This window comes from Paraburkholderia sp. Ac-20342 (assembly GCF_017104985.1).
In the GTDB taxonomy this organism is placed as follows: domain Bacteria; phylum Pseudomonadota; class Gammaproteobacteria; order Burkholderiales; family Burkholderiaceae; genus Paraburkholderia.
In genome coordinates, this window is the sequence record NZ_JAAGPQ010000029.1 from 1 (window position 1) to 56,390 (window position 56,390).

Annotated in this window: 53 protein-coding genes (1 of these 53 running past the window's edge); 36 read left to right on the forward strand and 17 right to left on the reverse strand. The window is 66.2% G+C overall.

Going from position 1 to position 56,390, the window contains the following annotated elements; translation table 11 throughout:
- The 7 genes from G3N58_RS14145 to G3N58_RS14175 form a co-directional block, all read right to left on the reverse strand.
- Positions 1-557: zinc-ribbon domain-containing protein (locus G3N58_RS14145; RefSeq protein WP_205999439.1), on the reverse strand; the 557-nt coding region annotated here is incomplete at its 3' end.
- A gap of 47 nt (positions 558-604) precedes the next feature.
- Complete coding sequence (prmA, locus tag G3N58_RS14150) at positions 605-1,507, reverse strand: 50S ribosomal protein L11 methyltransferase (RefSeq protein WP_205999440.1); 903 nt, start codon at positions 1,505-1,507, stop codon at positions 605-607.
- Between the two features lie 3 nt (positions 1,508-1,510).
- Positions 1,511-2,878 carry an acetyl-CoA carboxylase biotin carboxylase subunit gene (accC, locus tag G3N58_RS14155; protein ID WP_167048776.1) on the reverse strand — a complete coding sequence of 456 codons (1,368 nt, stop codon included), beginning with the start codon at positions 2,876-2,878 and terminating at the stop codon, positions 1,511-1,513.
- 116 nt (positions 2,879-2,994) lie between these two features.
- A complete protein-coding gene (gene accB, locus G3N58_RS14160) occupies positions 2,995-3,468 on the reverse strand; it encodes an acetyl-CoA carboxylase biotin carboxyl carrier protein (RefSeq protein ID WP_167048778.1) in 474 nt (157 codons plus the stop codon).
- A 76-nt stretch (positions 3,469-3,544) separates the two neighbouring features.
- Positions 3,545-4,000 carry a type II 3-dehydroquinate dehydratase gene (gene aroQ / locus G3N58_RS14165; protein ID WP_167048780.1) on the reverse strand — a complete coding sequence of 152 codons (456 nt, stop codon included), beginning with the start codon at positions 3,998-4,000 and terminating at the stop codon, positions 3,545-3,547.
- 208 nt (positions 4,001-4,208) lie between these two features.
- On the reverse strand, positions 4,209-4,769 hold the full coding sequence (locus G3N58_RS14170) for a TlpA disulfide reductase family protein (RefSeq protein ID WP_167048782.1): 561 nt from the start codon (positions 4,767-4,769) through the stop codon (positions 4,209-4,211).
- A 22-nt stretch (positions 4,770-4,791) separates the two neighbouring features.
- Positions 4,792-5,442: a UDP-N-acetylmuramate--alanine ligase gene (locus G3N58_RS14175; protein WP_205999441.1), complete on the reverse strand. Its 651-nt coding sequence runs from the start codon at positions 5,440-5,442 to the stop codon at positions 4,792-4,794.
- Between the two features lie 168 nt (positions 5,443-5,610).
- Between G3N58_RS14175 and mpl the strand changes: the two genes are divergently transcribed.
- The 16 genes from mpl (at position 5,611) to pyrF (ending at position 23,472) form a co-directional block, all read left to right on the forward strand.
- Complete coding sequence (gene mpl, locus G3N58_RS14180) at positions 5,611-7,005, forward strand: UDP-N-acetylmuramate:L-alanyl-gamma-D-glutamyl-meso-diaminopimelate ligase (RefSeq protein ID WP_167285676.1); 1,395 nt, start codon at positions 5,611-5,613, stop codon at positions 7,003-7,005.
- The gene (locus tag G3N58_RS14185; protein WP_205999442.1) at positions 7,002-7,628 is read left to right on the forward strand and encodes a YqiA/YcfP family alpha/beta fold hydrolase; all 627 of its coding nucleotides are present in this window, start codon (positions 7,002-7,004) and stop codon (positions 7,626-7,628) included. The genes mpl and G3N58_RS14185 overlap by 4 nt, the downstream gene beginning before the upstream one ends.
- 132 nt (positions 7,629-7,760) lie before the next feature.
- Entirely contained in the window at positions 7,761-9,905 is a 2,145-nt protein-coding gene (locus G3N58_RS14190) for an RNB domain-containing ribonuclease (protein WP_205999443.1), read from the forward strand.
- Positions 9,902-10,765 (forward strand): shikimate dehydrogenase, encoded by an 864-nt coding sequence (gene aroE / locus G3N58_RS14195; protein ID WP_205999444.1) that lies wholly within the window; start codon positions 9,902-9,904, stop codon positions 10,763-10,765. The genes G3N58_RS14190 and aroE overlap by 4 nt, the downstream gene beginning before the upstream one ends.
- Positions 10,766-10,770: 5 nt before the next feature.
- Positions 10,771-11,505, forward strand: a complete 735-nt coding sequence (gene mtgA, locus G3N58_RS14200) for a monofunctional biosynthetic peptidoglycan transglycosylase (RefSeq protein WP_167048793.1) — start codon at positions 10,771-10,773, stop codon at positions 11,503-11,505.
- Between the two features lie 387 nt (positions 11,506-11,892).
- Entirely contained in the window at positions 11,893-12,879 is a 987-nt protein-coding gene (locus G3N58_RS14205) for an IclR family transcriptional regulator (RefSeq protein ID WP_205999445.1), read from the forward strand.
- Positions 12,876-14,003, forward strand: a complete 1,128-nt coding sequence (locus G3N58_RS14210; protein WP_205999446.1) for a 2-dehydro-3-deoxygalactonokinase — start codon at positions 12,876-12,878, stop codon at positions 14,001-14,003. Before G3N58_RS14205 ends, G3N58_RS14210 begins: the two co-directional genes overlap by 4 nt.
- Before the next feature lie 48 nt (positions 14,004-14,051).
- On the forward strand, positions 14,052-14,732 hold the full coding sequence (locus G3N58_RS14215) for a 2-dehydro-3-deoxy-6-phosphogalactonate aldolase (protein WP_167285671.1): 681 nt from the start codon (positions 14,052-14,054) through the stop codon (positions 14,730-14,732).
- Complete coding sequence (locus tag G3N58_RS14220) at positions 14,729-15,517, forward strand: SDR family oxidoreductase (RefSeq protein ID WP_205999447.1); 789 nt, start codon at positions 14,729-14,731, stop codon at positions 15,515-15,517. The genes G3N58_RS14215 and G3N58_RS14220 overlap by 4 nt, the downstream gene beginning before the upstream one ends.
- Positions 15,518-15,639: 122 nt before the next feature.
- Entirely contained in the window at positions 15,640-16,635 is a 996-nt protein-coding gene (locus G3N58_RS14225; protein WP_205990499.1) for an arabinose ABC transporter substrate-binding protein, read from the forward strand.
- Between the two features lie 97 nt (positions 16,636-16,732).
- On the forward strand, positions 16,733-18,313 hold the full coding sequence (gene araG / locus G3N58_RS14230) for an L-arabinose ABC transporter ATP-binding protein AraG (protein ID WP_167048805.1): 1,581 nt from the start codon (positions 16,733-16,735) through the stop codon (positions 18,311-18,313).
- 53 nt (positions 18,314-18,366) lie between these two features.
- Positions 18,367-19,383: an L-arabinose ABC transporter permease AraH gene (gene araH / locus G3N58_RS14235; RefSeq protein WP_167048807.1), complete on the forward strand. Its 1,017-nt coding sequence runs from the start codon at positions 18,367-18,369 to the stop codon at positions 19,381-19,383.
- 41 nt (positions 19,384-19,424) lie between these two features.
- Complete coding sequence (locus G3N58_RS14240; protein WP_205999448.1) at positions 19,425-20,225, forward strand: SDR family oxidoreductase; 801 nt, start codon at positions 19,425-19,427, stop codon at positions 20,223-20,225.
- Positions 20,222-21,151 (forward strand): SMP-30/gluconolactonase/LRE family protein, encoded by a 930-nt coding sequence (locus tag G3N58_RS14245; protein WP_205999449.1) that lies wholly within the window; start codon positions 20,222-20,224, stop codon positions 21,149-21,151. The genes G3N58_RS14240 and G3N58_RS14245 overlap by 4 nt, the downstream gene beginning before the upstream one ends.
- A 335-nt stretch (positions 21,152-21,486) precedes the next feature.
- Positions 21,487-22,548: an aldose 1-epimerase gene (locus G3N58_RS14250; protein ID WP_167048813.1), complete on the forward strand. Its 1,062-nt coding sequence runs from the start codon at positions 21,487-21,489 to the stop codon at positions 22,546-22,548.
- Between the two features lie 108 nt (positions 22,549-22,656).
- Positions 22,657-23,472: an orotidine-5'-phosphate decarboxylase gene (gene pyrF, locus G3N58_RS14255; RefSeq protein ID WP_167048815.1), complete on the forward strand. Its 816-nt coding sequence runs from the start codon at positions 22,657-22,659 to the stop codon at positions 23,470-23,472.
- Between the two features lie 106 nt (positions 23,473-23,578).
- On the opposite strand, the gene G3N58_RS14260 is transcribed toward pyrF, so the two are convergent.
- The 4 genes from G3N58_RS14260 to thiL all read right to left on the reverse strand — a co-directional run bounded on the left by G3N58_RS14260 (position 23,579) and on the right by thiL (position 26,273).
- Positions 23,579-24,100, reverse strand: a complete 522-nt coding sequence (locus G3N58_RS14260) for a cupin domain-containing protein (protein WP_205999450.1) — start codon at positions 24,098-24,100, stop codon at positions 23,579-23,581.
- A gap of 33 nt (positions 24,101-24,133) precedes the next feature.
- Entirely contained in the window at positions 24,134-24,634 is a 501-nt protein-coding gene (locus G3N58_RS14265) for a CinA family protein (protein WP_167048819.1), read from the reverse strand.
- A gap of 75 nt (positions 24,635-24,709) precedes the next feature.
- Positions 24,710-25,282: a phosphatidylglycerophosphatase A gene (locus G3N58_RS14270; RefSeq protein WP_205193291.1), complete on the reverse strand. Its 573-nt coding sequence runs from the start codon at positions 25,280-25,282 to the stop codon at positions 24,710-24,712.
- Positions 25,272-26,273 (reverse strand): thiamine-phosphate kinase, encoded by a 1,002-nt coding sequence (gene thiL, locus G3N58_RS14275; protein WP_167048821.1) that lies wholly within the window; start codon positions 26,271-26,273, stop codon positions 25,272-25,274. Before thiL ends, G3N58_RS14270 begins: the two co-directional genes overlap by 11 nt.
- A gap of 276 nt (positions 26,274-26,549) precedes the next feature.
- Here thiL and G3N58_RS14280 point away from each other — a divergent pair, with 276 nt between their 5' ends.
- From G3N58_RS14280 to G3N58_RS14290, 3 genes are all read left to right on the forward strand, one after another.
- A complete protein-coding gene (locus tag G3N58_RS14280) occupies positions 26,550-28,892 on the forward strand; it encodes an NADP-dependent malic enzyme (protein WP_167048823.1) in 2,343 nt (780 codons plus the stop codon).
- Between the two features lie 400 nt (positions 28,893-29,292).
- Positions 29,293-29,706 carry a ribonuclease gene (locus G3N58_RS14285; RefSeq protein WP_167048825.1) on the forward strand — a complete coding sequence of 138 codons (414 nt, stop codon included), beginning with the start codon at positions 29,293-29,295 and terminating at the stop codon, positions 29,704-29,706.
- 16 nt (positions 29,707-29,722) lie between these two features.
- Positions 29,723-30,280, forward strand: a complete 558-nt coding sequence (locus tag G3N58_RS14290; RefSeq protein ID WP_167048826.1) for a barstar family protein — start codon at positions 29,723-29,725, stop codon at positions 30,278-30,280.
- 170 nt (positions 30,281-30,450) lie between these two features.
- Here the strand turns inward: G3N58_RS14290 and G3N58_RS14295 are convergent, their stop codons facing one another.
- The 3 genes from G3N58_RS14295 to speE all read right to left on the reverse strand — a co-directional run bounded on the left by G3N58_RS14295 (position 30,451) and on the right by speE (position 32,654).
- Positions 30,451-31,191, reverse strand: a complete 741-nt coding sequence (locus G3N58_RS14295; RefSeq protein WP_167048828.1) for a 16S rRNA (uracil(1498)-N(3))-methyltransferase — start codon at positions 31,189-31,191, stop codon at positions 30,451-30,453.
- Positions 31,192-31,210: 19 nt separating this feature from the next.
- Positions 31,211-31,624, reverse strand: a complete 414-nt coding sequence (locus G3N58_RS14300) for a VOC family protein (protein ID WP_167048830.1) — start codon at positions 31,622-31,624, stop codon at positions 31,211-31,213.
- A 157-nt stretch (positions 31,625-31,781) separates the two neighbouring features.
- Positions 31,782-32,654 (reverse strand): polyamine aminopropyltransferase, encoded by an 873-nt coding sequence (speE, locus tag G3N58_RS14305; protein ID WP_205999451.1) that lies wholly within the window; start codon positions 32,652-32,654, stop codon positions 31,782-31,784.
- Positions 32,655-32,934: 280 nt separating this feature from the next.
- On the opposite strand from speE, the gene tkt reads away from it, so the two are divergent.
- Together tkt and gap are read left to right on the forward strand one after the other, a co-directional pair.
- Entirely contained in the window at positions 32,935-34,956 is a 2,022-nt protein-coding gene (tkt, locus tag G3N58_RS14310) for a transketolase (RefSeq protein ID WP_205999452.1), read from the forward strand.
- 122 nt (positions 34,957-35,078) lie between these two features.
- On the forward strand, positions 35,079-36,089 hold the full coding sequence (gene gap, locus G3N58_RS14315) for a type I glyceraldehyde-3-phosphate dehydrogenase (RefSeq protein ID WP_205999453.1): 1,011 nt from the start codon (positions 35,079-35,081) through the stop codon (positions 36,087-36,089).
- 85 nt (positions 36,090-36,174) lie between these two features.
- Here gap and G3N58_RS14320 read toward each other — a convergent pair whose 3' ends face one another.
- Positions 36,175-36,870, reverse strand: a complete 696-nt coding sequence (locus G3N58_RS14320; protein ID WP_167048838.1) for a FadR/GntR family transcriptional regulator — start codon at positions 36,868-36,870, stop codon at positions 36,175-36,177.
- Positions 36,871-37,104: 234 nt separating this feature from the next.
- Here G3N58_RS14320 and G3N58_RS14325 point away from each other — a divergent pair, with 234 nt between their 5' ends.
- The 3 genes from G3N58_RS14325 to G3N58_RS14335 all read left to right on the forward strand — a co-directional run bounded on the left by G3N58_RS14325 (position 37,105) and on the right by G3N58_RS14335 (position 40,161).
- The gene (locus G3N58_RS14325) at positions 37,105-38,433 is read left to right on the forward strand and encodes a C4-dicarboxylate transporter DctA (RefSeq protein WP_167048852.1); all 1,329 of its coding nucleotides are present in this window, start codon (positions 37,105-37,107) and stop codon (positions 38,431-38,433) included.
- Positions 38,434-38,606: 173 nt separating this feature from the next.
- A complete protein-coding gene (gene alc / locus G3N58_RS14330) occupies positions 38,607-39,617 on the forward strand; it encodes an allantoicase (protein ID WP_205999454.1) in 1,011 nt (336 codons plus the stop codon).
- Positions 39,618-39,645: 28 nt separating this feature from the next.
- Complete coding sequence (locus G3N58_RS14335) at positions 39,646-40,161, forward strand: ureidoglycolate lyase (RefSeq protein WP_205999455.1); 516 nt, start codon at positions 39,646-39,648, stop codon at positions 40,159-40,161.
- Positions 40,162-40,284: 123 nt separating this feature from the next.
- Here G3N58_RS14335 and fur read toward each other — a convergent pair whose 3' ends face one another.
- A complete protein-coding gene (fur, locus tag G3N58_RS14340) occupies positions 40,285-40,713 on the reverse strand; it encodes a ferric iron uptake transcriptional regulator (RefSeq protein ID WP_167048844.1) in 429 nt (142 codons plus the stop codon).
- Between the two features lie 154 nt (positions 40,714-40,867).
- Here fur and G3N58_RS14345 point away from each other — a divergent pair, with 154 nt between their 5' ends.
- From G3N58_RS14345 to G3N58_RS14385, 9 genes are all read left to right on the forward strand, one after another.
- Positions 40,868-41,719 (forward strand): outer membrane protein assembly factor BamE, encoded by an 852-nt coding sequence (locus G3N58_RS14345; protein WP_205999456.1) that lies wholly within the window; start codon positions 40,868-40,870, stop codon positions 41,717-41,719.
- 190 nt (positions 41,720-41,909) lie between these two features.
- The gene (gene dapB, locus G3N58_RS14350) at positions 41,910-42,707 is read left to right on the forward strand and encodes a 4-hydroxy-tetrahydrodipicolinate reductase (RefSeq protein WP_167040490.1); all 798 of its coding nucleotides are present in this window, start codon (positions 41,910-41,912) and stop codon (positions 42,705-42,707) included.
- 99 nt (positions 42,708-42,806) lie between these two features.
- Positions 42,807-43,526, forward strand: coding sequence for a MotA/TolQ/ExbB proton channel family protein (locus G3N58_RS14355; RefSeq protein ID WP_167285803.1), 720 nt, complete (start codon positions 42,807-42,809; stop codon positions 43,524-43,526).
- A 119-nt stretch (positions 43,527-43,645) separates the two neighbouring features.
- Positions 43,646-44,077 carry a biopolymer transporter ExbD gene (locus G3N58_RS14360; RefSeq protein WP_167040494.1) on the forward strand — a complete coding sequence of 144 codons (432 nt, stop codon included), beginning with the start codon at positions 43,646-43,648 and terminating at the stop codon, positions 44,075-44,077.
- Positions 44,078-44,446: 369 nt separating this feature from the next.
- Positions 44,447-47,038 (forward strand): leucine--tRNA ligase, encoded by a 2,592-nt coding sequence (gene leuS, locus G3N58_RS14365; RefSeq protein ID WP_205999457.1) that lies wholly within the window; start codon positions 44,447-44,449, stop codon positions 47,036-47,038.
- Positions 47,039-47,126: 88 nt separating this feature from the next.
- Positions 47,127-47,678, forward strand: coding sequence for an LPS assembly lipoprotein LptE (lptE, locus tag G3N58_RS14370; protein ID WP_205999458.1), 552 nt, complete (start codon positions 47,127-47,129; stop codon positions 47,676-47,678).
- A gap of 54 nt (positions 47,679-47,732) precedes the next feature.
- Positions 47,733-48,857 (forward strand): DNA polymerase III subunit delta, encoded by a 1,125-nt coding sequence (holA, locus tag G3N58_RS14375; protein WP_205999459.1) that lies wholly within the window; start codon positions 47,733-47,735, stop codon positions 48,855-48,857.
- Positions 48,858-49,170: 313 nt separating this feature from the next.
- Positions 49,171-50,442, forward strand: coding sequence for a glutamate-5-semialdehyde dehydrogenase (locus G3N58_RS14380; protein WP_167040505.1), 1,272 nt, complete (start codon positions 49,171-49,173; stop codon positions 50,440-50,442).
- A gap of 93 nt (positions 50,443-50,535) precedes the next feature.
- Positions 50,536-50,952, forward strand: coding sequence for a CopD family protein (locus G3N58_RS14385; protein ID WP_167040510.1), 417 nt, complete (start codon positions 50,536-50,538; stop codon positions 50,950-50,952).
- Positions 50,953-51,108: 156 nt separating this feature from the next.
- Here the strand turns inward: G3N58_RS14385 and G3N58_RS14390 are convergent, their stop codons facing one another.
- Positions 51,109-51,954, reverse strand: coding sequence for a MurR/RpiR family transcriptional regulator (locus tag G3N58_RS14390; RefSeq protein ID WP_205999460.1), 846 nt, complete (start codon positions 51,952-51,954; stop codon positions 51,109-51,111).
- Between the two features lie 301 nt (positions 51,955-52,255).
- On the opposite strand from G3N58_RS14390, the gene edd reads away from it, so the two are divergent.
- The 3 genes from edd to G3N58_RS14405 all read left to right on the forward strand — a co-directional run.
- Positions 52,256-54,166 carry a phosphogluconate dehydratase gene (edd, locus tag G3N58_RS14395; protein WP_167040516.1) on the forward strand — a complete coding sequence of 637 codons (1,911 nt, stop codon included), beginning with the start codon at positions 52,256-52,258 and terminating at the stop codon, positions 54,164-54,166.
- A gap of 35 nt (positions 54,167-54,201) precedes the next feature.
- Complete coding sequence (gene eda, locus G3N58_RS14400) at positions 54,202-54,843, forward strand: bifunctional 4-hydroxy-2-oxoglutarate aldolase/2-dehydro-3-deoxy-phosphogluconate aldolase (RefSeq protein WP_205990197.1); 642 nt, start codon at positions 54,202-54,204, stop codon at positions 54,841-54,843.
- A gap of 268 nt (positions 54,844-55,111) precedes the next feature.
- Positions 55,112-56,390, forward strand: the 5' portion of a protein-coding gene (locus tag G3N58_RS14405; protein WP_205999461.1) for a GntP family permease. The gene runs 107 nt beyond the window's last position; only the first 1,279 of its 1,386 coding nucleotides appear in the window; its start codon is at positions 55,112-55,114; the stop codon falls past the right edge of the window.

Sequence of the window (56,390 nt, forward strand, 5' to 3'; positions counted from 1 at the left end):
TGAGGCGGTTCGGCCGGTGGCGGCGGTTCGGCCGGCATGCGCCGCGCCGCGCCCGCAAGCCCGTCGTCTGACGGATAAGCAAATGGATCGGGCGGCGCATCGGCCAGCGTTGGTTCCTGATCTCGCGGCAGCGGCGCAGTGAAGCCGCCGGTGGGCAGTTCGGGTTCGCTGGCGCGACGGGTAGGAGAGGTCGGGGCGGTCGGGGCGGTGGACGGCGCGTTTTCGCCGCTGTCGAGCGGTAGCGGTGCGAGCTGCATGCTGTCCGCGTGATGACGCAGACGGCTATCGAGCGTGCTGCCGGACGCGGAGGCCCACGAGTCCCGCGCTTCGGCGCCGGGGTTTGTCTCAGGTGCGCCGGCCAGCGCCTCGATGGCCGACGCGGCGACCGGTCTGGCGGTGGAGAGGTCGCCGCCCCCGCTGACGTCGAACAGACTGCCCGAGGCGTCGAACACTTCCTGGCAATGTCCGCAGCGCACGAGGCCGCGGCGCTGCGCAAGCTGTGCCGGTTGCAGACGGAAGACGGTTTCGCAGAAGGGGCAACGCGTCGCCAGGAGCATATCGAGCCGTTGAGCCTGAGGCCGTTGGTTTGACAATACGCCTTATTCTAATGGCTTTCGCGGCGCGTTCCGGCGAGGCATACCCAGCCCTCGTGTTCGCGCCATACGCCGATATCGATCCAGCGCGCGTAGACCTGCGCGACTTCGTCCGCCTGGCGCGCGAGAATGCCCGACAGCGCGATGCGCCCGCCCGGCTTCACCTTCGACGCGAGCATCGACGCCATCAATTTCAGCGGATTGGACAGGATATTGGCGACCACGACGTCGAACTCGCCGGCGGGACACGCGTCGGGCAAGCCGTAGGTCACTTCGGCGTGGTTGCGCTCGCTGTTGTGGCGCGCCGACTCGACCGCCTGCGGATCGATGTCGATGCCGGTCACCGGATTCGCGCCGCACTTCTTCGCGAGAATCGCCAGAATGCCGGAGCCGCAGCCGTAGTCGAGCACCGACTGGCCGGCCTTGACCGACTGCTCGATCCACTCCATGCACAGGCGCGTGGTCGGATGGCTGCCGGTGCCGAACGCGAGGCCCGGGTCCAGTTCGAGCACGAGCGCGTCGGGGTCCGGTGCATCGTGCCAGGACGGCACGACCCAGATGCGCTCGCCGATCTGGATCGGATCGAACTGCGACTGCGTGAGCCGCACCCAATCCTGCTCCTCGACTTCGCGCACGCTGAACGACGGCGCCGCGTCGAGGCCGATTTCATTGGCCGCCGCGGTCAGCAGCACGGCCGGCTCGTGTTCCGGCGCGAGCAGCGCGATCACGCGCGAGCGCTGCCAGGCCGTGCGATCCGGCGTGAGACCGGGTTCGCCGAAGAGCGGCTGCTCGTCGGGCGTATCGGCGTCGGCGTCTTCGACCGAGACCGACAGCGCACCCAGGTCGAGCAGCGCGTCGGAGAGTTCCTCGGCGTGCTCGTGCGCCAGTTCGGCGACCAGTTCACGATAGCTCATGACTTACGCTTCTTCCGGCGCGACCTGCTGACGCGCGGCCAACCGGTTTTCGAGGTAGTGAATGCTCGTGCCGCCCTCGACGAACTTCGCGTCGAGCATCAGTTCACGGTGCAGCGGGATGTTGGTCTGAATGCCTTCGACCACCATTTCCGACAGCGCGATACGCATGCGCATGATCGCCTGCTCGCGCGTCGCGCCGTACGCGATCAGCTTGCCGATCATCGAATCGTAGTTCGGCGGCACGAAATACCCATTGTAGGCGTGCGAGTCGACGCGGATGCCGGGGCCGCCCGGCATGTGCCACGAGGTCAGGCGTCCCGGCGACGGCGTGAACTTGAACGGATCTTCGGCGTTGATGCGGCACTCGATCGCATGGCCGCGGAACTGGATGTCGCGCTGACGGAGCACGAGCTTCTCGCCGGCTGCGATGCGGATCTGCTCCTGTACGATGTCGACGCCGGTGATGAGTTCCGTGACCGGGTGCTCGACCTGCACGCGTGTGTTCATCTCGATGAAGTAGAACTCGCCGTTCTCGTAGAGGAACTCGAAGGTGCCCGCGCCGAGGTAGCCCATCTTCTTGCAGGCGTCGGCGCAACGATCGCCGATCCGCTCGATCAGGCGGCGCGCGATGCCGGGCGCCGGCGCTTCCTCGATCACTTTCTGGTGGCGGCGCTGCATCGAGCAGTCGCGCTCGCCGAGCCACAGCGCGTTCCTGAACGAGTCCGACAGCACCTGGATTTCGATGTGCCGCGGGTTCTCGAGGAATTTCTCCATGTAGACCTGCGGGTTGCCGAACGCGCGGCCGGCTTCCTCGCGGGTCATGTTGACCGCGTTGACGAGTGCCGCTTCCGTGTGGACCACGCGCATGCCGCGTCCGCCGCCGCCGCCCGCCGCCTTGATGATGACCGGATAGCCGATCTGGCGGGCGATTTTCACGATCTCCTTCGGATCGTCCGGCAGCGCGCCTTCCGAGCCCGGCACGCACGGCACGCCGGTCTTGATCATGGTCTGCTTGGCGGTGACCTTGTCGCCCATCATGCGGATCGTTTCCGGACGCGGGCCGATGAAGGTGAAGCCGGACTGCTCGACGCGCTCGGCGAAGTCGGCGTTCTCCGAGAGGAAGCCGTAGCCGGGGTGGATCGCTTCGGCGTCGGTGACTTCGGCCGCGCTGATGAGCGCGGGCATGTTCAGATAGCTCAGATTCGAAGGCGCCGGGCCGATGCAGACCGCCTCGTCGGCGAGCTTCACGTACTTGGCTTCCTTGTCGGCTTCCGAATAGACGACGACCGTCTTGACGCCGAGCTCGCGGCAGGCGCGCTGGATACGGAGCGCGATCTCGCCGCGATTGGCAATGAGGATTTTTTCAAACATAGCGGGTTTTCGACTCATCAATGGGCGCCGGGTCGGTCATGACGCCGGCTGCCGCAGAGGATCGGTCGCGCGCCTCGGAACGGGCGGCGCGCGGGCGGCGAATGGTGCGTGCCGCGTTAGCCGACCACGAACAGCGGTTGGCCGTATTCGACCGCCTGGCCGTTTTCGACGAGGATTTCCTTGACCACGCCGGACTTGTCCGATTCGATCTCGTTCAAGAGCTTCATCGCTTCGATGATGCAGATGGTCTGGCCTTCCTTGACCGTGTCGCCGACCTGCACGAACGGATCGGCGCCCGGCGACGGCGCGCGGTAGAACGTGCCGACCATCGGCGACGTCACGACGTGACCCTGCGGCGCGGCGGCTGCCGGTGCCGCCGCGGCGGCTGCCGTGGCGGCCGACGCTTCGCCCGCCGCGGCCGGTGCCGGCGGCGCGAATTGCGGAGCCGCGTACGAGGCGGACGGTTGCACGTAAACCGGCGGCGCATTCTTGACGATGCGGACCTTGCCTTCGCCCTCGGTTACTTCGAGTTCGGAGATGCCGGACTCCGAGACGAGGTCGATCAGAGTTTTGAGTTTACGTAGATCCATCAGGTTGCCCCTTTCAATGCGTAGTGTGCCGGCCCGTGCAAGCGCAGTAGCCGGCTCAAATTGGACGTGTTTGGATTCAGCCGCGCGGCGAGCCGGCCGCGAGCCGGTCGAGCGCGAATTCGAGTGCGTACAGATACCCCTTCCAGCCAAAGCCGTAAATCACGCTTTCAGCCAGGTCGGAGAAATACGAGTGATGCCTGAACGGTTCGCGGCGATGCACGTTCGACAGATGAATCTCGACGAACGGGATGCCGACCCCCGCCAGTGCGTCCCGAATCGCCACGCTCGTGTGCGTGTACGCGGCGGGATTGATCAGGATGAAATCGGTTTTTTCCGCACGGGCCGACTGGATGCGGTCGACCAGCGCGCCTTCGTGATTGCTCTGGAACGACGCCAGCTCGACGCCTGCGTCGGCTGCGCGGTCTGCCAGCGCCTGATCGATCTGCGGCAGGGTCACGTGACCGTAGACCTCGGATTCCCGGGTGCCGAGAAGGGTGAGGTTAGGTCCGTGCAGTACCAGCAGTCGCGTCATGGTCGCTTCTTTTTCCGTGGAATTGCGCGCACTTTAGCGCTGATTAGAGAAACTTGTCTAGTTTCGCGCGCGTACGGAGCGCTTGCCGGCGCGGCGCGTCACCGCGTGGCGGACTCATCTTCACTCAAATCCACGGGATTCTCGCGCATTTTTACTCGTTCCGCGCGAAATCGGGTACTAAAAGGCGGCAGCAAAAGAAACCGGGAATTTACAGCGTATCGAGCGTCTGACGGAGCGCCTTGGGGTCGATCTGTCCCAATTTTGTCGAGCGGATGTTGCCTTTTGCGTCGATCACGACGGTAAACGGCAAGCCGCCCGCGTTGTTGCCGAAGGCGCGCGCAAGGTCGGCGCCGCCGAAACCGGTCACGTAGATCGGATAGGCCACCTTGACCTTCTGCAGGAACGCCTCGATGTTCTTTTCCGAGTCGACGCCCAAGCCGACGAACTGGATGCCTTTCTTCTGGTACTCGCGCTGAATCTGCGACAGCTCGGGCATTTCCTCGACGCACGGCCCGCACCACGAGGCCCAGAAGTTGACGACGACCGGGTGTCCCTTGAGCAGGCTCAGCGACTGCGGCTTGCCGTCGACGCTCGTGACCGGCGCGGCCCACAACTGCTCGACCGCGCTCCGAGGCGTGTCGGACTGCGCGCCGCCCTGCGCCGCGTACGCGGCGTCGGCATCGCGATTGAACCAGTGATTGGCCAGCACTCCGCCGCCCGCGGCGACCAGCGCGACCACCGCGCTTGCCAGAATCCGTCTCGTGTTCATTGTCGCTCTGCTTTGTTTCAGTTCAGTTGGTGAAGGAGGTGATTGCGCCGTCGTCGAGCAGCGCCTGCACGGCCTGCAGATTGGCCCGTGCCGTGCGGCCGCGCGCATCGGCGCGTACCGCGCCGCGCAGATCGTCGGTTTCGTACAGCGCGACGTGGATGCCGACCGGCTCCGCGTCGCGCTCGTCCGCGGGGCGCCAGAGGAAGCTCAGTGTTTCGACGTAGCCGCGGCCCGCGAAATGCCGCGTTTCCGACACGTCGTACTGGACGTTCGCGTTCAGCAGATGAATCGCGACTTCCTTCGGGTTGTCGCAGAACACTTGCAGATGCACGTCCGAATGTTCGCCGGCCGTGCCGCCGAGCACCGCGCCGGTCAGATACGGATTGAACGGCGCGAGCCGCTCCATCCAGTCGACCGCGATCACGCGCAGCCGCCGCAGCAGCGCCGGCTGACTGTCGCCCTGAAACAGCGATTGATACTCGCGGATTTCCGCTTCGATCTGATCGTTGTCCGGCAGCCATTCGCCGGCAACACGACTCTCGCCGACGACCTGCCGGGCCGCTTTGCGTTTCGCGGTGGCGTAGTCCAGACCGTCTTCGGCAATCATGCGGGCAGCCGCGATGGCGATTTCCTCGCGCACGCGCTGCGGATCGAAATGTGATTTGCGGACCATCCGTCCATGATACTAGATCGAGGTTGGCGACGCGGTTCGGCGGGGCGCGGCGAACCGGCTGCGCGAGCCGCGTCGGTTACAATAGGCGTCCTTTGCAGACGGTCGTTCCGGCCGTCCTGCGGCACTCCCATCCCTCGCAAAAAAACGCCCGCGCGGCACGACAGGCTTATGCACATCCACATCCTCGGCATCTGCGGCACCTTCATGGGCGGTCTCGCGGTGCTCGCGCGCAACGCGGGCCACACGGTGACCGGCTGCGACGCCGGCGTCTATCCGCCGATGAGCACGCAGCTCGAGGCGCAAGGCATCGGCTTGATCGAGGGTTACGACGCGGACCAGCTGAACGGCCTGAATGCGGACCTGTTCGTGATCGGCAACGTGGTCTCGCGCGGTAATCCGCTGATGGAAGCGATTCTCGACCGTGGCCTGCCGTACGTGTCCGGTCCGCAATGGCTCGGCGAGCACGTGCTGAACGGCAAGTGGGTGCTGGCGGTGGCCGGCACCCACGGCAAGACCACCACGAGTTCGATGCTGACCTGGCTGCTCGAAGACGCGGGCCTGAACCCCGGTTTCCTGATCGGCGGCGTGCCGCTCAATTTCGGCGTGTCGGCGCGGCTCACCGATTCGAGCTTCTTCGTGATAGAAGCCGACGAATACGACACCGCGTTCTTCGACAAACGCTCGAAGTTCGTCCATTACCGCCCCAAAACGGCGGTGCTGAACAATCTCGAATTCGATCACGCCGACATCTTCCCCGATCTCGCCGCGATCGAAACGCAGTTCCATCATCTGATCCGCACGGTGCCGGGCCTCGGGCGCGTCGTCACGAACGGCCGCGAGGACGCGCTCGAACGCGTGCTCACGCGCGGCTGCTGGAGCGAGGTCGAGCGCTTCGGCGTGCAGGGCGGCTGGGACATGCAGCCGGCCGAACAGGGCGTGCCCGTCGACGAGCGCTTCGCCGTCTATCACAACGGCGAGCGCGTCGGCGTGGTCGACTGGCAGGTGCAGGGCGAGCACAACCGCATGAACGCGCTGGCCGCGATCGCCGCCGCGCGCCACGTCGGTGTGCCGCCCGCGCAGGCCGCGAAGTCGCTGTCGGGCTTTCGCAACGTGAAGCGCCGCATGGAAGTGCGCGGCAGCGTCGACGGCGTGACCGTGTACGACGACTTCGCGCACCACCCGACCGCGATCGAGACGACGGTGGCCGGCTTGCGCGCGCGCGTCGGCCGCGACAACACGCGGATTCTCGCGGTGCTCGAACCGCGCTCGAACACGATGAAGCTCGGCGTCATGAAAGCGCAACTGCCGGCGAGTCTCGCCGACGCCGACCTCGTGTTCGGCTACGGCGCGCCGGCCGGCCGCGACGCGCTCGGCTGGAATCTAGGCGAAGCGCTCGCGCCGCTTGGCGGCAAGGCGCAGGCATTCGCCGATCTCGACGCGCTCGTCAAAGCGGTGGTTCACGCCGCGCGCCCCGGCGATCAGGTGCTCGTGATGAGCAACGGCGGCTTCGGCGGCGTGCATCAGAAGCTGCTCGACGGCCTTGCCGCGCGAGGCGCGGCGTGATTCTCTATCTGCACGGTTTCCGTTCGTCGCCGAATTCGTTCAAGGCGCGCGTCATGGCGGCGCGGCTTGCCGAGCTGGGCCGCAGCGACGAATGGTGCTGTCCGATGCTGCCGGTGTCGCCGCTGGAAACGGTCGCGCTCGTCGAGTCGCTGGTGGCCGAGGCCCGCGCGAAGGGCGCGATGGCATCCGCCGCGAAGCCGGTGACGGTGATCGGCAGCTCGCTCGGCGGCTATTTCGCCACGCACCTCGCCGAAAAGCACGGCTGGCCGGCCGTGCTGCTGAACCCGGCGGTCGTGCCGCAGCGCGATCTGAGCGCCTATCTCGGCGAGCAGCCGTTGTGGCACGGCGGCGGCAGCATCGTCGTCGAGCCGCATCATCTGGATGAGTTGCGTGCGCTCGGCATCACGTCGATCACGCGGCCCGAACGCTATTATTTGATGGTCGCCACCGGCGACGAGGTGCTCGACTACCGCGAAATGCTCGCGCACTATCCGGGCGCGCGCACAAAGCTGATCGAAGGCAGCGACCACGCGATCAGCGAGTTCGCGCAATACGTCGACGACGTGCTGGCGTTTTGCGACGCCAGCCACGTCGAGCCGCCGGCGCCGCGTGAGGCGGCCTGAATTGACCCCGCGGGCGCGCGTATCGCGCCGCGGACCACTACCACGAACACGTTGCCGTGCCGCGCACGCAGTGACCGATCGCAGAACGGGATCGGGCGCGCCGGCAGATGCAAGTCAGAACGAGAGTATTGAGTGAACGTTTTCTTCGAGGAATCGGGCAGTTTCAAGGCCGGCAGCGTGCTGTCGCGCCAGGGCGATGCGTTTCAGGTCGAGTTGCCGGGCGGGCGGCGCGCGAAGGTGCGCGCGAAGGACGTGCTGATCGAATTCGAGAAGCCGGCCGCGGCCGAATTGATGCAGCAGGCCGACGCGCTCGCGCAGGAGATCGATCTCGATTTCCTGTGGGAATGCGCGCCTGAGGACGAATTCCCGTTCGCGACGCTCGGCGCCGAGTATTTCGGCGAGAGCTTCGGCGCGGCCGAACGCGCGGCGCTCGTGCTGCGCATGCATGGCTCGCCGGTGTATTTCCGCCGCAAGGGCCGCGGCATGTATCAGCGCGCGCCGCAGGAGCAGTTGAAGATGGCGCTCGCGGGTCTCGAACGCAAGCGCCAGCAGGCGCTCGTGCAGGCACAGTACGAAGACGAGCTGAAGGAAGGCCGTCTGCCGGAAGCGTTTACCGGCAACAAGGCGCTTGCGCTGCTCACGAAGCCCGACAAGAACACGATCGAATACAAGGCGCTCGAAGGCGCCGCGGCCGCGCGCGGCATTTCGCAGGCGCGCCTGTTGCTCGAATGCGGCGCGATCGCTTCGCCGCGTGCGCTGCACGAAGCGAAATTCCTCTCCGAGTTTTTCCCGCACGGCACCGGTTTCCCGGCGGTCGCCGCCGCGAACGTGCCCGACGATCTGCCGCAGGCCGACGTCGAAGCGTTCTCGATCGACGACATCACGACCACCGAAATCGACGACGCGTTCTCGGTCGAGCATCTGGCCGACGGCCGCGTGCGCATCGGCGTGCACATCGCCGCGCCGGCGCTCGGCATCCAGCGCGGCGACGAGGTCGACGCGATCGCGCGCGCGCGGCTCTCCACCGTCTATATGCCCGGCGACAAGATCACGATGCTGCCCGACAGCGTGGTCGAAACTTTTACGCTCGGCGAGGGCGACTATCGGCCGGCGCTGTCGCTGTATGTGATCGTCAATCGCGAGACGCAGGAGATCGTCGCGAGCGAAACGCGCGCCGAGCGCGTGTTCGTGAAGAACAACCTGCGCCACAACACGCTCGACGAAGTCGTCACCGAAGACGCGCTGGCCGAAGGCACGGGCGAGTATCCGCATAAGGACGACATCGCGGTGCTGTGGCCGTTCGCCCAGGCGCTGTTCGAAAAGCGCCAGGCCGCGCGCGCCGGCTATGGCTTGCGCCGCGAAGTGCAGCGCAATACCGATTTCAATTTCTACGTCGACGGCGAGCATGTCACGATCACGCCGCGCCGGCGCGGCTCGCCGCTCGACACGATCGTCGCCGAACTGGCGATTCTCGCGAACTCGTCGTGGGGCGCGTTCCTGCACGATCACGGCGTGCCGGGCATCTATCGCACGCAGCGCGCGTTCGGCGCGCCGAGCGGCCCGAAGCGCACGCGCATGCAGACCAACGCCGCGCCGCACGAAGGGCTCGGCGTCACGCAGTACGCGTGGAGCACCTCGCCGCTGCGCCGCTACGTCGACCTCGTGAACCAGTGGCAACTGATCGCCTGCGTACAGCACGGCGTGACCGCGAAGCTGGCCGCGCCGTTCAAGCCGAAAGACGCCGATCTGTTCGCGGTCGTGCAGGGCTTCGACGACACCTACACCGCGTACGCCGATTACCAGCGCCGCATGGAGTACTTCTGGTGTCTGCGCTGGCTCAAGCAGGAGAACCGCAAGCAGGTGGTGGCGTCGGTCGTGAAGGGCGATCTCGTGCGTCTCGAAGAAATTCCGCTGCTGCTGCATGTGCCGGGCCTCGGCGTGCATGCGCGCGGCACGCGTTTGCAGATGGAAGTCATGTCGATCGACGAGTTGACGATCGAAGCGTCGGTGCGTCTATTGCACGTGCTCGATGCGCCGACCGTGACGAGCGGCGCGGAAGCCGACGAAGCGGACGAGGGCGAGGAAGAACTGCTCGACACCGCCGACGATAGCGCCGCAAGCGAAGCCGAGGCCGAAGCCGAAGCGGGGCTCCCGGACGACAACCCCAACGGCGAGTCCGCGTCGGCCGAGGCAAACGGCGACGAGAACAACAATGGAAGCGACGGCGCAGCCAACCCCACGGACGCCGAACAACACCTCACGGAGCCGGGACGATGAGCGGCAATCAGACGCGCGACCGCTACGCGGTCATCGGCAACCCTATCGGCCATAGCAAGTCGCCGTTCATCCACGGACGCTTCGCGGCGCAAACCGGCGAGCCGATCGACTACGGTCCTCTGCTCGCCCCGGTCGATGCGTTCGTGCCGCACGTGCGCGCGTTCATCGAGGCGGGCGGGCGCGGTCTGAACGTGACCGTGCCGTTCAAGCTCGACGCGCATGCGTTCGCGACCACGCTATCGCCGCGCGCGGCGGCGTCCGGCGCCGTGAACACGCTGCGCGTCGACGCGGATGGCATCTACGGCGACAACACCGACGGCTTCGGCCTCGTGCGCGACATCGAGGTCAATCTCGGCGTGCCGCTGAAGGGCGCGCGCATCCTGCTGCTCGGCGCGGGCGGCGCGGCGCGCGGCGTCGTGCTGCCGATGCTCGACCGCGCGCCGCACACGCTGACGATCGTCAATCGCACGGCGGAAAAGGCCGAGGCGCTGGTCGAGCAGTTCACACAGGCCGCGCGCGACGCGCACTGCAATCTGGCGGGCGGCAGCGCGCGCGCGATCGAAGCGGGCCAGTACGACGTGATCGTCAACGCGACGGCGGGTAGCCTCGACGCGTCGCTGCCCGAGTGCGACGACCGCGCGTTCGGCAACGGCACGCTTGCCTACGACATGATGTACGGCGCGCATCCGACGGTCTTCATGGCGCACGCGGCGAAGCTCGGCGCGCGCGGCGCGGACGGTCTCGGCATGCTGGTCGAGCAGGCCGCCGAATCGTTTTACGTGTGGCGCGGCGTGCGTCCGGACGGCGCGCCGGTGCTCGCCGAATTGCGCGCGCTGCTGACGGCGTCGTCTCCCGCCTGAGCGCGATGACGGCGACGCGGCGCGTGAGCGGTTCGCGGGGCCAGTCCGGCCTGCTGCGCTGGCTCGCCTGGCTGATCGCCGTGTTTGCGATCGCCTGGCTCGCGACGCAGGCGTTCTACTTTGCGCAGATCGCGGTCTGGAACGTCGTCGATCCGCGTTCGACGGCCTTCATGCGCTCGGACGCGTGGCGTCTGTCGCAGGATCGGCCGGACCTCTCGGTGCAGCGCAGCTGGGTGCCGTACGAGCAGATTTCGCGCAATCTGAAGCGCGCGATCATCGCCTCCGAAGACGCGAACTTCGTCAACAACAACGGCTACGAAACCGACGCGATTCTGCAGGCGTGGGAGCGCAACAAGGCGAAGGGCCGCATCGTGCGCGGCGGCTCGACGATCACGCAGCAGCTCGCGCGCAACCTGTTTCTGTCGCGCGAGAAGAGTTACATCCGCAAGGGGCAGGAGCTCATCATCACGTGGATGCTCGAAACGCTGATGGACAAGCAGCGCATCTTCGAGATCTATCTGAATTCGGTCGAATGGGGCAACGGCGTGTATGGCGCCGAGGCCGCCGCGCAGTACTACTACAAGACCTCGGCGAGCAAGCTCACGGCCGCGCAGTCGGCGCGGCTCGCCGTGATGCTGCCGAATCCCCGATATTTCGACGAGCACCGCAATTCCGCCTATCTCGCGCAGCGCTCGCGCGTGATCGCGCGACGCATGGGCTCCGCCGAATTGCCCGAGTGAATCGCCGCGCGCCACTCGTGCGCGAGCGCCCCAAACCCTGTTTTCCCGCAGTCTGAAGCCCGCCGCGCGCGGGCTTTTTTGCGCCTGAAACCCACGCGTGCCAGGCATCGCTAAACACTTGATTGGCAACTAAAATCTCATTATTTGGACTCAACATTCACATATTGGTGATTCCAGAAAGTCGCCCTACAATCCAGCTCAACATGCACCGCGATCCGGAACGCTCAGCGCTCCGGCCACGCCGGTAGCAACAGCAAAAAACTGGAGACGAGGCTCACCATGCAAAGACCGCATCCTTGCGGCGTCGCAGGCATTCCTGCCGCGCACATCCCCGTCCTGTTCTCCAGTCCCGCGCGCTAAGCGCAACACCATCGAAAGCGAATCGCCATGAACAAAGCGATGCCTACCCACGCCGTCAACGTGTCCGAGGACGATCCCGCCGCGAGCGCCACGCCGCGCAAGGCCGACGCGGTCGGCGTTGCCGCCACCGCCAGCGTTGCCGCGAAAGCGTCGCGTCCCGTCGCGCGGCCGGGCACTGTCGACGGACTCGGGCTGCCCGTCACGCTGCTGGAGATCACGCCGCAGCAGGCCGGCACGCAGACGCTCCTGCGCGGGCTCGCGATTCTCGAAGCGGCCGCCGCCGGCGTGCGCGATCTGCGCAGCTTCGGCGCCGCGCTCGGCACGACGCGCAGCACCACGCACCGGCTCGTCAGCAGTCTCGTGCAGGCGCGCTATCTGCGGCAGGTGCAGGGCGGCTATCTGCTCGGGCCGAAGCTGATCGAGCTCGGCACGATCGCGCTCGAACAGATGCCGCTGACCGCCGTCGCGCGTCCGCATCTGGAATCGCTCGCCGAGCAGACGCTCGACACGATCCACCTCGGCGTGCGCGACGGCGACGACGTGCTGTACATCGACAAGATTCCCGGCACGCGCGGCCTCGAAATGCGCTCGCGCGTCGGCCATCGCATGCCGCTCGCGTCGACCGGCATCGGCAAGGCGATGATGCTCGACCTTGGCCCCGACGCGTGGCAGTCGCTGTTCGACGCGTCGCGCCGCGCGCTCGCGGGCGTCAGCTTCAAGCCCGACAACCGCCCCGACGCGCCGACCTTCCTGCAACGCATGACCCACTACGCGGCCGGCGGCTACACCTTCGATCTCGAAGAAAACGAAGCGGCGATCCGCTGCGTCGCGGCGCCGGTGCGCGACGCGTCGGGGGCGATCGTCGCGGCGCTGTCGGTGGCGAGCACGATTCCGTACATGCCGCTCGAACGCATGGACGAACTGATTTCGGTCGTGCAGCGCGAGGCGCGCGCGATCTCGGAAGAACTCGGTTGGCGCGCTCCGCAACCGGCAACCCGCAGGATCAAGCGATGACACGAGCGGGCACCGCCACCGTGGCGAACCACGAACGCGCCGTCGATAGCGGCATCGATAGCGGCGCCGACGCCATCGACTTCGCGCGCGCCGCGCTGATCGCGCTCGACTGGGGCACGACGTCGCTGCGTGCCTATCTGTACGACGCGCAGGGCCGCGTGCTGGCGACGTGTGCATCGACGGCCGGCATCATGAATCTGCCGCGCAGCGCGGCCGAAGGCGGCTTCGACGCCGCCTTCGACGATGCCTGCGGCGCCTGGCTCGCGCGTGCGAGCGGCGTGCCGGTGATCGCGGCGGGCATGGTCGGCAGCGCGCAAGGCTGGCTCGAAGCGCCGTACGTCGATACGCCCGCCAACGCCGACGCGCTCGTGGCCGGCATCGTCCGCGTGAAGGCGGCCAATGGCGCGACGCTGCATATCGTGCCGGGCGTGTTGCAGCGCGGCGATCTGCCCAACGTGATGCGCGGCGAGGAGACGCAGATTGTCGGCGCGCTCAGCGAAGACGCGGGCGCCGCGAACGACGCGGCCGGCGATGCGGCTAACACCGTGGCCAACACCGCGGCCAACCCCGCTCGCTCGCTGATTGGCCTGCCCGGCACGCACGCGAAATGGGCGGTCGTGCAGGCGGGACGCATCGAGCACTTCCATACGTTCATGACGGGCGAGGTATTCGCCGCGCTGCGCGAGCACACGATCCTCGGCCGCACGATGGTGACGCCCGACCGTCCGGATACCGAAGCATTCCTGCGCGGCGTGAGCATCGCGCGCGAAAACGGCCAAGCCGGCCTGCTCGCGACCGTGTTCAGTACGCGCACGCTCGGCCTCACCGCTCAGTTGCCGAGCGAAGCGCAGCCCGACTATCTCTCGGGCCTGCTGATCGGGCACGAGCTGGCCGGCCTCGACGCGGTGCTCGCGCAGCAGCAGGATTCGCTCGCGCGCCAGAGTCTGCGGCTGATCGGCAACGAGGCGCTGTGCGAGCGCTATCGCCTCGCGCTCGCGCAATTCGGCTGTCAGCGGGCGCAACTGGTCAAACATGCAACCGAGCGCGGCCTGTGGCGCGTCGCGAGCGAGGCGGGGCTCGTCGATCCGTCCGCCCGCGCTTCAAGTGTATCGAGCGCAGGCTAACGGGACGACCGACCGGCGACGCGACCGCACATTCAACAAGGAACCGACATGCAACCCCACATCAACCTGCCCGCGCCGTACATGCCGCACGCGGGACTGATCGCCGCGTTCGAAGCCTGTCCGCTGATCGCGATCCTGCGCGGCGTGACGCCCGCCGATGCGGCCGATCACGGCCAGGCGCTCTACGAAGCCGGTTTTCGCATCGTCGAAGTGCCGCTCAATTCGCCGCAGCCGTTCGACAGCATCGCCGCGATCCGCAAGGCGCTGCCGGCCGATGCGATCGTCGGCGCGGGCACGGTGCTGCATCCGGTATTCGTCGACGAAGTCAAAAAGGCCGGCGGCGAACTCATCGTGATGCCGCATAGCGACCCCGAGGTCATCCTCGCCGCGAAGGCGCGGGGCCTCGCGTGCGCGCCCGGCGTCGCGACGCCGACCGAGGCGTTCATCGCGCTGAAAAACGGCGCGGACGTGCTGAAGATGTTCCCCGCCGAGCAGCTCGGCAGCCATGTCGTGAAGGCCTGGCGCGCGGTGATCGCGGCGCAGGTGCCGCTCGTGCCGGTCGGCGGCATCACGCCGGACAACATGGAGCCGTTCCTGAGCGCGGGCGCGAACGGCTTCGGGCTCGGCTCGGCACTCTACAAGCCGGGCCAGAGCGCGGCCGTGACCGCCGCGCATGCGAAGGCGTACCTCAACGGCTTGCGGAGCGCCCGCGCGGGCGCGAAGAAATGAACCGGCTCGCCGGCAAGGCCGCTCTCGTGACCGGCGCCGGACGCGGCATCGGCGCGGCGATCGCGCTCGCGTTCGCGCGCGAGGGCGCGGCGGTCGTGCTGGCCGAACTCGATCTCGACGCGGCGCAGCGCACGGCCGCGCGGATCGACGCCGAGGTTGGCAGCGGCGCCGGTGCACGCGTGCTCGCGGTGCAGACCGACGTGACGCAGGCGGCCTCGGTGCAGCATGCGGTGAGCGTTGGCGAACGCGCTTTCGGCGCGCTCGACGTGCTCGTCAACAACGCGGGCATCAACGTGTTCTGCGATCCGCTGACGATGACCGACGCCGACTGGCGGCGCTGCTTCGCGGTCGATCTCGACGGCGTCTGGAACGGCTGCCGCGCGGTGCTGCCGGGCATGGTCGAGCGCGGCGCGGGCAGCATCGTGAATATCGCCTCGACGCACGCGTTCAAGATCATTCCGGGCTGCTTTCCGTACCCGGTCGCGAAGCACGGCGTGATCGGCCTTACGCGCGCGCTCGGCATCGAGTACGCACCGCGCAACGTGCGCGTGAACGCGATCGCGCCCGGCTACATCGAGACGCAATTGACGCACGACTGGTGGAACGGGCAGCCCGATCCGGCGGCGGCGAAACAGGCGACGCTCGACCTGCAGCCGATGAAGCGCATCGGCCGCCCGGAAGAAGTGGCGATGACCGCGGTGTTCCTCGCCTCGGACGAGGCACCGTTCATCAACGCGAGCTGCATCACCGTCGATGGCGGGCGCTCCGCGCTGTATCACGACTGAAACCGTCTCGCCGCAACGGGACGGACCGAACCCGGACGACGCGCTGGCCGCGTGTGTCAGACCGGTACAAGAAGACGCGGCCGATTACCTTCTCGTTATCAATTAGTCAGGAGACACGCATCATGAAACGTAGAATTTTCCTCACGCTGGCAGCGGCGGCGGGTGTGCTCTTCAACGCACCGGTCGTGCAGGCCGCTGATCAGGTCAAGATCGGCTTCCTCGTGAAGCAGCCCGAAGAGCCCTGGTTCCAGGACGAATGGAAGTTCGCCGAGATCGCCGCCAAGGAGAAGGGCTTCACGCTCGTGAAGATCGGCGCGCCGTCGGGCGAGAAGGTGATGAGCGCGATCGACAACCTCGCCGCGCAGAAGGCGCAGGGCTTCGTGATCTGCACGCCCGACGTCAAGCTCGGGCCGGGCATCGTCGCGAAGGCGAAGGCCGACGGCCTGAAGATGATGACGGTCGACGACCGTCTCGTCGACGGCGCGGGCAAGCCGATCGAGTCGGTGCCGCATATGGGCATCTCGGCGTACAACATCGGCAAGCAGGTCGGCGACGGCATCGCCGCCGAAATCAAGAAGCGCGGCTGGGACATGAAGGACGTCGGCGCGATCGACGTGACCTACGAGCAGCTGCCGACCGCGCATGACCGCACCACCGGCGCGACCGACGCGCTGGTCGCCGCGGGCTTTCCGAAAGCGAACGTGATCGCCGCGCCGCAGGCGAAGACCGACACCGAAAACGCCTTCAACGCCGCCAACATCGCGCTCACGAAAAACCCGCAGTTCAAGCACTGGGTCGCTTATGCGTTGAACGACGAAGGCGTGCTGGGCGCGGTGCGCGCCGCGGAAGGCCGCGGCTTCAAGGCCGACAACATGATCGGCATCGGCATCGGCGGCTCGGACTCGGCGTTGAACGAGTTCAAGAAGCCGCAGCCGACGGGCTTCTACGGCACGGTCATCATCAGCCCGAAACGCCACGGCGAGGAAACCTCGACGCTGATGTACGACTGGATCACGCAAGGCAAGGAACCGCCGAAGCTCACGCTGACGACCGGCATGCTGGCGACGCGCGACAACGTCGGCGAAGTGCGCGAGAAGATGGGCCTCGCGGCGAAGTAAGCGTGGTGCTTGCGGTGAGATGAAGTACGCCGCCGGCGCGCCGTTTTTCCTGCCATCGGGCAGGGCGGCGTGCCGGCGGCAGGACATAGGAGGCGAAGTGTCAGCGACGCTACGTTTTGACAATATCGGCAAGGTTTTTCCAGGCGTGCGCGCGCTCGACGGTGTGTCCTTCGACGTTCACGCGGGCCAGGTTCATGGCCTGATGGGCGAAAACGGCGCGGGCAAATCGACGCTGCTGAAGATACTCGGTGGCGAGTACCAGCCCGATTCGGGCCGCGTGATGATCGACGGCAACGAGGTGCGCTTCGCGAGCGCGGCGGCCTCGATCGGCGCCGGCATCGCGGTGATTCACCAGGAACTGCAATACGTCCCCGACCTCACGGTCGCGGAAAATCTGCTGCTCGGCGCGCTGCCGAACTCGCTCGGCTGGGTCAACAAGCGCGAGGCGAAGCGCTTCGTGCGCGAACGCCTCGAAGCGATGGGCGTCGCACTCGACCCGAATGCGAAGCTGCGCAAGCTGTCGATCGCGCAGCGGCAGATGGTCGAAATCTGCAAGGCGCTGCTGCGCAACGCGCGCGTGATCGCGCTCGACGAGCCGACCAGCTCGCTCTCGCACCGCGAGACCGAAGTGCTGTTCAAGCTCGTGCGCGATCTGCGCGCCGACAACCGCGCGATGATCTACATCTCGCACCGCATGGACGAGATCTACGAGCTGTGCGACGCCTGCACGATCTTCCGCGACGGCCGCAAGGTCGCCTCGCATCCGACGCTCGAAGGCGTGTCGCGCGACACGATCGTGAGCGAGATGGTCGGGCGGGAAATTTCGGACATCTACAGCTATTCGGCGCGGCCGCTCGGCGAGGTGCGCTTCGCGGCGAAGGCGATCGAAGGCCATCCGCTCGCGCAGCCGGCCAGCTTCGAGGTGCGGCGCGGTGAGATCGTCGGCTTCTTCGGACTGGTGGGCGCGGGCCGCAGCGAACTCATGCACCTCGTGTACGGCGCCGAGCACAGGAAGGGCGGCGAGCTGCTGCTCGACGGCAAGCCGATCAAGGTGCGCAGCGCGGGCGAAGCGATCCGGCACGGCATCGTGCTGTGCCCGGAAGACCGCAAGGAAGAGGGCATCGTCGCGATGGCGACGGTCGCGGAGAACATCAACATCAGTTGCCGCCGCCACTATCTGCGCGCGGGCATGTTTCTCGACCGCAAGAAGGAAGCGGAAACCGCGGACCGTTTCATCAAGCTGCTCAAGATCAAGACGCCGAGCCGCCGCCAGAAGATCCGCTTCCTGTCGGGCGGCAACCAGCAGAAGGCGATTCTGTCGCGCTGGCTCGCCGAGCCCGATCTGAAGGTCGTGATTCTCGACGAACCGACGCGCGGCATCGACGTCGGCGCGAAGCACGAAATCTATAACGTGATCTATCAGCTCGCGGAGCGCGGCTGCGCGATCGTGATGATTTCGTCGGAATTGCCGGAAGTGCTCGGCGTTTCGGACCGGATCGTCGTGATGCGTCAGGGCCGCATTTCCGGCGAGCTTGCGCGCAAGGACGCGACCGAGCAGTCGGTGCTGAGCCTCGCGCTGCCGCAAAGCTCGACCGCGCTGCCTGATGACATAAACGCGAACGCGAGCACGAACGCAAACGCAAGCGCCGCCAACCAGGGCGGGTCGCGCGCGGCCTGAACCTTATCTGGACGCAAGTCCACAACCCGTGAGGAACGGGAGGAGTATCGAACATGCAAGCCAGAGAAAACCTCGCGCAGCAGGCCGCCAAGAGCGCGGCCGATGCGCTGATTCCACAGCCCGGCGACAAGGCGAAGTGGTGGCAGCAGATCACCGAGTACAGCCTGATCGTGATCTTCGTCGTGATGTTCATCACGATGTCGCTGACCGTCGATCACTTCTTCTCGATCGAGAACATGCTCGGCCTCGCGCTGTCGATCTCGCAGATCGGCATGGTCGCCTGCACGATGATGTTCTGTCTCGCGTCGCGCGACTTCGACCTGTCGGTCGGCTCGACCGTCGCGTTCGCCGGCGTGCTGTGCGCGATGGTGCTCAACGCGACCAACAGCACGTTTATCGCGATCGTCGCGGCGGTCGCGGCCGGCGCGGTGATCGGCTTCGTCAACGGCGCGGTGATCGCCTATCTGCGCATCAACGCGCTGATCACGACGCTCGCGACGATGGAAATCGTGCGCGGCCTCGGCTTCATCGTCTCGCATGGCCAGGCGGTCGGGGTGTCGTCGGATACGTTCATCGCGTTGGGCGGTTTGACGTTCTTCGGCGTGTCGCTGCCGATCTGGGTCACGCTGCTCTGCTTCATCGTGTTCGGCGTGATGCTGAACCAGACCGTGTACGGCCGCAACACGCTCGCGATCGGCGGCAATCCGGAAGCGTCGCGGCTCGCCGGTATCAACGTCGAGCGCACGCGCGTCTACATCTTCCTGATCCAGGGCGCGGTGACCGCGCTGGCCGGCGTGATCCTCGCGTCGCGTATCACCTCGGGGCAGCCGAACGCGGCCGAAGGCTTCGAGCTGAACGTGATCTCGGCGTGCGTGCTCGGCGGCGTGTCGCTGCTCGGCGGCCGCGCGACGATCTCCGGTGTCGTGATCGGCGTGCTCATCATGGGCACGGTCGAGAACGTGATGAACCTGCTCAATATCGACGCGTTCTATCAGTACCTCGTGCGCGGCGCGATCCTGCTCGCGGCCGTGCTGCTCGACCAGTTGAAGAATCGCGGCGCGCGCGACTGATTCGCTTTCACCTCATCTCACGCTCATAAAGGAACCGAACGATGTCGTCTCCGGCCAATGCAAACGCGAGCCTCGCGGATACCGCCTACGCGCGCTATCCGAGTCTCGCCGATCGCACGGTATTGATTACGGGCGGCGCGACCGGCATTGGCGCATCGTTCGTCGAGCACTTCGCGGCGCAGGGCGCGCGCGTCGCATTCTTCGATATCGATGCGAGCGCGGGCGAAGCGCTTGCCGATCGGCTCGGCGATTCGCAGCACAAGCCGCTGTTTCTCGCCTGCGACCTGACCGATGTCGACGCGCTGCAAACAGCGATCGCCGACGTGAAGGCCGTTTGGGGCCCGATCCAGGTGCTCGTCAACAACGCGGCGAACGACCGGCGTCACCAGATCAGCGAGGTGACGCGCGAGTCGTTCGACGCGGGCATCGCCGTGAATATCCGCCATCAGTTCTTCGCGGCGCAGGCCGTGATGGAGGACATGAAGGCCGCGCGGAGCGGCTCGATCATCAACCTCGGCTCGATCAGCTGGATGCTGAAGAACGGCGGCTATCCGGTGTACGTGATGTCGAAGTCGGCGGTGCAGGGTTTGACGCGCGGCCTCGCGCGCGACCTCGGCCACTTCAATATCCGCGTCAATACGCTGGTGCCGGGCTGGGTGATGACGGACCGGCAGAAGCGCCTCTGGCTCGACGACGAGGGCCGCCGGCAGATCAAGGAAGGCCAGTGCCTCGACGCCGAGCTGATGCCGGCCGACCTCGCGCGCATGGCGCTGTTTCTCGCCGCCGACGACAGCCGCATGATGACCGCGCAGGACGTCGTCGTCGATGGAGGCTGGGCATGAGCGCCGCACCGGATGTGCAACGCGCCACGCTGCTGCTCGACGCGAAGTGCGAGCTGGGCGAAGGCGCCACCTGGTGCGCGCAAAGCGGCCGCCTCTACTGGACCGACATCGAAGGCGCGCAACTGCGGCGCTACGATCCGGCCACCGGCCGCAGCGAGTCGTTCGGGATGCCCGAGCGACTCGCGACGTTCGCGCTGTGCGCGAATCCGCGCTACGTGCTGGTCGGTCTCGCGTCGCATCTCGCGTTTTTCGATCTGGAAAGCGGCACGACGCAGCGTATCGTCGATGTCGAAGCGGACCTGAACACGCGCCTGAACGATGGCCGCTGCGACCGGCAAGGACGCTTCGTGTTCGGCACCAAGGACGAGAGCGGCACGCTGCAGCGAGTGGCGGGCTTTTACCGGCTCAATCGCGATCTGTCGCTCGAACGCCTGCCGTTGCCCGCGCCGGCGATCTCGAACAGCATCGCGTTCAGCCCCGACGGCGCGACGATGTATTACTGCGATTCGCCGACGCGTGAGATTCGCGCGTGCGACTATCGCGCGGACGGCAGCATCGCCAACGATCGCGTGTTCACGCGCCTGACCGACGCGCACGGCTTGCCCGACGGTTCGAGCGTGGATAGCGAGGGCGGCTTGTGGAACGCGCAGTGGGGCGGCGCGCGCGTGGTGCGCTACGGTCCCGACGGCGTGGAAACCGAGCGCGTCGAGGTGCCGGCCACGCAGCCCACCTGCGTCGCGCTCGGCGGTTCGGCGTTGGGTCAGGCAGGCGGCAAGGCCGCGCTCGACACGCTGTACATCACGAGTGCGTATGCCGAGCTCGATGCGGCGGCGCGCGCGGCCGATGCGTTCGCGGGCGGCGTATTCGTCGCGACGCTGGCGCGGCTCGGCGTGCCCGAGCCGCTGTTTCAGGGTTCGCCGGCATAGCGCGCAACGATGCGGTGCCGGCCGCGCGCCGGCGCCGTGCCCGTGAAGGCGGAGTCGCCAGCGGAAGTCGACGTCGCGGTGCCGGTGCGGTGCGTGGGTTCGGCGCGTAGTTCGGAACGTAGCGAGCATGCCGCGTCGCCGTGGCGAACCGCGATCGGAATCAGACCAGGCAGTAGCGGCAATAAATCGGCAATGAAGCAGCAATAAAGCAGCAAGCAGCAACAAATCGGCAGCATGTAGTTCGTTCGGACCCGAGGCGACCCAGTCATAAAAAATCGCCCGCAGCATCCGTCAGCCCTGACGGCAATGTCCCACGCCTCTCGATGGAGCCAGATATGACTGTTGCGAATCTCGTTTCAGCCTCATCCCCTACCTCGCAGACCCGGCGCTCGCGCCTCGCCGCGGCGGCCAATCCCGTGCTGGCGGGGCCGAGCACGTCGGCGGTGGCGGTCGGCGAAGGCAGCGCCGGCGATATCGCCTGCGTCACGCTCGCCAACGCGCATTTGCGGCTCGACGTTGCGCCGACGCTCGGCGGCGGCGTGACCCGCTTCGACTGGCGCGACGACGGCGCGCTCACGCCGATCTTCCGGCGCTGCCGGCATGTCGGCGCCGACACGCAGCCGAACCAGCTGGCCTGCTATCCGCTGCTGCCGTACTCGAACCGGATCGGCGGCGGCCATTTCAGCGTGGCGGGGCGGCGCGTCGACGTGCCGCGCAACCGCGCCGACGAGCCGCTGCCGATTCACGGCGACGGCTGGCTCTGTGCCTGGCAGGTGCTCGACGCGGACCGCGAACACGTGCGTCTCGCGCTCGACCGCAGCGACGGCAAGCCCTATGCGTTCCGCGCGACGCAAACCTATACGCTCGACGGCCCGACGCTCGTCGTCGAACTCGAAATCGAAAACGCCGGGCGCGAGACGCTGCCGTTCGGGCTCGGCGTGCATCCGTTCTTCGTGCGCGACGCGGACACCGAACTGTCGGCGGCGGCCGGCGGCCTGTGGCTGTCGGGCGACGACTGGCTGCCGGTGCGGCACGTGCCGGCGCCGCCCGCGTGGCAGTTCGGCGTTGCATATCCGCTGCCGGAGACGATCGTCAATCATGCGTTCACGGGCTGGAGCGGCCAGGCGGCCGTGGTGTGGCCGAAGCGCCGGCTGTCGCTGAACATCGCCGCCGACACCGACTACTACGTGCTGTACACACCGCCCGGCGAAGACTTCTTCTGCTTCGAGCCGGTCGATCACCCGATCAACGCGATGAATCTCGCCGGTGGCGCGAGCGAACACGGCATGACGCTGCTCAAGCGCGGCGAGCGCCTGACGCGCCTGTTTCGCTTTACGGTCGAGCGCACGGGCTTGCGTTCGATGCCGGGCGGGCGCCGGGCGCGGCGTCGGCAATAAGAGGCGGCGGTTACGCCGCGACCGGGCACGGGCGCTATCGCGGGCGTCACACAATCCGCAGGTAAAATACGCGCCTCTTCCGATTACCGGCTCGCCGCGAGACCCACCATGTCCCATTTCATCCAGACACTCAACGACGCCTGGCGGCGCACCAACTCGCTGCTGTGCGTCGGCCTCGATCCCGAGCCCGGCAAATTTCCAGGCGCGCTCGCGGGCCGGTCCGATGCGATCTTCGAGTTCTGCCGCACGATCGTCGATGCGACCGCGCCGTACGCGTCGTCGTTCAAGCCGCAGATCGCCTACTTCGCCGCGCATCGCGCGGAAGACCAGCTCGAACAGCTGATCGCCCATATCCACGCGAATCATCCGGGCTTGCCGGTGATTCTCGACGCGAAGCGCGGCGACATCGGCAGCACCGCCGAGCAATACGCGCGCGAGGCGTTCGAGCGCTACCGGGCCGACGCGGTGACGGTCAATCCGTACATGGGTTTCGATTCGCTCGAGCCGTATCTCGAACACGAGGGCAAGGGCGTGATCGTGCTGTGCCGGACCTCGAACGCGGGCGGCTCCGATCTGCAATTCCTCGAAACGGGCGGCCGTCCGCTGTATCAGGTCGTCGCTCACCTGGCGGCGGACAAGTGGAATGCGAGCGGCCAGCTCGCGCTCGTGGTCGGTGCGACGTTCCCGAAGGAAATCGAGGTGGTGCGCGGGATTGTCGGCGAGATGCCGCTGCTGATTCCGGGCATCGGCGCGCAGGGCGGCGACGTGCAGGCGACCGTCACTGCCGGGCGGACCGCGAACGGCACGGGGATGCTCATCAATTCGTCGCGCGCGATCATCTACGCGGGTAAGGGCGAGGACTTCGGCGAGGCTGCGGCGCAGGCCGCGAAGACAACGCGCGACCGGATCAACGCGTTCCGCTAAGGCGCGAGGGGCAGTTTGGGCTGGGCGCGAGGGACGGAAGCGTGGGCCAGAAGGGCGACCCAGATGTATAGGCCGGAAGCCGCAAGGGCTGCTTCCTGAAAAACCGTCAGGCCGCCGGCGCGAGCCGCCCGATCAATGCCGCATGTTGCGGATGCCGCGCCTTCAGTGCCTCGGCGTCCGCGAGTTCGAACTCGCTGAATTCGAAGCCCGGCGCGACCGTGCAGCCGGCGAGCGCGAACGTCGCCGGGTCGGCGCACTCGGCCGCGAACCACAAGCCGGCCGGCACCACTGCCTGAAACACGGTGCCGGGATGCGTGAGCGGATTGCCGAGCCGATGCGTGACGAGCCCGCCGTGGCCGTCGAGCACGTGGACGTTCAGCGGCGCGCCGGCGTAGAAATGCCAGATTTCGTCGGAGCGGATGCGGTGCCACGCCGAATGCGCGCCGTCGCACAGCAGGTAGTAGATCGCGGTCGAGGCCGAGCGCGTGCCGCCTCGCTTGGCCGGCTCGCCGTCGCGCAACACGCGAGCGGCCGAGCGGTAGGTTTCCGAGAAAAATCCGCCTTCAGGATGCGGCTTCAGATCGAAGCGGCGGATCAGTTCGTTCGTCACCGCCCGCGAATTGCTCATATCTCGCCCGTCAGTTCGCCGTTGGCGCGAGGCTCAGTGCTCGCGCTCGTCGAGCAGCGCGAGCACGCCGCGCAACGCGTGGGCCGCGGCCTGCACGCGAACCTGCTCGCGATCGCCCTTGAAAATTTTCGTTTCGACCGAGGTGTGCAGCCGGTTGCTCCAGCCGAACGAGACCATGCCGACCGGCTTGGTCTCGGTGCCGCCGCCGGGCCCCGCGACGCCGGTAATCGACAGAGACACCTGTGCGCGGCTGTTGCGCAGCGCGCCCTCGGCCATCGCGCGCGCGACCGGTTCGCTGACCGCGCCGTGCTTGTCGATCAGTTCGGCCGGCACGCCGATCATTTCGCTTTTCGCCTGGTTCGAATAGGTGACGAAGCCGCGCTCGAACCAGCCGCTACTGCCGGAAATGTCGGTAATCGCGGTCGCGACCATGCCGCCGGTGCAGGATTCGGCGGTGACGAGCATCAGGCGCTCGTCGCGTAGACGATTGCTCACGCGGATCGCAAGCTGATGAACGACGGAATCGGTAGGCATGGCGTCAATCCGGAAAACGGCGCCGGCGGTGAGGCGCGGCAAGGGGCGATGGCCGGGCGGCGGTCGGACCGAAGTTCAAACCGACATGCGCCACAGCGCGATCACGAGCAACGTAAAAAATGCGGCGATCAGGTCGTCGAACATGATGCCAAAGCCACCTTTCAGACGGCGGTCGAAATAGCCGATGGGCGGCGGCTTCACCATGTCGAAGAAACGGAAGATGACGAATGCCCACACCTGGCCGGTCACGGTGGCCGGCGTGACCATCAGCAGCACGAGCCAGAACGCGACGATTTCGTCCCACACGATGGCCGACGGGTCTTCGACGCCGAGCCGCCTCGCCGTAAAGCCGCACACCGCGATGCCGCCGACGAAGCCCGCGACGATCAGCACGCCCCATTCGATGACGGTCAGATAGCGGCTCAGGACGACGAACGAGGCCCACGCGAACAGCGTGCCGACCGTGCCCGGCGCGACCGGCGAGAGGCCGCTGCCGAAACCGAGCGACAGGATATGCAGCGGATGCGACAGCATGAAGCGCGCGGTGGCGCGGCGCGGTTGCGGCCTCGGCGTGCGCGGTTCCGGCGCCCGCGGCTGCGGGCTGCCGGAGAGGTCGTCGGCGGGGCCGAGCGGGTGGTCATTCTGCATGAAAGTGATCGAAACCTTGCAACGTCAGAGTGAGCGGCGCGCCGGCCGCATTGCGCCACGCGATGGCCGGGCGGTCGGTGGTTGCGTCGAGAGCGCTTATTGTACCGATGCGGGTGACCGGCACGGCGGCCTTCTGCGCGGCGGCTTCGACCGCCGCGCGCGCGGTGGCGGGCGCGGTGAAGCAGAGCTCGTAGTCGTCGCCGCCCGCGAGCGTGCAGCGCCGCTGGATCTCGGGAGCGAGACGGCGCAGCGCGTCGGAGCGCGGCACCGCGTCGACGTCGACGCTCGCGCGCATCGACGAGCGTTCGAGAATGTGCATGAGATCGCCCGCGAGGCCGTCCGACAGGTCCAGCGCCGCATGCGCGATGCCGCGCAGTGCGAGGCCGAGCGCGACGCGCGGCTCGGGGCGCTCGAGGGCGTGGCGAAATGTCGCGGCGTCGCTGGCATGGGCCGTCCACTCGCCGCGCAGCACGCCGAGCCCGGCGCGGGCGTCGCCGAGCGTGCCGGAAATCCAGATGTCGTCGCCGGGCCGGGCGGCGTCGCGGCGCAGCGCGGCGTGCGGCGGCACGCTGCCGAATACGGTGAGGCACAGATTGAGCGGCCCGCCCGTCGTATCGCCGCCGATCAGTTCGCAATCGTGACACTCTGCAAGTGCGAAAAGCCCGTTGCTGAATGCGGCGAGCCACGGTTCGTCGGCTTTCGGCAGAGAGAACGCGAGTGTGAACGCCTGCGGCTGTGCCCCCATCGCGGCGAGATCCGACAGGTTGACCGCCAGCGCCTTGTGACCGAGTGCCTCGGGGTCGACATCGGCGAAGAAATGGCGGCCTTCGACCAGCATGTCCGTCGAAATCGCCAGCATCTCGCCGGGACGCGGCGCGAGCAGCGCGCAATCGTCGCCGATGCCGAGCGCGCTGCCCGTGACCTTGGACGAGCGCAGGTTGGCAGCGCGGCGGGCGAAGAAACGGTCGATCAGCGAGAACTCGGAAAGCATGATGGCGGAAGATGGAATAAGAATACTTCTGGAAGGCAGTGGTTTGGCGGTTTTTGGCGGTGTATTTCAGTCAGGTCGCATACGCGGCGCGCCCGGCGTGAGTGCTGCTTGTGGCTTTCGTTTCGTATCACTGCACGTCGGCGCGTGGCTGGCCTCTGGCGTTCCGCTCACCTCTTTCATCAGACGGACAAGGCAGGCCGCATCGGCCTTTCACGCCGTTTCAGTCGCGGCTGTCGTGCCCGCATTGAAGGAATGCCGTAGGCAATTGGGGCTACAATGCCGTCGAACATCTATTCTAATCTGCACTTCTTCGAAGCCCGCCTTATGTCGAATCCCGTCAATACCAAACTCCGCGAAGCCGCTCTCGATTACCACGAGTTTCCGACTCCCGGGAAGATCGCGATCGCCCCGACCAAGCAGATGCTCAACCAGCGCGACCTCGCGCTGGCGTATTCGCCGGGCGTCGCGTTTGCGTGCGAGGAAATCGTCGAAAGCCCGCTGAACGCCGCGCGCTTCACCGCGCGCAGCAACCTGGTCGGCGTCGTCACGAACGGCACCGCGGTGCTGGGTCTCGGCAACATCGGGCCGCTCGCCTCGAAGCCGGTCATGGAAGGCAAGGCCGTCCTGTTCAAGAAGTTCGCCGGCATCGACGTGTTCGATATCGAAATCAACGAGAACGATCCGCACAAGCTCGTCGACGTGATCGCCGCGCTCGAACCGACGTTCGGCGGCATCAACCTCGAAGACATCAAGGCGCCGGACTGCTTCATCGTCGAGCGCGAATGCCGCAAGCGCATGAAGATTCCGGTCTTCCACGACGACCAGCACGGTACCGCGATCGTCGTCGCGGCGGCCGTCACCAACGGTCTGAAGGTGGTCGGCAAGGACATCAAGCAGGTCAAGCTGGTCGCTTCCGGCGCGGGCGCTGCGGCGCTCGCCTGCCTGGACCTGCTCGTCGACCTCGGCCTGCCGCTCGAAAACATCACCGTGACCGATCTCGCGGGCGTGGTCTACAAGGGCCGCACCGAGCTGATGGACCCGGACAAGGAACGCTTCGCGCGTGAAACCGACGCCCGTTCGCTTGCCGAAGTGATCGACGGCGCGGACATTTTCCTCGGTCTGTCGGCCGGCGGCGTGCTCAAGCAGGACATGGTCAAGAAGATGGCCGACAAGCCGCTGATTCTCGCGCTCGCGAACCCGACGCCGGAAATCCTGCCGGAACTGGCACTCGAAGTGCGCCCCGACGCCGTGCTGTGCACGGGCCGCACCGACTACCCGAACCAGGTGAACAACGTGCTGGTGTTCCCGTTCCTGTTCCGCGGCGCGCTCGACGCGGGCGCGACGACGGTGACGCGGGAAATGGAAATCGCCGCGGTCAATGCGATCGCCGAACTGGCGCGCCAGGAGCAGAGCGACATCGTGGCGACCGCGTACGGCATCGAGGATCTGTCGTTCGGGCCGGAATACCTGATTCCGAAGCCGTTCGATCCGCGCCTGATCGTCAAGGTCGCGCCGGCGGTGGCGAAGGCCGCGATGGAGTGCGGCGTCGCCGAGCGTCCGATCGAGGACATGGAGGCGTACCAGCAGCATCTGCAGCAGTTCGTCTACCACAGCGGCACGACGATGAAGCCGATCTTCCAGCTCGCGCGCGGCGTCGAGCCGGAAAAGAAGCGCATCGTGTTCGCGGAAGGCGAAGAAGAGCGCGTATTGCGCGCAATGCAGATCATCGTCGACGAAAAGCTCGCCAAACCGATCCTGATCGGCCGTCCGGCCGTGATCGAGCAGCGTATCGCACGCTATGGCCTGCGCCTTGTCGCGGGGCAGGACTACACGGTCGTCAACACCGATCATGACGAACGTTACCGCGACTTCTGGCAGGAATACGCGAAGATGATGTCGCGCAAGGGCATCACGGCGCAGATGGCCAAGCTCGAAATGCGCCGCCGCACCACGCTGATCGGCGCGATGATGGTGAAGAAGGGCGAGGCGGACGGCATGATCTGCGGCACGGTCAGCACGACGCACCGCCACCTGCACTTCATCGACCAGGTGATCGGCAAGAAGCCGGGCGCCAAGGTCTACGCGGCCATGAACGCGCTGGTGCTGCCGAACCGGCAGATTTTCCTCGTCGATACGCACGTGAACGTCGATCCGACGCCGGCCGAGCTGGCCGAGATCACGATCATGGCCGCCGAGGAAGTGCGCCGCTTCGGCATCGAGCCGAAGGTCGCGCTCGTGTCGCATTCGAACTTCGGTTCGAGCAACGCGCCGACCGCACAGAAGATGCGCGATACGCTCGACATCCTGCGCGAACGCGCGCCAGAGCTGCAAGTTGACGGCGAAATGCATGGCGATGTCGCGCTCGACGCGAACCTGCGCCGCGAAGTGCTGCCCGATTCGACGCTCGAAGGCGACGCGAACCTGCTGGTGCTGCCGAACATCGACGCAGCCAACATCTCGTACAACCTGCTGAAGACGGCGGCCGGCAACAACATCGCGATCGGCCCGATGCTGCTCGGCGCGGCCCAGCCGGTGCACGTGCTGACGCCGTCGGCAACGGTGCGCCGGATCGTCAACATGACGGCGCTGCTGGTCGCCGACGTCATCGCAACCCGCTGATTCCCGCTTCGGCGGGACATGGCGCCACCTGTGCGCCATGAAAAAAAAGGCGTGCCCGCAATGGGCACGCCTCAGGGCAAGCAGGGGATAGCCACCCCGAAAAAGATATGACACAGCCTTCCGGCCGTGCCAATTCCAAGGCTCTTCAATCGTGCTGAGAACGTAGACGGATGGCCTGCCGGGTCGTCCGCGTTTTCCTCATTTGCACGATCAGGCTAAGTTTAGCCTGACTAAGCTCAATATTTTGTCAAATGTTGTCAAGGCCCGCGCCGCCGGGTTTCCCGCGCGGCCGCAGGGGCCGGGTTTGCCCGTCGAACGTTGATTCCAAAGGCTATTAGCGATACCCTTACGACTTTCATGGTCGTCAAAATCGTGATCTGACAGCGGGGAAGCCTGATAGATGGCACGCAACCGGTTGTGGATAAAAGGCGTGCTGATCGGTGCCGCCGCGCTCTGCGCGTGGCCGGGTTGCGTGCCTCATGCATGGGCGCGCGATTATTCGGCGCCAGCCGCGGCGAGCGTGGAAGTCGGCACCATCGCGCTGGCGCAATTGCCGCGTGAGGCGGTCAATACGTTGAACCTGATTGCCGCCGGCGGGCCTTACCCGTATGAGAAGGACGGCATCGTATTCGGCAACTACGAGCGGGTGCTGCCGGCCCATCGGCGCGGCTATTACCACGAATACACCGTTCCCACGCCTCGCGCGCGTAACCGCGGGGCGCGTCGCATCGTCTGCGGAGGTCCGCCACGGCGAACCGACAATTGTTATTACTCGGACGACCACTACACCAGTTTTAATCGTATTGTTGAATGACATCGGGAAGAACGGCATGAGCGACAACATCTACGCGCACGACTCCGGAGTCGCGACGGATCTTTTCGCGGCCGGCGACGGCAATTTGTTCCAACGCGTCATGAAGATGCGCGCCGGCGAGGGCCGCGACGACCAGAGCGAAGCTGGCGCGACGGTTTCATCGAACGAGGAGCCCATGAGTCTTTTCCAGACCGTGAGACCGAACATCGTGCAGTCGATCCGCGCGTTCCGCGTGCAGGATCTCGCCGACGAGGCCACCCAGCTGGGCCAGCATTTCCTCTATGCGTATTGCGCGAACGCGGCATCGAAACAGGAAGTGCTCGAAACCATCGCGACCTCTTTCCTGTTTCCCAAGCACTTCGGCAAGAACTACGACGCGCTCTACGATTGCCTGACCGACCTCGTGCAAAAGGCCGGCGCGCAGCCCGGCTTCGTGATCGTGCTCGAACAGTTGCCGGTCGCGCAGAAATTCGACAAGGAAGGGCGCGAAACGCTGCTCGACGTGTTCCGCGAAGCGTCCGAATTCTGGGCCGAGCGCAAGGTGGCGTTCCGGGTGTTTTACTCGTTTGCGTGATTTGCCCGACGTCCGCTTGCATTTGGAAGCAGTTTCGCGGTTGAAGTACGACAAAGGCCCGCCAGTTGGCGGGCCTTTGCTTTTGGGGCATGCATGTCGGCTCGCGTGGGGTCGTGCCGCTTCGCGCCGGTTCGTGACGCGGAAAAACGCGCGAGGCGCGGTGCAGTGCCTTACCAGCCGCCCCAGCGGGCGGCCAGCGCTGATAGAACGGCCATGCCCGCGGTCTCGGTGCGCAGCACGCGCGGCCCGAGCCCGACCGCGCTGAAGCCGTGAGCGGTCGCCGCGGCTTCCTCCGCCGCGGAAAAACCGCCTTCGGGGCCGACCAGCACGGTCACGCGGCCTTTGGGCGTTGCCATGGGCAAGGCGGAAAAGTTGATGCTCGCGCGCGGCGACAACAGGATGCGCAATTCGCCCTCTTCGGGTTCGCGCGGCAGCGTGGCGAGCCAGGTGGCGATTTCGCGCACGCGCCCGACTTCCGGCAGCCGGTTGCGCCCGCACTGCTCGCACGAGGCGCGCACGATGCCTTCCCAGTGCTGATGCCGCCGCTGTGCGCGGTCGCCGCTCAGACGCACGACGCTGCGCGTGGTGGTCAGCGGCACGAAGCTCGACACGCCGAGTTCGACGGCCTTTTCGAGCAGCCAGTCCATCTTGTCGCCGCTCGCAATGCCTTGGGCGAGCGTCAGGTGATACGGCGTTTCGGTTTCGATTGCGCGGAATTCGCGAATTTTCACGCGAGCCGAGCGGCGTTCGACTTCGACCAGTTCGGCGCTGTATTCGCCGCCTTCGCCGTTGAACAGCACGATCGAGTCGCCCGGCTGCAGACGCAGCACGAGCACGTGGCGCACGACATCGTCGGGAAGCTGGAGGATGTCGTCAGGATGCAGGGGAATACCGACGAAAAAGCGGGGCATCAAAAAAATACTCATCGATTCAGGAAAGGTGGCGGGCGAGCGCCCAACGGTAGCCGTCCGGATCTTCGACCTGGGCGAAGCGGTCGCCCCAGAACTGATCCTGCGGCTCGCTCAGCGATTTTGCGCCGGCCGCGAGTGCCCGCGCATAAACCGCGTCGACGTCCTCGACATAGACATAAAACGATTGCGGGGCGATGGCGCCCGCGCTTCGCGGCGTTTTTGCGACCGAGCCGAATGCCCCTTCCGGCGCGAACATTACAATCAGCTGGCCTTGATAGGTCATCTCGACATGCATGACCATGCCGTCGTCCTGGACACTATCGCGGACCTCGAAGCCGAACGCGGCGGAATAGAACGCGGTCGACGCGTGCGCATCGCGCACCGTCAGATAGGGGGTGAGCCAGGGCACGCCGGCGGGGCGGGGGGCGGTCATCGAATTCTCCGGATCTCGGGTTTCGCGGGGCGCATGCTGCGGATCGACGTCAACATGGGCGTATCGATACGCGTACTGCACACATGCTGCGTATATTGCGTACCGGCATCGCGGTCCAGCCGAACCGTCGCATTGTGCCCACGCTTCAATCTGATGGCTATAAGACACAACCTAGTTTATCGCGCACCGATCGCGCTGCCGAGAATAGCCCCGCATGCAAAGCCGGATCGTAGTGCCTGAGCGCATCGATCCGGCGCGCGGCGAGGCGGTCGGCGAGCGTGCTGGCGGTGAGGGCGGCCGGGTCGAGCGTGCCGCTCGCGACGGCCATCATCCATAGCGAGCCGTAGAGCGGCACGAAGGTGCTCATCGTGCGCACGGTCGCGAAGGCGCCGCGCAGATCGCCGAGCAGGCCGGCAATGCGCGGCGCGTGGAAATACGGCGAGCCGAGATGCAGCGACAGCGCGGCGTCCGCGCTCATCACGCGCTTGAGTTGCGCGTAGAAGGCGGGTGTGTAGAGACCGGCGGCTGGGGAGTCGGGCGGCGTCAGGTCGAACACGACGAGATCGAAACGCGTGCCCTCCGCCGTGGACATGGCCGCAGCCACGTACTGCGCGGCGTCGCCGATCACGAGTTCGACGCGCGAATCGTCGAACGCTCCGCCGTGCACGTCCGGCAAATGCTCACGCGTGAGGCGTACGACCTCGGCATCGAGTTCGGCCACGACGATCCGCTCGATGCCCGGATGCCTGAGCAACTGCCGCGCGGCGCCGCCGTCGCCGCCGCCGAGCACCAGCGCCGCGCGCGGGTCGGGATGCGCGAGCGCGGCCGGGTGCACCATGCATTCGTGGTAGATGAATTCGTCGGCGGCGGACGTCATCGGCCGGCCGTCGAGCGTGAAGAGGCGTCCCAACTGCGGCGTGTCCCAGATCTCGATCGTCTGATAAGGAGACGCGACGCGCTCGATCAGGCGCGCGTTCGCAAAGCCGTAGACGGCGTCGGGACTCGGCTGGAACAGCAGGGGCGAATTCACGGCGGACGGGCTCGGGTTCGGACGTGGCGGGGTGGACGATGAAATTGTAAAGGGCGCCTTCGGCTCGTGCCCGCGGCGCGTGCATCGGAGCGCGCGGCTCGCGGGCTTTCGCGTCGGGGGGCGGGTTAACCTTCTGTTAGAATGTGACGCTTTCAGCCTTGTCCGTTTGCTCTGCCCGTTTCGCGTCTCCTGGCGCCGCATCGTGCGCCGTAGCGAACCGGCCGCCGAGCTTCCGGGCCTCAAGCGCGCTCCGCTTTCTGACTCTGTCTCCGGACTCGACATGACGACCCCGTCTCCCGCACCCACTTCCCTGATGGCAAACGCAATCCGTGCGTTGTCCATGGACGCCGTTCAAAAGGCGAACTCCGGCCACCCCGGCATGCCGATGGGCATGGCCGAAATCGGCGTCGCCCTGTGGTCGCGTCATCTGCGCCATAACCCGACGAACTCGCAATGGGCTGATCGCGACCGCTTCGTCCTGTCGAATGGTCATGGCTCGATGCTGCTGTACTCGCTGCTGCATCTGACGGGCTACGATCTGCCGATGGAAGAGCTGAAGAACTTCCGCCAGCTTCATTCGAAGACGCCGGGCCACCCGGAATACGGCATCACGCCGGGCGTCGAGACGACCACCGGCCCGCTCGGCCAGGGTCTCGCGAACGCGGTCGGCATGGCGCTCGCCGAGTCGCTGCTCGCTACCGAATTCAACAAGCCCGACGCGAAGATCGTCGATCACCACACCTACGTGTTCGTCGGCGACGGCTGCCTGATGGAAGGCATCTCGCACGAAGCCTGCTCGCTCGCGGGCGTGCTGAAGCTGAACAAGCTGATCGCGTTCTACGACGACAACGGCATCTCGATCGACGGCGAAGTGGTGCACTGGTTCCACGACGACACGCCCAAGCGCTTCGAAGCCTACGGCTGGAACGTGATCCCGAACGTGGTCGGCCACGACGTCGACGCGGTGGACGCGGCGATCAAACAGGCCAAACAGTCGGACAAGCCGACGCTGATCTGCTGCAAGACCGTGATCGGCGAAGGCGCGCCGACCAAGGCCGGCTCGCACGACTCGCACGGCGCGCCGCTCGGCGACAAGGAAATCGCGGCGACGCGCGAGGCGATCGGCTGGAAGTGGGAGCCGTTCGTGATTCCGCAGGAAGTCTATGCGGCATGGGATGCGAAGGAAGCGGGCGCGCGCTTCGAATCCGACTGGGACAAGGCGTTCGCGGCCTACGCGGTGAAGTACCCGGCGGAGGCGGCCGAGTTCAAGCGCCGCAGCGCGAAGCAGCTGCCGGCCGACTGGAAGGAGAAGGCCCAGGCGATCATCGCCGGCGCCAACGAACGCGCGGAAACCGTGGCGACGCGCAAGGCCTCGCAACAGGCGATCGAAGGCCTGTCGACCGTGCTGCCCGAACTGCTCGGCGGTTCCGCCGACCTGACCGGCTCGAACCTGACCAACTGGAAGGCCGCCAAGCCGGTGCGCGTGAATGCCGAAGGCCGTGCCGCCGGCAACTACGTGAACTACGGCGTGCGCGAATTCGGCATGAGCGCCGCAATCAACGGCGTCGCGCTGCATGGCGGCTTCAAGGCGTTCGGCGGCACGTTCCTGACGTTCTCGGACTACAGCCGCAACGCGCTGCGCGTCGCCGCGCTGATGAAAGCACCGTCGATCTTCGTGTTCACGCACGACTCGATCGGTCTCGGCGAAGACGGCCCGACCCATCAGTCGATCGAGCACGTCGCGAGCCTGCGCATGATCCCGAACCTGCACACGTGGCGTCCGGCCGACACGGTCGAAACCGCGGTGGCGTGGACTCACGCGGTCGAGCAGGAAGGCCCGTCGTGCCTGATCTTCAGCCGTCAGAACCTGCCGTTCTCGGAGCGCACCGACGCGCAGATCGCCAACATCGACAAGGGCGGCTACGTGCTGCGCGACTGGCAAGAGGAAATCGTCGCGCGCAAGATCATCCTGATCGCCACCGGCTCGGAAGTCGAACTCGCGCTGAAGGCCGTCGAGCCGCTCGCGCGCGAAGGCATCGCGGCACGTGTCGTGTCAATGCCGTCGACGACCGTGTTCGACCGGCAGGATGCCGAGTACCGCGAACGCGTGCTGCCGCACGGCGTGCGCCGCGTCGCGATCGAAGCGGGCGTGTCGGATTTCTGGCGCAAGTACGTGGGTCTCGAAGGCGGCGTGGTCGGCATCGACACGTTCGGCGAATCGGCCCCGGCTGGCGTGCTGTTCAAGCATTTCGGCTTTACCGTCGAGCACGTGGTGGCGACGGCCAAGGCCGCGCTCGGCTGATCCGGCGCAGGCTCGGCACAAGCGTTGCCGCCGCGCCCCATGCGGCTGCGCGGCAACGCACCGAACTGCACGCCCGATCAGGCGAACATAAACGGATTTTTTTAGCCATCAGGAGATAAATCATGACGATTCGCGTCGCAATCAACGGCTACGGCCGGATCGGCCGCAACACCCTGCGCGCCTTCTACGAAAACGGCAAGAAGCACGATCTCGAAATCGTCGCCATCAACGATCTGGGCGATGCGAAGACCAACGCCCACCTGACGCAGTACGACACCGCGCACGGCAAGTTCCCGGGCGAAGTGTCGGTGGACGGCGACTATCTCGTCGTGAACGGCGACAAGATCCGCGTGCTGGCGAACCGCAACCCGGCCGAGCTGCCGTGGGGCGAACTCGGCGTCGACGTCGTGATGGAGTGCACGGGCTTTTTCACGACCAAGGAAAAGGCCAGCGCGCACATCAAGGGCGGCGCGAAGAAGGTCATCATCTCGGCGCCGGGCGGCAAGGACGTGGACGCGACGGTCGTCTACGGCGTGAACCACAACGTGCTGAAGGCATCGGACACGGTCATTTCGAACGCCTCGTGCACGACCAACTGCCTCGCGCCGCTGGTCAAGCCGCTGAACGACAAGATCGGCCTCGTGAACGGCCTGATGACGACGATCCACGCGTACACGAACGACCAGGTGCTGACCGACGTCTATCACGAAGACCTGCGCCGCGCGCGTTCGGCCACGCATAGCCAGATCCCGACCAAGACCGGCGCTGCGTCGGCGGTCGGCTTCGTGCTGCCGGAACTGAACGGCAAGCTCGACGGCTACGCGATCCGCGTCCCGACGATCAACGTGTCGGTCGTCGACCTGTCGTTCATCGCCGCGCGCGACACGACGGTCGAGGAAGTCAACGCGATCATGAAGGAAGCGTCGCAAGGCGCGCTGAAGGGCATCCTCGGCTACAACGACGCGCCGCTCGTGTCGGTCGACTTCAACCACAACCCGGCTTCGTCGACGTTCGACGCGACGCTGACCAAGGTGTCGGGCCGTCTCGTGAAGGTGTCGAGCTGGTACGACAACGAGTGGGGCTTCTCGAACCGCATGCTGGACACGGCGGTGGCGCTCGCGAACGCGAAGTAAGGGCTAAGTAAGCAGCAAGCGGTGTCGTCACTGACGCTGTATGCAAAAGCCGCTCCTTGGAGCGGCTTTTTTTCGTCCGCGGTTTTTACGCCGATGACGGGGTCGGGAAATAGACGCCCGCGCGTTGCGCGGCGTTCGCAATATGCGTTTCGATGGCCTTGCCGGCGCGCAGCGAATCGCGCGCCTGCAGAGCGTCGAGAATCGCGCGGTGCTCGGTGTACGTGGACAGCACGAGCTCGCGCCGATAGAACGGCATGCGCTGGCTTTCCTTCATGATCTCCGCGCTGCTGCGCAGGATCGATTCGATCGCCGCATTGCCGGCAATGCTGACGATCCGCATATGGAACTCGTAGTCGAGGCGCGCGGCCTCGTCGAGTTCCTCGCAGGCGAGCGCGGTTTGCATTGCCGCGACGTTTTCTTCGAGCCAGGCGAGGTCGCTGTCGCTGACCGCGAGCACCGCCATGCGCGCGACGAAGCCTTCGAGCGCGTAGCGCATCTGATAGGTGTCCGGCAGCGACGACTGCTCGGCGAAGCGCCACGATTGCGCCGCTTTCGCCTCGGTGCTTTCGACGTACACGCCCTTGCCGGGGCGGATCACGAGCAGCCCGAGCGCTTCGAGTGTCGAGAGCGCTTCGCGCAGCGATGCGCGGCTGATCGACAGTTCATCGGAAAGCTGGCGCTGCGCCGGCAGCAGACTGCCCACTGGATAGACGCCCCCTTCGATTCGCTCGCGAATGGTCGCGATGGCGGCGTCGGTGACGGTGTGCGGGACGTTTTTCATGATGGCTCACTCGATGGCGCGGTCTGACCGGTATTCTAGTACGCGATCAGGGCGGGCGTTGCATGCCACGGCGGCGTTCCGCAATCCGCCCCTAAACCGCTTGAGAAACAACGGGTAAACACTGTTCGATCAATCCTTGACGTGAGTATATCGGCTTCCTACTATTCGCCATAACAGTACTGGTCGGACCAGTCTGAACAGATGCCACCGAGACACCGTTATCAGGAGGAAGCCGTGCTGAAATTCTTCAATTCGCTGTTTGGCCGCGTCGTCATCGCGCTCGTGGCGGGCGTCGTGCTCGGCGCGCTTTATCCGCAGTTTGCCCAGTCGTTGCGCCCGCTCGGCGACGGCTTCCTCAAGCTCATCAAGATGGTGATCGGGCCGATCGTGTTCTGCGTCGTCGTGAGCGGCATGGCGCACGCGGGCGACCTGCGCAAGGTCGGGCGCGTCGGCCTGAAGGCGGTGGTCTACTTCGAAGCGATGACGACGATCGCGCTCGTGATCGGCGCGCTGCTCGCCTATGCGACGCGTCCCGGCGCCGGCATGAACGTGAACCTCAATGCGCTCGATGCGGCCTCGCTCGCGACCTACACCGAGCATGCGAAGAGCCTGAAGGACACCGCGGGCTTCCTGCTGAAGATCATCCCCGAGACGGCCTTCAACGCGTTCGCGACCGGCGACATCCTGCAGATTCTCGTGTTCTCGGTGCTGTTCGGCTCGGCGCTGTCGCTGCTCGGCAAGCGCGCGCAACGCGTGAGCGGGCTGATCGACGAACTCTCGCAGGTATTCTTCCGCGTGATGGGCTTCATCATCAAGCTCGCGCCGCTCGGCGTGCTCGGCGCGATCGCGTTCACGACCGGCACCTACGGCGTGGCGTCGCTCAAGCAGCTCGGCATGCTCGTGCTGGTGTTCTACGCGAGCTGCGCCGTGTTCGTCGTGGTCGTGCTCGGTGCCGTGATGCGGCTCGCGGGCTTCAACATCTTCAAGCTGATCGGCTACCTGCGCGAGGAACTGTCGATCGTGCTCGGCACCGCGTCCTCGGATGCCGTGCTGCCACAGATCATGCGCAAGCTCGAATGGATGGGCGTCAAGGATTCGACGGTCGGCCTCGTGATTCCGACCGGCTACTCGTTCAATCTCGACGGCTTCTCGATCTATCTGACGCTCGCGGTCATCTTCATCGCGCAGGCCACCAACACGCCGCTGTCGATCCACGACCTGATCGTCGTCGTGCTGGTGTCGCTCGTGACCTCGAAGGGCGCGCATGGCATTCCGGGCTCGGCGATCGTGATTCTCGCCGCGACGCTCTCCGCGATTCCGGCGATTCCCGTGCTCGGCCTCGTGCTGATCCTGCCGGTCGACTGGTTCGTCGGCATCGCCCGCGCGCTCACTAACCTGATCGGCAACTGCGTCGCGACGGTGGTGGTCGCCGTGTGGGAAAACGATATCGACAAGGCGCGCGCGCATCGCGTGCTGAACCGCGACGCGGCGCTGCGCTACGTGCCGGCCGTCGACGACGGGCTCGCCGAGCCCGGTGCGGCCGAACACGCACCGGCCGTTTGAGGCGCGTGCTTCCGACGACGCGACGCGGCGCGGCTCGCGCGCAATCGAACGAGCCGCCGCTATCGTCTGCGCAACTTCCCTGATTTCACGCGCCGGCGGATGCAGGCAATCCGCCGGTTGTTATCGGGCTTTCCCCGCATTTTCACCGAACTTTCCGTTATCCGACCGACATCATGGCGACTCCGATCCTCGACCCGAATGCTCCCGCCTTCACGCGCCGCTACATGAACCTCGCCGATCCGCGCCTCGGCGCCAAGGCGCTGCTCGCCAGCGACGAATTCTTCGCGCCGAAAGAGCGCATGCTCGACCCGCAGCCGGCGGTGTTCATCCCTGGCAAATACGACGACCACGGCAAGTGGATGGACGGCTGGGAAACGCGCCGCAAGCGCACGACCGGCCACGACTACTGCGTGATCCGCCTCGCGCGGCCCGGTGTCGTGCATGGCATCGATCTCGATACGAGCCACTTCACCGGCAATTTCCCGCCGGCCGCGTCGATCGACGCGTGCTACGCCGAAGGCGACCTGCTGCCCGATAACGCCGACTGGCAAACGCTCGTGCCCGCGACGACGCTACAGGGCAACCAGCATCACTACGTCGAGGTGAGCGACGCGCGCGCATTCACGCATCTACGCGTGAACCTGTATCCGGACGGCGGGCTTGCGCGTCTGCGCGTGTACGGCCAGCCGCAGCGCGACTGGACGCGCGTCGAGCGCGGCACGCTGCTCGATCTCGCCGCGATCGAAAACGGCGCGTATCTCGTCGCCGCGAACAACCAGCATTTCGGGCCCGCCTCGCAGATGCTGATGCCGGGCCGCGGCGTCAACATGGGCGACGGCTGGGAAACGCGGCGCCGCCGCGAGCCGGGCAACGACTGGGCGATCGTCGCGCTCGCGCGGCCCGGTGTGATCCGCAAGATCGAAGTGGACACCGCGCACTTCAAGGGCAATTTCCCGGACCGCTGCTCGCTGCAGGCCGCCTCGGTGACGGGCGGCACCGACGATTCGCTCGTCACGCAGGCGATGTTCTGGCCGGTGCTGCTCGGCGAGCAGAAACTGCAGATGGATCACGTGCATACGTTCGCGGACGGGCTCGCCGCGCTCGGTCCCGTCACGCACGTGCGCTTCAACATCTTCCCGGACGGCGGCGTGTCGCGCCTGCGTCTGTGGGGCGAGATCGCTTAACTTAACGTAACGGAATGGAGCGGCACGCATGAAGACCTTGCAGATGGAGCGCCTGACGCGCGCGGCCTTCGCCCCGTTCGGCGACGTGATCGAACTCGACGGCGCGCGTCATTTTTCGATCAACGGCGGCACGACCGAGCGCTATCACGACCTCGCGCGCGTCGACGTGACGGAGCAGGGCGGCCGGCCGCTCGTCAACCTGTTTCGCGCGCAGCCGCGCGCGCTGCCCGTCGACGTCACGCTGATGGAGCGGCATCCGCTCGGCAGCCAGGCTTTCATTCCCTTGCGCGCGTGCCGCTATCTGGTGGTGGTCGCGCCGGCGGGCGAATTCGATCCGGCGCGCCTGCGCGCGTTCTGGACCGATGCCTGGCAGGGCGTCAATTATGCGAAGGGGGTTTGGCACCACCCGCTGCTCGCGCTCGACGAAGTCAGCGATTTCGTCGTGGTCGACCGTGGTGGCGAGCAGCCGAATTGCGATGAATTGCAGCTCGCCGAACCGTGGCGGCTCACGTTCGAAACGAACCTCGAACTGGTGGCCGAATGACGGTCGAATAGCAGCCGCAGCCGCAAGACCGCGCGCCGCATGAAAAAAGACCCGGCAGATTCGCATCTGCCGGGTCTTTTTTCGATCTGCCCAGCCACTTACCGCCATGTGGCCGGCGACGCATCAATGCTTGCGATGCGGGCAATTCTCCTTCGTACACGCCCCATACAGCGCCAGCGCGTGTTCCTGCAGCTTGAAGCCGCGTTCCCTCGCGATGGACTGCTGACGGCTTTCGATTTCCGGGTCGAAAAATTCTTCGACGAGGCCGCAATCGAGACACACGAGGTGATCGTGGTGCGACCCTTCGTTCAGTTCGAACACCGCCTTGCCCGATTCGAAATTGCTGCGCGAAAGCAGGCCGGCCTGCTCGAATTGCGTCAGCACGCGATACACGGTCGCGAGACCGATATCGAGTTCCTCGTGCAGGAGGTTGCGGTACACGTCTTCGGCGGTCAGGTGACGCACCGGACTGTGCTGGAAAATCTCAAGGATTTTGAGGCGCGGAAGGGTCGCCTTGAGCCCGATATTCTTGAGATCGGTTGGATTGGTCATGACAAGGGATCCCTAGAGTACAATGCTGGGCTCTCATAGTAATGTGTTTTTGCCGTTCTGGTCATCTTCGATGGAATGAAGCGCGGCTCGCAAGCGGGCCCGCACGGTGAGTGAAATGATTTCAAAATCTCAATTGATCTACCGGGGGAGCCGCATGCGGGGTACCTTGATCGCTGTTGCGACTGTCGCGGTTCTTGCCGGATGTTCCACCTACGACAGCGTGACCCAGCGCATCGCCCAGAGCATCACGCCGTATCGGATTACGGTGGTGCAAGGTAATTTCGTCTCGCACGAAATGGCCGAGCAGATGAAGGCCGGCATGACGCGCGCCCAGGTGCGCCAGTTGCTCGGCACGCCGCTCCTGACCGACATGTTCCACGCGGATCGCTGGGATTACGTGTTCTATTTCAAGCGCGGCTCGACCGCCGTGGTGCAGCAGCGCGACTTCGTGGTGTTCTTCTCGGGCGACCTCGTGACCCACTGGACGGGCGGCGAAGATCTGCCGACCAACCTCGAATTGCTGGCCGAAATCGACGGCGATCGCAGCGGCCGAAGGGCGCATGCGGCGGCGCCGTCAGCGGCGAGCGCCGCGGCGGCCGCAAGCGATGCGGCCGCGGCCAGCGCGCCGGCGGCAGCGGCTGCGCCGGGCGTGGACACGACGCGCTCGCCGTCGGTCGAAGGTGCTGTCGACGCGGCGGCTGCGCCGTCCACCGACGCGAACGCGGAAGCCGCCCAGGCCGCCAACCGCGCGACCAACGCGGTGCAGACGCCGTCGGGCGCGACGCCGTCCGTGCGCTCGGCCGTGCCGACCGCGAACGGCGGCGGCATCCCGAATCAGGGTCCGACGAGCGGCGGCCAGCCGCAATTCCAGTTCCACCGTCCGCCGCCGCCGGCTCCGGCCACGCAGAGCAACCCGGTCGGCCCGACCGGCTCGCAGGGTAGCGGCGGCCCGACGCTGAACGCACCGCTCACCGGTTCCTCGTCGAATTCGGGAACGGGCGAGTAATCAGACTGTCCGTGTTGTAAGGCGGGCTGCGCGCCGCGCGTGGCGCCCGCCGGATTTCTCCGCTTGTCCCGCGAGGCGCGGCGCCTCGCCGTGCTGTCCGATTCCGCAGCCTGCCGCCGCTTTCGCCCGCATTGCCGCGGCGTGTCTGCGGGTGGTGTCTGCCCGTGTCTTTTTACGAACCCTCATCGTCATGAAAATTGCCATTGCTGGCGCATCGGGCCGTATGGGCCGCATGCTCATCGAAACAGTCCTTAACGATGCCGGTGCGACGCTGTCCGGTGCGCTGTGCCGCGCGGACTCCGCGCAGGCCGGGCAGGACGCCGGCGCGTTCCTCGGCAAGCAGACCGGCGTGCTGCTCACCGACGACATCGAGCGCGTCTTCGCCGAATCCGACTATCTGATCGACTTCACGCGCCCGGACGCCACGCTGCGCCACCTCGAAGCCGCGCAGCGCCACAACGTGAAAATGGTGATCGGCACGACCGGCTTCGATAACGAGCAGAAAGCACAGTTGCGCGCGGCGTCGGAGAAGATCGGCGTCGTGTTCGCGTCGAACATGAGCGTCGGCGTGAACGTCACGCTGAAGCTGCTCGAATACGCGGCACGCCAGTTCGCGACCGGCTATGACATCGAGATTATCGAGGCGCATCATCGTCACAAGGTCGATGCGCCGTCCGGCACCGCGCTGACGATGGGCGAAGTGATCGCCGACGCGCTCGGCCGCAATCTCGACGAATGCGCGGTCTACGGTCGCGAAGGCGTGACCGGCGAGCGCGATCCGTCCACGATCGGCTTCTCGGCGATTCGCGGTGGCGACATCGTCGGCGATCATACGGTGCTGTTCGCCGGCATCGGCGAGCGCATCGAGATCACGCACAAATCGGCGAGCCGGTTGTCGTATGCTCAAGGCGCGCTTCGTGCTGTACGGTTCCTCGAAGGCCACGCAACCGGCTTCTTCGACATGCAGGACGTGCTTGGCCTGCGTTGAGTGCGCTGAGTGCATTAAGTGCGCTCAGCGGGCGCGTGGCGCACGCCGGCGCGCGGCTTCGAGCGCGCTCCTGAAGTCACTTTCCTACGGCGAGGTCAGATGGCAGGCGGCAGCGGCATCATCCATTACCTGCAGACGAGCGACGCGATCACGCATGGCGTCGCCTACGTGCTGCTGGCCATGTCGATCGCGAGCTGGTGCTTTCTGCTCGTCAAGAGCTGGTTCCTGACGCGCGCGAAACGCCAGGCCACGCGGGCGATCGCACAGTTCTGGCAGGCGCCGACATTGTCCGAGGGCGTCGCCACGCTGCGCCGCGTGGATCGCGAGCGCGTGTTCGCGCCGCTCGCCGAAGCGGCACTGCATGCGGCCGAAGTCGACATTCCGGGCGCGCTGCTCGCGCGCGTCGAGCGTAGCGAACGGGTATTGCGGGCGCTGCGCCAGGCGCTCAACGCGTCGCAGCGGCGGCTAGAATTCGGCCAGGTGCTGCTGGCGTCGGTCGGCAGCACGGCGCCGTTCGTCGGCCTGCTCGGCACTGTGTGGGGCATCTATCACGCGCTCGGCAGCATCGCGGCGAGCGGCCAGGCGCAGATCGAAAACGTCGCCGGGCCGGTTGGCGAAGCGCTGATCATGACCGCGTTCGGTCTCGTCGTCGCGATTCCAGCCGTGCTGGCGTACAACGTGCTCGGGCGTCTCGCGCGGCAGTTGTCCGAGGAACTCGACGGCTTCGCACACGATCTGCACGTCTACGTGTGTGCGCCGTCCGAGCACGTGCCGCCGCCAGTGCGCGCGCAGCAGGCGGCGCACGAAGCGCACCGCTGACGCGCGGCGGGCCGGGGCGCACCGCGGCTCGCGAAGGATCGCGGAAGCGCGTACCCGCTTCTGCAAGCTCGGGCAAGCCCGCGGACAGGCCCAGACGCAAGGAAGCACAAGGAGGCGATATGGCATTCGGCGGACTCGAGAAAAAGCAGGCGGCCGCGCCGATGGCCGAGATCAACATGACGCCGCTGATTGACGTCATGCTCGTGCTGCTCGTGATTTTCATCATCACCGCGCCGCTGTTTTCGCATGCGATCCGGCTCGATCTGCCGAAGGTCGCGGCGGCGCCCGCGCGTCAGACCCCGCAAACCATTTCCCTTTCGATCGACGCCGCCGGCCGGCTGTACTGGAACAGCCAGCCGATCACGCTCGCGCAGATGCGTGCGCAATTCGCCGAGGCCGGCAAGCAGACCGAGCAGCCGGAAATCCAGCTACGCGCCGAGCGCTCGACGCGCTACGAAGTGATCGCGCAAGTCATGGGCGCCGCGCAGCAGGCGGGGCTCGAACGCATCGGCTTCGTGACCGATCCGCCGCCGCCCGCCGCGCAACGTTGACGAGCTGCGGCGTTCGATATGACGCCCAACGTGACGTCTGACCTGGCGTTCAAGGTCCGGCGCTTCGCGCCCGAGGCGAAGGCCGCTGCCCGCGTGCTCCTGCACCGCCGGCCATGCCGCGTTTGCGTCGGTGCGCGCGGCAATCCGAACCCCGCCGGACCCGCATGAATCTTTTGCGCCGGCGCGGTGCTCGCGATGCGGATGCCCCACGCCCGCCGACCCGTGCGCCATGCCGCGCGGCGCGCCCGTCCGCGAACGGTATAATCAGCCCTTTCCCCGCGAAGGGGAAACGACGCGATTCCATCCAGTTCCATCCAGCAGAGCACCAGGCCGGTGCGAAAGCACCGAACCCAGCGATCCCATCACACCATGCACGAAAAATACGTTCCCTCCGACGTCGAAGCCGCCGCGCAAGGACAATGGCGCGCCATCGACGCCTACAAGACGACGGAAACCACCGACAAGCCCAAGTTCTACTGCGTCTCGATGCTGCCGTATCCGTCGGGCAAGCTGCATATGGGGCACGTGCGCAATTACACGATCAACGACGTGATGTACCGTTATCTGCGGATGAACGGCTACAACGTGCTGATGCCGATGGGCTGGGACGCGTTCGGCATGCCCGCCGAAAACGCGGCGATGGCCAACAACGTGCCGCCCGCGCAATGGACCTACGACAACATCGCTTACATGAAGAAGCAGATGCAGTCGATGGGCCTCGCGATCGACTGGTCGCGCGAAGTCGCGACCTGCAGCCCCGACTACTACAAGTGGAACCAGTGGCTGTTCCTGAAGATGCTCGAAAAGGGCATCGCGTACAAGAAAACCGGCACCGTCAACTGGGACCCGGTCGACCAGACCGTGCTTGCCAACGAGCAGGTGATCGACGGGCGCGGCTGGCGCTCGGGCGCGCTCGTCGAAAAGCGCGAAATCCCGATGTACTACATGCGCATCACGCAGTACGCCGACGAACTGTTGAACGATCTCGAAGGCCTCGGCTGGCCCGAGCGCGTGAAGATCATGCAGCAGAACTGGATCGGCAAGAGCTTCGGCGTGAACTTCGGCTTCCCGTACGAAATCGACGGCGAACAGAAGCTGCTGCGCGTGTTCACGACGCGTGCCGACACGATCATGGGCGTCACGTTCTGCGCGGTCGCCGCCGAGCATCCGCTTGCCACGCGTCTCGCGCAGGACAAGCCGGAACTGCAGGCGTTCATCGACGAATGCAAGCGCGGCGGCGTTGCCGAAGCCGACGTCGCGACGATGGAAAAGAAGGGCATGGCCACCGGCTTCTACGTCACGCATCCGCTGACGCAGGAGCAGGTCGAGGTGTGGGTCGGCAACTACGTGCTGATGAGCTACGGTGAAGGCGCGGTGATGGGCGTGCCGGCGCACGACGAGCGCGATTTCGCGTTCGTGAAGAAATACGGTCTGCCGGTCAAACAGGTGGTGGCGGTCGAAGGCAAGGCGTTCTCGACCGATGCCTGGGCCGAGTGGTATGGCGAGAAGACCGGCACGCTCGTGAACAGCGGCAAGTACGACGGCCTCGCGTACGACGCGGCGGTGGACCGCATCGCCGCCGACCTCAAGGCACTTGGCCTCGGCGACAAGCAGATCACGTGGCGTCTGCGCGACTGGGGCGTATCGCGCCAGCGTTACTGGGGCACGCCGATTCCGATCATCCACTGCCCGACGTGCGGCGACGTGCCGGTGCCGGAACAGGACCTGCCCGTCGTGCTGCCGGAAGACCTCGTGCCGGACGGCACGGGCAACCCGCTCGCGAAGTCCGAAGCGTTCGTGAACTGCACGTGCCCGAAGTGCGGCGGCGCGGCCAAACGCGAAACCGACACGATGGACACCTTCGTCGACTCGTCGTGGTACTTCTACCGCTACGCGTCGCCGGACGCGAAGACGATGGTCGACGAGCGCACCGATTACTGGGCGCCGATGGATCAATACATCGGCGGCATCGAGCACGCGATCCTGCACCTGCTGTACTCGCGCTTCTGGGCGAAGGTGATGCGCGACCTCGGTCTCGTGAAGTTCGGCGAGCCGGCGAAGAACCTGCTCACCCAGGGCATGGTGCTCAACGAAACCTACTACCGCGAAAACGACGCGGGCAAGAAGACCTGGTACAACCCGGCTGACGTGACCGTGTCGTTCGACGACAAGGGCCGCCCGGTCGGCGCGGTGCTCAACGCGGACGGCCAGCCGGTCGTGCTCGGCGGCGTCGAGAAGATGTCGAAGTCGAAGAATAACGGCGTCGACCCGCAGATGCTGATCGATCAGCATGGCGCGGACACCGCGCGTCTGTTCGTGATGTTCGCGGCACCGCCCGAGCAGCAGCTCGAATGGTCGGGCTCGGGCGTCGAAGGCGCGAGCCGCTTCCTGCGCCGCGTGTGGAACTTCGGTCATGCGAACGAAGCCGCGCTGCGCGCGGGCGGCCCGCTCGACGCCGCGCAACTGAACGACGCCGACAAGGCGCTGCGCCGCGAGATCTACAGCGTGCTGAAGCAGGCCGACTTCGACTATCAGCGCCTGCAGTACAACACGGTGGTGTCGGCCGCGATGAAGATGCTCAACGCGCTCGACGGCGCGAAGGGCGCGCAGCCGGCCGTGCTGCGCGAAACCTACGGCGTGATGCTGCGCGTGCTGTACCCGGTCGTGCCGCACCTGACGTTCCAGCTCTGGCAGGAACTCGGTTACGCCGACGCCTTCGGCACGCTGCTTGATGCGCCGTGGCCGAAGGTCGACGAGAAGGCGCTGGAGCAGGCCGAGATCGAACTCGTGCTGCAGGTGAACGGCAAGGTGCGCGGCGCGCTGACGGTCGCGAAGGACGCGTCGCGCGAAGCGATCGAGCAGCAGGCGGCCGCGCACGAAATGGTCGCGAAGTTTAGCGAAGGCAAGGCGCCGAAGAAGATCATCGTGGTGCCGGGCCGTCTCGTGAACGTGGTCGTTTGACGGGCCACGATCTCATGCCGGCAGATGCGCGCCGCCCGTTTGGCGGCGTGTATCCGACCCGCGAATCCACAGCGAACCGGGAGCGAATGTGACTCGCAGATCGTTTTTGACGCTCGCTTGCAGCGTAATGATGTTGTCGGCCTGCGGCTTCCAGTTGCGCGGCCAGCAGGACTACGCGTTCAAGCGTCTCTATGTGGCCGGCGCGACGCCGGCGGCCGCCGCGCGGCTCACGCGCATGATCCAGGGCGGCAGCGACACGGTGGTGGTCAATTCGCCCGCCAACGCCGATGCGATCCTGCAGATCTCGCAGAACCGCAACATCAGCACGCTGACGCTGAATACGCTCGGTGTCGTCGCCGAGTATCAGCTGAATCTGCAGATGGGGTACACGCTGGTCGGCAAGGACGGCACGATCCTGATTCCGGGCAGTGTGATCGCCTTGAATCGCGCGATGACCTATAGCGACCAGTTCTCGCAGGCGAAGTCCGCCGAGTCCGACATTCTGTTCACCGACATGGAGAACGACGCGATCGATCAGTTGATCCGCCGTCTCGGCGTGGTGCGCTCGCTGCATCCGACGCCGGCCGAGGCCGTGCCAGCCGTCGCGCCGCGCGCGCCGCTGCCGCCGCCGCCGCTGTGAGCGGCGCGCCGTTCGTGATCGACCGTACTTCATCCATTCCGCTCACCGCCCGCCATGCAACTGCGACCTGACGCGCTCGAAACGCATCTCGCCAAAGGACTCGCCGGCCTGTACGTCGTGTACGGCGACGAGCATCTGCTCGCGCAGGAAGCGAGCGACCGGATTCGCGCAGCGGCGCGCGCGGCGGGCTTTACCGACCGCTCGGTGTTCACGGTCGAGCGCGGCTTCGACTGGAGTTCGCTGCTCGGCGCGAGCCAGTCGATGTCGCTGTTCGGCGACCGGCAACTGGTCGAGTTGCGCATTCCGTCGGGCAAGCCGGGCAAGGAAGGCGCCGACGCGCTGAAGGCGCTCGCGGCCGCCGTCAACGACGACGTGCTGACGATGATTACGCTGCCGCGCCTCGATGCGGCCACGCAGAAGTCCGCATGGTTCACCGCGCTCGCCGAGGCGGGCGTCGCGCTGAAGATCGATCCGGTCGAGCGCGCGCAATTGCCGAACTGGGTCGGCCAGCGGCTCGCGGCGCAGGGGCAGCGCGTCGCGGCTGGCGAAGAGGGGCGGCGCGCGCTCGCGTTCATCGCCGAGCGCGTCGAGGGCAACCTGCTTGCCGCACATCAGGAAATCCAGAAGCTCGGGCTGTTGTATCCGAGCGGTACGCTGAGCTTCGATCAGGTGCAGGACGCCGTGCTCAACGTCGCGCGTTACGACGTGTTCAAGCTCAACGAGGCGATGCTCGCGGGCGACGTCGGCCGGCTCGCGCGCATGCTCGACGGGCTGCGCGGCGAGGGCGAGGCGGCGGTGCTCGTGCTGTGGGCCGTCGTCGAGGAAGTGCGCACGCTGCTGCGGATCAAGCGCGGCGTCGCGGCCGGCAAGCCGCTCGCGATGCTCACGCGCGAGAACCGCGTGTGGGGACCGCGCGAGCGGCTGATCGGGCCGGCGCTCTCGCGCGTCAGCGAGGCGGCGCTCGAAAAGGCGCTTGCGCTGGCGGCGAAGCTCGACCGCCAGGTGAAGGGCTTGTCGGGCGGCACGCGGGGCAAGCATCGCGACGATCCGCCGCCCGATCCGTGGGATGGCCTGTTCGAACTCGCGATGACGGTCGCCGCGCCCAGGCCGTCAGCGGCGGCGCCCGTGCCGCCGCCACGGCCTCGCACGCCGGCGGCGTCGGCACGGCGGCCAGTCTGACGCGGCTGAGGCGCGCGAGCCTCGGCCGGGATGCGGTGGTTGCGCATGGGGTCGACGCCGTGCAGACGCCGACAAGCGCATGGTAGCCGCCAGCCGCTTTTCGCATACTTTTGCATACGGATCGTCGCGCTTCGTCCGCTACACCCGACGCCATAGCAACGGCAATGCAACGCGACGACAAACCCGCGGCATCGCAGCGCACCGGCCGTCCGCGTGCAAGCAAAGCCCCGGTGCCCGACTTACAATCGTTTGATCTTTCGCTAATTCTGTCCGACCACCGCACCTCGACGTGCGAGGCATCACGAGAATGACCATGGATATCGACCAGTACATGACCGACCTCGGCCAGCGCGCGCGCCAGGCATCACGCGCGATGGCGCGAGCTTCGACCGCCGCGAAGAACGCCGCGCTCGCGGCCATCGCCGAGGCCATCGAACGCGATGCCGCGCTGCTCAAGCAGGCGAATGCGCGCGACCTCGAACGGGCGCGCGACAAGGGGCACGATGCGGCGTTCATCGACCGTCTGACGCTGTCGGACAAGGCGCTGAAGACGATGGTCGAGGGTCTGCGCCAGGTCGCGGCGCTGGCCGACCCGATCGGCGAGATCAGCAATCTCAAGTACCGGCCGAGCGGCATCCAGGTCGGCCAGATGCGCGTGCCGCTCGGCGTGATCGGCATCATCTACGAATCGCGCCCGAACGTGACGATCGACGCGGCGGCGCTATGCCTGAAGTCCGGCAACGCGACGATTTTGCGCGGCGGCTCGGAAGCGCTCGAATGCAATACCGCGCTCGCGAAGCTGATCGGCGAGGGGCTCCAAGCAGCCGGCTTGCCGCAGGACGCGGTGCAGGTGGTCGCGACCTCGGACCGCGCGGCGGTCGGCAAGCTCATCACGATGACCGGCTATGTCGACGTGATCGTGCCGCGTGGCGGCAAGAGCCTGATCGAGCGGCTCATCAACGAAGCGCGCGTGCCGATGATCAAGCACCTCGACGGCATCTGCCACGTCTACGTCGACGACCGCGCCGATCTCGCCAAGGCGCTCAACGTCTGCGATAACGCGAAGACGCACCGCTACGGCACCTGCAACACGATGGAAACGCTGCTGGTCGCGCGCGGCATCGCCGCCGAAGTGCTGCCGCCGCTTGGGCAGTTGTATCGCGACAAGGACGTGGAACTGCGCGTCGACGCGGCGGCGCGCGCGGTGCTGGCCGATGCGGGCGTCGGTCCGCTCGTCGAGGCGACCGAGGAAGACTGGCGCACCGAATACCTCGCGCCGGTGCTCGCGATCAAGATCGTCGACAACCTCGACGCGGCGATCGAGCACATCAACACCTACAGCTCGCAGCACACCGACGCGATCGTCACCGAAGACCACGACCGCGCGATGCGCTTCCTGCGCGAAGTCGATTCGGCGAGCGTGATGGTCAACGCATCGACGCGTTTCGCGGACGGCTTCGAGTTCGGCCTCGGTGCCGAGATCGGCATCTCGAACGACAAGCTGCATGCGCGCGGCCCGGTCGGGCTCGACGGGCTGACCTCGCTGAAGTACGTGGTGCTCGGTCACGGCGAGGGCCGTCAGTAAGACCGAAGCCGCACGAATCGACGCGCCGCGAACAACGCCCCTAACGACACTAACGACCCTACGACCGACCACAAGGACTATAAGGACCCGCCGATGCTCTGGGTAAAGACGTTTCACATCGTATTGATTGCTTCCTGGTTTGCCGGCCTGTTCTATCTGCCGCGCATCTTCGTCAATCTGGCGATGGAAACCGAACCCGCGGCAACGGCGCGTCTTCTGTTGATGGCGCGCAAGCTGTTCCGCTTCATGACCTTCATCGCGGTGCCGGCGCTCGCGTGCGGGCTGTGGTTGTGGCTCGTGATCGGCATCGGCAGCGGGCAGGGCTGGATTCACGCGAAGGTCGGCGTGGTCGTGCTGCTCGTCGTCTACCACGCGTATTGCGGCGTGCTGCTGCGCCGGTTCGAGCGCGGCGAGAACCGCCGCTCGGACAAGTGGTATCGGATGTTCAACGAACTGCCGGTGCTCGGCATGCTCGCGGCGGTTGCGCTGGTGGTGATCAAGCCGTTCTGAGCGGTCGACGGCGCCTCGGCCGTCGCGCGGGAAAGCGGCAGGGAAAACAGCAGGAAAAGCGCGAGAAAAAGCGGGAAAAGACAAAAGGGCGGTGTGCCGGTTGAACGGCACACCGCCCTTCGTTTTATTGGCGGCTGAGCACTTTGCCGCCGCGCATCACCCCTGCGAATCCACCCGCCGCCGATGAATTACCTCTTTCGTCTGCGCGAGCTTTTCCACGAGTTCCGGCCCACGGCTCAACGCGACGCCGACCGCGAGAATGTCGCCGATCGCGAGATGCGACACGCGCGAGGTCATCGGCGAAAAGATGTCGGTGTCTTCGTCGACGTTCGCAAACAGGCCCACCGTCGCGAGCCGCGCGAGCGGCGAGTTGCCGTGCGTGATCGCGATGACCTTCGCGCCCGCGTTGAGCGCGGCCTTCGCGGCGTCGATGATGTCGCGCGTGCGGCCCGTGTTTGAGATCGCGACCACGACGTCGCCCGCGCCGAGCAGCGCCGACGACATCAGAAACGTATGCGGGTCCGAATACGCGACGCTCGGCATGCCGAGCCGGAAGAACTTGTGCTGCACGTCGAGCGCGGCGATGCCCGAGCCGCCCGCGCCGTAGAACTCGATGCGGCGCGCGCGCGCGAGCAGGTCGATCGCCGCCGCGACGCTGTCCGACGAGAGGTTGTTGCGCACCTGGATCAGCGCGCCGATGGTCCGGTCGAGCACCTTCGCGGCGACGCCGGGCGTCGGTTCGTCGGGCCGCACGTCGCGATACACGGCAGGCACTTCGGCCGCGATGCCTTGCGCAAGCCGGATCTTGAATTCGCGAAACCCCGAAAAGCCGAGCGCATGACAGAACCGCGCGATGGTCGGCTGGCTCACGCCCGCGCGCGCGGCCACTTCGGTCATCGACAGATCGAGCACCTCGCGCGGCGCCTCGATCACGTAATCGGCCAGCTTGCGCTCGGACGGGCGCAACTGGTCGCGCATCTCTTCCACCTGAGACAGCATCATCGGACAACTCGCACTATGCTGAAGAATCCGTGGACTATAGCCGATTGGCCGATAGCGCACAAAAGGCAAGTACAAAAACTACATATTGGCGTCTAAGTGTATTCCCTGGGTTTGAATCGAAAAGCACCGGTAGGCCGCCAGTAGGGCGATGCGCCGTGTTTTACGATGTGGCGATGCAACAGCGCTCTCCGTTGCGATCGTGTAGTTTTTCTACTAAGATGGCGTCGTTCGAGAGCAGCACACACGACTTGCCGATCCCTACCCCGCGATACCGCCCGCCGCCAGCGACGAAGGAGCTCAGATGGTTTCCCCGCATTCGCAATTGTTGAAGGTCACGCAGCGCGTGATCGAGCGCAGCAAGCCCACCCGCGAGGCGTATCTGGCCCGCATCCATCATGCGCAGGGCAAGTTCCCGGCGCGCGGCGCGCTCTCGTGTGCGAACCTCGCGCACGGTTTCGCGGGGCTCGAAGGCAACGACAAGCTCGTCATCAAGCAGATCCGTGAGCCGAACCTCGGCATCGTTTCGTCGTACAACGAGATGCTGTCGGCCCACGCGCCGTACAAAAACTACCCGGACATCATCAAGCAGGCCGCGCGCGAAAACGGCGGTGTCGCGCAATTCGCGGGCGGCGTGCCGGCGATGTGCGACGGCATCACCCAAGGCAACGCGGGCATGGAGCTGTCGCTCTTTTCGCGCGAAGTGATCGCGATGAGCACGGCCGTCGCGCTCACGCACAACATGTTCGACGCGGCGCTGTGCCTCGGCATCTGCGACAAGATCGTGCCGGGCCTTCTGATCGGCGCGCTGCAATTCGGCCATCTGCCGACGATCTTCGTGCCGGCCGGCCCGATGGCGAGCGGCCTCTCCAACGACGACAAAGCGAAGACGCGCCAGCTGTATGCGACCGGCCAGTGCGGCCGCGAGGCGTTGCTCGAAGCCGAAGCGGCCGCGTATCACAGCCACGGCACCTGCACGTTCTACGGCACCGCGAACAGCAACCAGATGCTGATGGAAGTAATGGGCCTGCATCTGCCGGGCTCGGCCTTCGTGCATCCGCACACGCCGCTGCGCGACGCGCTGACCGCGCAGGCCGCGCGCCGCGTGCTCGATCTGACGGTCGAGCGCGGCCACTACATGCCGATCGGCCACGTGGTCGACGAGAAGGCGATCGTCAACGGCATCGTCGCGCTGCTGGCGACGGGCGGCTCGACCAATCACACGCTGCACCTCGTCGCGATTGCGCGCGCGGCCGGCATCGTGATCGACTGGGACGACTTCGACGCGCTCTCGCAAGCGGTGCCGCTGCTCGCGAAAATCTATCCGAACGGCAAGGCCGACGTGAACCACTTCCACGCGGCCGGCGGCGTCGCGTTCCTCGTGCGCAATCTGCTCGAAGGCGGTCTGCTGCATGAAGACGTCAACACCGTGGTGGGCAAGGGGCTCAAGCGCTACACCGAGGAGCCGAAGCTGATCGACGGCAAGCTGCAGTGGGTCGCGGGCGCCGAGGCGAGCGCCGATACGGCCGTGCTGCGCGGCATCGCGGAACCGTTCCAGGCGGACGGCGGCCTGCGTCTGATGCAGGGCAAGCTGGGCCGCGGCGTCATCAAGATTTCGGCGGTCGCGGCGCAGCATCGCAAGGTGAAGGCGCCGGCGATCGTGTTCGATTCGCAGGAAGCAGTGCAGGCGGCTTTCGACAACGGCGAGTTGAAGCGCGATTTCATCGCCGTGGTGCGCTTCCAGGGCGCGCGGGCAAACGGCATGCCGGAACTGCACCGTTTGACGCCGCTGCTCGGTGTGTTGCAGGATCAGGGTTTCCATGTCGCGCTGGTGACCGACGGCCGCATGTCGGGTGCGTCGGGCAAGGTGCCGGCGGTGATCCACCTGTCGCCGGAAGCGTTGCTGCAAGGCCCGATCGGCAAGGTTCGCACGGGCGATATGCTGGTGATCGACGCCGAAGCCGGCGTGCTCGACATCGAGATCGACGCGGCCGAATGGGCCGCGCGCGAGTGCGCCGAGCCGAAGCATCAGGCGGACAACGAGGTCGGCTTCGGCCGCGAGCTGTTCGGCGTGTTCCGCTCGGCGGCGGCGCCGGCGGAGCAGGGCGCATCGGTGTTCGGCGCGATGGTCGGCGAGCCCGGCGCTCACCCGGACCACGCGCACGGCCACCAGCACAGTCATCGGCACCACGACAAACACACGAACGCCGCGTAAGCCAGCGCGGCGCGACAGAAACAAGGAGTCTGACAATGACGGCGAAAACAGTAAGCGATATCGTGCGCCTCGGCCCGGTGATTCCGGTGCTCGCGTTCGACTCGGTCGAGCAGGGCGAACACGTGTCGCGCGCATTGCATGCGGGCGGCGTGAAGGTGCTCGAAATCACGTTGCGCACCGCAGCAGGGCTCGAAGCGATCAAGCGCGCGAGCCAGCTGGCCGAGGACATCGTGGTCGGCGTCGGCACGATCACGAAGCCCGAGCATTGCGCGCAGGCGAAGAAGGCGGGCGCGCAGTTCGGCGTGTCGCCGGGTCTGACGAAGGACATGCACCAGGCCGCGCAGGATGCCGGCCTGCCGCTGCTGCCGGGCGTCATGACGCCGTCGGACATCATTGCCGCGCTGGAGCTCGGCTACGAGATCGTCAAGTTCTTCCCCGCGCAGCAGGCGGGCGGCGTGCCGATGCTGCAGGCATTCCACGGCCCGTTCCCGACGCTGAAGTTCTGCCCGACCGGCGGCATTACGCCCGAGACTGCGCCGCATTTCCTGTCGCTGCCGAACGTGGTTTGCGTCGGCGGTTCGTGGCTCACGCCGAAGGCCGCGCTCGCCGCGCAGAACTGGGACGAGGTCACGCGTCTCGCGCGTGCCGCGAGCCAGTTGGCCGCGCCGGCGCGCTAAGCCCGGCGACAACGCATCGGCTGCCGGAGTGGCTGCCTGAAGCGGGCCCGATACCAGGAGTCTTGTCGATACAGCCGCACCAGGCTGTCGCGCCGAGGCTCTTTTTTTACATGACGGGCGGCCCGGATTTACGCGCGCGCTCGGGAAACAAACAGTAAAATTCAGCGTCCGCGCGGCCAGCCGGGTTTTCAGGCATCGCGCAGGTTGCCGTGAGACGACGTGCTGGCCGTGTTCCGCACTCAGAATCAATAACGAAAGGAGAAGCTTCATGGAAGCTGTCCACGGCAGCATGCTGCTGGTCTACGCGGTGATCGCCATCGCCTTGCTGATCTTGATGATCACGCGCTTCAAGGTCTATCCGTTTCTTGTCCTGATCATCGTCTCGCTGCTGCTCGGCCTCGTGTCCGGCATGCCGATGCAGACCATCGTCAAATCGTTCGAAACCGGTAACGGCAACACGCTCGGCCACATCGCCATCGTGGTCGGCCTCGGCACGATGCTCGGCAAGATGATGGCCGAATCGGGCGGCGCCGAGCGCATCGCGACCACGCTGATCAACTGGTTCGGCGAGAAACACATTCACTGGGCGATGATGGTCGTCGCGATCATCGTCGGCTTGCCGGTGTTCTTCGAGGTCGGCTTCGTGCTGCTGATTCCGATCGCGTTCAACGTCGCACGGCGCACCAATAAATCGCTGCTGCTGGTCGGCCTGCCGATGGTCGCGGGCCTGTCCGTCGTGCACGGCCTGATTCCGCCGCACCCGGCCGCGCTACTCGCCGTGCAGGCCTATCACGCCGACATCGGCAAGACGATCGCCTACGGTCTGATTGTCGGCATTCCGTGCGCGATCGTCGCCGGTCCGCTGTTCGCGCTGCTGGTGAGCCGCCATATCCAGTTGCCGAAGGAAAACGCGCTGGCCGCGCAGTTCCTCGGCAGCGCCGCGAGTGGCGGCAACGGCGCGCAAGCCGACGCACCGAAACGCGAACTGCCGGGCTTCGGCATCACGCTGGTCACGATCCTGTTGCCGGTGGTGCTGATGCTGGTCGGCAGCTGGGCCGACCTGTTCTTCGCGGCGAATACGCTGCCGAACGATCTGCTGCGCTTCTTCGGCAACACCGACGTTGCGCTGCTGACGGCCGTGCTGGTCAGCTTCTGGACCTTCGGCGCGAGCCGCGGCTTTACGCGCGACCAGATTCAGAAGTTCTGCGGCGAGTGTCTCGCGCCGATCGCGGGCATTACGCTGATCGTCGGTGCGGGCGGCGGTTTTGGCCGCGTGCTGATGGATAGCGGCATTTCGAAGGAAATCACCAATGTGGCGACCGCGATTCATCTGTCGCCGCTGATGTTCGGCTGGCTCGTCGCGGCGATGATCCGTCTCGCGACCGGTTCGGCCACCGTCGCGATGACGACCGCTTGCGGCATCGTCGCGCCGATCGCGTTGGCCGGCGGCGTGCAGGTGAAGCCGGAGCTGATGGTGCTCGCGACCGGCTCGGGCTCGCTGATCTTCTCGCACGTGAACGATGGCGGCTTCTGGCTGATCAAGGAAT

What these genes read in the sequence shown, in the direction of transcription:
- prmA (WP_205999440.1), bottom strand. Translation starts at nt 1,507, where the DNA reads ATGAGCTATCGTGAACTGGTCGCCGAACTGGCGCACGAGCACGCCGAG.
- accC (WP_167048776.1), bottom strand. Translation starts at nt 2,878, where the DNA reads ATGTTTGAAAAAATCCTCATTGCCAATCGCGGCGAGATCGCGCTCCGT.
- accB (WP_167048778.1), bottom strand. Translation starts at nt 3,468, where the DNA reads ATGGATCTACGTAAACTCAAAACTCTGATCGACCTCGTCTCGGAGTCC.
- aroQ (WP_167048780.1), bottom strand. Translation starts at nt 4,000, where the DNA reads ATGACGCGACTGCTGGTACTGCACGGACCTAACCTCACCCTTCTCGGC.
- G3N58_RS14170 (WP_167048782.1), bottom strand. Translation starts at nt 4,769, where the DNA reads ATGAACACGAGACGGATTCTGGCAAGCGCGGTGGTCGCGCTGGTCGCC.
- G3N58_RS14175 (WP_205999441.1), bottom strand. Translation starts at nt 5,442, where the DNA reads ATGGTCCGCAAATCACATTTCGATCCGCAGCGCGTGCGCGAGGAAATC.
- mpl (WP_167285676.1), top strand. Translation starts at nt 5,611, where the DNA reads ATGCACATCCACATCCTCGGCATCTGCGGCACCTTCATGGGCGGTCTC.
- aroE (WP_205999444.1), top strand. Translation starts at nt 9,902, where the DNA reads ATGAGCGGCAATCAGACGCGCGACCGCTACGCGGTCATCGGCAACCCT.
- mtgA (WP_167048793.1), top strand. Translation starts at nt 10,771, where the DNA reads ATGACGGCGACGCGGCGCGTGAGCGGTTCGCGGGGCCAGTCCGGCCTG.
- G3N58_RS14205 (WP_205999445.1), top strand. Translation starts at nt 11,893, where the DNA reads ATGAACAAAGCGATGCCTACCCACGCCGTCAACGTGTCCGAGGACGAT.
- G3N58_RS14210 (WP_205999446.1), top strand. Translation starts at nt 12,876, where the DNA reads ATGACACGAGCGGGCACCGCCACCGTGGCGAACCACGAACGCGCCGTC.
- G3N58_RS14215 (WP_167285671.1), top strand. Translation starts at nt 14,052, where the DNA reads ATGCAACCCCACATCAACCTGCCCGCGCCGTACATGCCGCACGCGGGA.
- G3N58_RS14220 (WP_205999447.1), top strand. Translation starts at nt 14,729, where the DNA reads ATGAACCGGCTCGCCGGCAAGGCCGCTCTCGTGACCGGCGCCGGACGC.
- G3N58_RS14225 (WP_205990499.1), top strand. Translation starts at nt 15,640, where the DNA reads ATGAAACGTAGAATTTTCCTCACGCTGGCAGCGGCGGCGGGTGTGCTC.
- araH (WP_167048807.1), top strand. Translation starts at nt 18,367, where the DNA reads ATGCAAGCCAGAGAAAACCTCGCGCAGCAGGCCGCCAAGAGCGCGGCC.
- G3N58_RS14240 (WP_205999448.1), top strand. Translation starts at nt 19,425, where the DNA reads ATGTCGTCTCCGGCCAATGCAAACGCGAGCCTCGCGGATACCGCCTAC.
- G3N58_RS14245 (WP_205999449.1), top strand. Translation starts at nt 20,222, where the DNA reads ATGAGCGCCGCACCGGATGTGCAACGCGCCACGCTGCTGCTCGACGCG.
- G3N58_RS14250 (WP_167048813.1), top strand. Translation starts at nt 21,487, where the DNA reads ATGACTGTTGCGAATCTCGTTTCAGCCTCATCCCCTACCTCGCAGACC.
- pyrF (WP_167048815.1), top strand. Translation starts at nt 22,657, where the DNA reads ATGTCCCATTTCATCCAGACACTCAACGACGCCTGGCGGCGCACCAAC.
- G3N58_RS14260 (WP_205999450.1), bottom strand. Translation starts at nt 24,100, where the DNA reads ATGAGCAATTCGCGGGCGGTGACGAACGAACTGATCCGCCGCTTCGAT.
- G3N58_RS14265 (WP_167048819.1), bottom strand. Translation starts at nt 24,634, where the DNA reads ATGCCTACCGATTCCGTCGTTCATCAGCTTGCGATCCGCGTGAGCAAT.
- G3N58_RS14270 (WP_205193291.1), bottom strand. Translation starts at nt 25,282, where the DNA reads ATGCAGAATGACCACCCGCTCGGCCCCGCCGACGACCTCTCCGGCAGC.
- thiL (WP_167048821.1), bottom strand. Translation starts at nt 26,273, where the DNA reads ATGCTTTCCGAGTTCTCGCTGATCGACCGTTTCTTCGCCCGCCGCGCT.
- G3N58_RS14280 (WP_167048823.1), top strand. Translation starts at nt 26,550, where the DNA reads ATGCCGTCGAACATCTATTCTAATCTGCACTTCTTCGAAGCCCGCCTT.
- G3N58_RS14285 (WP_167048825.1), top strand. Translation starts at nt 29,293, where the DNA reads ATGGCACGCAACCGGTTGTGGATAAAAGGCGTGCTGATCGGTGCCGCC.
- G3N58_RS14290 (WP_167048826.1), top strand. Translation starts at nt 29,723, where the DNA reads ATGAGCGACAACATCTACGCGCACGACTCCGGAGTCGCGACGGATCTT.
- G3N58_RS14295 (WP_167048828.1), bottom strand. Translation starts at nt 31,191, where the DNA reads ATGCCCCGCTTTTTCGTCGGTATTCCCCTGCATCCTGACGACATCCTC.
- G3N58_RS14300 (WP_167048830.1), bottom strand. Translation starts at nt 31,624, where the DNA reads ATGACCGCCCCCCGCCCCGCCGGCGTGCCCTGGCTCACCCCCTATCTG.
- tkt (WP_205999452.1), top strand. Translation starts at nt 32,935, where the DNA reads ATGACGACCCCGTCTCCCGCACCCACTTCCCTGATGGCAAACGCAATC.
- gap (WP_205999453.1), top strand. Translation starts at nt 35,079, where the DNA reads ATGACGATTCGCGTCGCAATCAACGGCTACGGCCGGATCGGCCGCAAC.
- G3N58_RS14320 (WP_167048838.1), bottom strand. Translation starts at nt 36,870, where the DNA reads ATGAAAAACGTCCCGCACACCGTCACCGACGCCGCCATCGCGACCATT.
- alc (WP_205999454.1), top strand. Translation starts at nt 38,607, where the DNA reads ATGGCGACTCCGATCCTCGACCCGAATGCTCCCGCCTTCACGCGCCGC.
- G3N58_RS14335 (WP_205999455.1), top strand. Translation starts at nt 39,646, where the DNA reads ATGAAGACCTTGCAGATGGAGCGCCTGACGCGCGCGGCCTTCGCCCCG.
- fur (WP_167048844.1), bottom strand. Translation starts at nt 40,713, where the DNA reads ATGACCAATCCAACCGATCTCAAGAATATCGGGCTCAAGGCGACCCTT.
- G3N58_RS14345 (WP_205999456.1), top strand. Translation starts at nt 40,868, where the DNA reads ATGCGGGGTACCTTGATCGCTGTTGCGACTGTCGCGGTTCTTGCCGGA.
- dapB (WP_167040490.1), top strand. Translation starts at nt 41,910, where the DNA reads ATGAAAATTGCCATTGCTGGCGCATCGGGCCGTATGGGCCGCATGCTC.
- G3N58_RS14355 (WP_167285803.1), top strand. Translation starts at nt 42,807, where the DNA reads ATGGCAGGCGGCAGCGGCATCATCCATTACCTGCAGACGAGCGACGCG.
- G3N58_RS14360 (WP_167040494.1), top strand. Translation starts at nt 43,646, where the DNA reads ATGGCATTCGGCGGACTCGAGAAAAAGCAGGCGGCCGCGCCGATGGCC.
- leuS (WP_205999457.1), top strand. Translation starts at nt 44,447, where the DNA reads ATGCACGAAAAATACGTTCCCTCCGACGTCGAAGCCGCCGCGCAAGGA.
- holA (WP_205999459.1), top strand. Translation starts at nt 47,733, where the DNA reads ATGCAACTGCGACCTGACGCGCTCGAAACGCATCTCGCCAAAGGACTC.
- G3N58_RS14380 (WP_167040505.1), top strand. Translation starts at nt 49,171, where the DNA reads ATGGATATCGACCAGTACATGACCGACCTCGGCCAGCGCGCGCGCCAG.
- G3N58_RS14385 (WP_167040510.1), top strand. Translation starts at nt 50,536, where the DNA reads ATGCTCTGGGTAAAGACGTTTCACATCGTATTGATTGCTTCCTGGTTT.
- G3N58_RS14390 (WP_205999460.1), bottom strand. Translation starts at nt 51,954, where the DNA reads ATGATGCTGTCTCAGGTGGAAGAGATGCGCGACCAGTTGCGCCCGTCC.
- edd (WP_167040516.1), top strand. Translation starts at nt 52,256, where the DNA reads ATGGTTTCCCCGCATTCGCAATTGTTGAAGGTCACGCAGCGCGTGATC.
- eda (WP_205990197.1), top strand. Translation starts at nt 54,202, where the DNA reads ATGACGGCGAAAACAGTAAGCGATATCGTGCGCCTCGGCCCGGTGATT.